This is a genomic window from Mucilaginibacter sp. GW822-FHT03E02, from assembly GCF_058801545.1.
Genome location: NZ_JBXANJ010000001.1, coordinates 634386 through 692056, shown reverse-complemented (window position 1 = coordinate 692056; position 57671 = coordinate 634386). Strand labels below are relative to the sequence as shown.

The 57671-nt window shown below is 43.6% G+C and carries 48 protein-coding genes and 2 tRNA genes (2 of these 50 cut by a window edge); 30 read left to right on the top strand and 20 right to left on the bottom strand.

Going from position 1 to position 57671, the window contains the following annotated elements; genetic code table 11:
* Positions 1-850 carry the 5' portion of an alpha/beta hydrolase gene (locus AC1RM2_RS02565; RefSeq protein ID WP_492983066.1) on the bottom strand. It extends 215 nt beyond the left edge of the window, so the window shows 850 of its 1065 coding nt (coding positions 1-850); the start codon lies at positions 848-850; its stop codon lies beyond the left edge, outside the window.
* Between the two features lie 255 nt (positions 851-1105).
* Here AC1RM2_RS02565 and AC1RM2_RS02560 point away from each other — a divergent pair, with 255 nt between their 5' ends.
* Together AC1RM2_RS02560 and AC1RM2_RS02555 are read left to right on the top strand one after the other, a co-directional pair.
* Positions 1106-1330 carry a MerR family transcriptional regulator gene (locus tag AC1RM2_RS02560; protein WP_492983064.1) on the top strand — a complete coding sequence of 75 codons (225 nt, stop codon included), beginning with the start codon at positions 1106-1108 and terminating at the stop codon, positions 1328-1330.
* Positions 1327-1629 carry a type II toxin-antitoxin system RelE/ParE family toxin gene (locus AC1RM2_RS02555; protein ID WP_492983062.1) on the top strand — a complete coding sequence of 101 codons (303 nt, stop codon included), beginning with the start codon at positions 1327-1329 and terminating at the stop codon, positions 1627-1629. The genes AC1RM2_RS02560 and AC1RM2_RS02555 overlap by 4 nt, the downstream gene beginning before the upstream one ends.
* A 155-nt stretch (positions 1630-1784) precedes the next feature.
* Here AC1RM2_RS02555 and AC1RM2_RS02550 read toward each other — a convergent pair whose 3' ends face one another.
* On the bottom strand, positions 1785-1952 hold the full coding sequence (locus AC1RM2_RS02550; RefSeq protein ID WP_492983060.1) for a hypothetical protein: 168 nt from the start codon (positions 1950-1952) through the stop codon (positions 1785-1787).
* Between the two features lie 430 nt (positions 1953-2382).
* Here AC1RM2_RS02550 and AC1RM2_RS02545 point away from each other — a divergent pair, with 430 nt between their 5' ends.
* Entirely contained in the window at positions 2383-3660 is a 1278-nt protein-coding gene (locus AC1RM2_RS02545; RefSeq protein WP_492983058.1) for a glycosyltransferase, read from the top strand.
* 168 nt (positions 3661-3828) lie between these two features.
* On the opposite strand, the gene AC1RM2_RS02540 is transcribed toward AC1RM2_RS02545, so the two are convergent.
* The 4 genes from AC1RM2_RS02540 to AC1RM2_RS02525 all read right to left on the bottom strand — a co-directional run bounded on the left by AC1RM2_RS02540 (position 3829) and on the right by AC1RM2_RS02525 (position 7108).
* The gene (locus AC1RM2_RS02540; protein ID WP_492983056.1) at positions 3829-4872 is read right to left on the bottom strand and encodes a cellulase family glycosylhydrolase; all 1044 of its coding nucleotides are present in this window, start codon (positions 4870-4872) and stop codon (positions 3829-3831) included.
* Between the two features lie 664 nt (positions 4873-5536).
* Positions 5537-6892 carry an SDR family oxidoreductase gene (locus tag AC1RM2_RS02535; RefSeq protein WP_492983054.1) on the bottom strand — a complete coding sequence of 452 codons (1356 nt, stop codon included), beginning with the start codon at positions 6890-6892 and terminating at the stop codon, positions 5537-5539.
* 16 nt (positions 6893-6908) lie between these two features.
* Positions 6909-6988 (bottom strand) — tRNA-Ser (locus AC1RM2_RS02530).
* A 44-nt stretch (positions 6989-7032) separates the two neighbouring features.
* Positions 7033-7108: transfer RNA gene (locus tag AC1RM2_RS02525), tRNA-Val, on the bottom strand.
* A gap of 221 nt (positions 7109-7329) precedes the next feature.
* On the opposite strand from AC1RM2_RS02525, the gene AC1RM2_RS02520 reads away from it, so the two are divergent.
* The 5 genes from AC1RM2_RS02520 to AC1RM2_RS02500 all read left to right on the top strand — a co-directional run bounded on the left by AC1RM2_RS02520 (position 7330) and on the right by AC1RM2_RS02500 (position 12269).
* A complete protein-coding gene (locus AC1RM2_RS02520) occupies positions 7330-7941 on the top strand; it encodes an RNA polymerase sigma factor (RefSeq protein WP_492983052.1) in 612 nt (203 codons plus the stop codon).
* Positions 7938-8378 carry an anti-sigma factor gene (locus AC1RM2_RS02515; protein ID WP_492983050.1) on the top strand — a complete coding sequence of 147 codons (441 nt, stop codon included), beginning with the start codon at positions 7938-7940 and terminating at the stop codon, positions 8376-8378. The genes AC1RM2_RS02520 and AC1RM2_RS02515 overlap by 4 nt, the downstream gene beginning before the upstream one ends.
* A 63-nt stretch (positions 8379-8441) precedes the next feature.
* Positions 8442-8870 carry a hypothetical protein gene (locus AC1RM2_RS02510; RefSeq protein ID WP_492983048.1) on the top strand — a complete coding sequence of 143 codons (429 nt, stop codon included), beginning with the start codon at positions 8442-8444 and terminating at the stop codon, positions 8868-8870.
* 522 nt (positions 8871-9392) lie between these two features.
* Positions 9393-9779 carry a hypothetical protein gene (locus AC1RM2_RS02505; RefSeq protein ID WP_492983046.1) on the top strand — a complete coding sequence of 129 codons (387 nt, stop codon included), beginning with the start codon at positions 9393-9395 and terminating at the stop codon, positions 9777-9779.
* Positions 9780-9815: 36 nt separating this feature from the next.
* The gene (locus AC1RM2_RS02500) at positions 9816-12269 is read left to right on the top strand and encodes an outer membrane beta-barrel protein (protein ID WP_492983044.1); all 2454 of its coding nucleotides are present in this window, start codon (positions 9816-9818) and stop codon (positions 12267-12269) included.
* A 379-nt stretch (positions 12270-12648) separates the two neighbouring features.
* Here the strand turns inward: AC1RM2_RS02500 and AC1RM2_RS02495 are convergent, their stop codons facing one another.
* The 4 genes from AC1RM2_RS02495 to AC1RM2_RS02480 form a co-directional block, all read right to left on the bottom strand.
* A complete protein-coding gene (locus tag AC1RM2_RS02495; RefSeq protein ID WP_492983042.1) occupies positions 12649-14880 on the bottom strand; it encodes a molybdopterin cofactor-binding domain-containing protein in 2232 nt (743 codons plus the stop codon).
* Positions 14835-15476 carry a hypothetical protein gene (locus tag AC1RM2_RS02490; protein ID WP_492983040.1) on the bottom strand — a complete coding sequence of 214 codons (642 nt, stop codon included), beginning with the start codon at positions 15474-15476 and terminating at the stop codon, positions 14835-14837. Before AC1RM2_RS02490 ends, AC1RM2_RS02495 begins: the two co-directional genes overlap by 46 nt.
* Positions 15473-15946, bottom strand: coding sequence for a (2Fe-2S)-binding protein (locus AC1RM2_RS02485; protein ID WP_492983038.1), 474 nt, complete (start codon positions 15944-15946; stop codon positions 15473-15475). Before AC1RM2_RS02485 ends, AC1RM2_RS02490 begins: the two co-directional genes overlap by 4 nt.
* Before the next feature lie 195 nt (positions 15947-16141).
* Positions 16142-17038 (bottom strand): helix-turn-helix domain-containing protein, encoded by an 897-nt coding sequence (locus AC1RM2_RS02480; RefSeq protein WP_492983036.1) that lies wholly within the window; start codon positions 17036-17038, stop codon positions 16142-16144.
* 147 nt (positions 17039-17185) lie between these two features.
* Here AC1RM2_RS02480 and AC1RM2_RS02475 point away from each other — a divergent pair, with 147 nt between their 5' ends.
* From AC1RM2_RS02475 to AC1RM2_RS02460, 4 genes are all read left to right on the top strand, one after another.
* A complete protein-coding gene (locus tag AC1RM2_RS02475) occupies positions 17186-18037 on the top strand; it encodes an aldo/keto reductase (protein WP_492983034.1) in 852 nt (283 codons plus the stop codon).
* 11 nt (positions 18038-18048) lie between these two features.
* Positions 18049-18444: a (R)-mandelonitrile lyase gene (locus AC1RM2_RS02470; protein WP_492983032.1), complete on the top strand. Its 396-nt coding sequence runs from the start codon at positions 18049-18051 to the stop codon at positions 18442-18444.
* Positions 18445-18454: 10 nt separating this feature from the next.
* Positions 18455-19438 carry an aldo/keto reductase gene (locus tag AC1RM2_RS02465; protein WP_492983030.1) on the top strand — a complete coding sequence of 328 codons (984 nt, stop codon included), beginning with the start codon at positions 18455-18457 and terminating at the stop codon, positions 19436-19438.
* 67 nt (positions 19439-19505) lie between these two features.
* Positions 19506-20018: a nuclear transport factor 2 family protein gene (locus AC1RM2_RS02460; protein WP_492983028.1), complete on the top strand. Its 513-nt coding sequence runs from the start codon at positions 19506-19508 to the stop codon at positions 20016-20018.
* Positions 20019-20194: 176 nt separating this feature from the next.
* Here the strand turns inward: AC1RM2_RS02460 and AC1RM2_RS02455 are convergent, their stop codons facing one another.
* Positions 20195-20764, bottom strand: a complete 570-nt coding sequence (locus tag AC1RM2_RS02455) for a dihydrofolate reductase family protein (protein ID WP_492983026.1) — start codon at positions 20762-20764, stop codon at positions 20195-20197.
* Positions 20765-20834: 70 nt separating this feature from the next.
* Positions 20835-21710, bottom strand: coding sequence for an alpha/beta fold hydrolase (locus AC1RM2_RS02450; RefSeq protein WP_492983024.1), 876 nt, complete (start codon positions 21708-21710; stop codon positions 20835-20837).
* Positions 21711-21856: 146 nt separating this feature from the next.
* On the opposite strand from AC1RM2_RS02450, the gene AC1RM2_RS02445 reads away from it, so the two are divergent.
* From AC1RM2_RS02445 to AC1RM2_RS02420, 6 genes are all read left to right on the top strand, one after another.
* Entirely contained in the window at positions 21857-22066 is a 210-nt protein-coding gene (locus AC1RM2_RS02445) for an ATP-binding protein (protein WP_492983022.1), read from the top strand.
* A 604-nt stretch (positions 22067-22670) separates the two neighbouring features.
* Positions 22671-22832 (top strand): hypothetical protein, encoded by a 162-nt coding sequence (locus tag AC1RM2_RS02440; protein WP_492983020.1) that lies wholly within the window; start codon positions 22671-22673, stop codon positions 22830-22832.
* A 61-nt stretch (positions 22833-22893) separates the two neighbouring features.
* Positions 22894-24090, top strand: a complete 1197-nt coding sequence (locus AC1RM2_RS02435; protein WP_492983018.1) for a hypothetical protein — start codon at positions 22894-22896, stop codon at positions 24088-24090.
* A 14-nt stretch (positions 24091-24104) separates the two neighbouring features.
* Positions 24105-25385: an HlyD family secretion protein gene (locus AC1RM2_RS02430; protein WP_492983016.1), complete on the top strand. Its 1281-nt coding sequence runs from the start codon at positions 24105-24107 to the stop codon at positions 25383-25385.
* A gap of 35 nt (positions 25386-25420) precedes the next feature.
* A complete protein-coding gene (locus AC1RM2_RS02425; RefSeq protein ID WP_492983014.1) occupies positions 25421-27628 on the top strand; it encodes a peptidase domain-containing ABC transporter in 2208 nt (735 codons plus the stop codon).
* 6 nt (positions 27629-27634) lie between these two features.
* Complete coding sequence (locus tag AC1RM2_RS02420; RefSeq protein WP_492983012.1) at positions 27635-28786, top strand: hypothetical protein; 1152 nt, start codon at positions 27635-27637, stop codon at positions 28784-28786.
* Here AC1RM2_RS02420 and AC1RM2_RS02415 read toward each other — a convergent pair whose 3' ends face one another.
* The 3 genes from AC1RM2_RS02415 to AC1RM2_RS02405 form a co-directional block, all read right to left on the bottom strand.
* Positions 28787-28933, bottom strand: a complete 147-nt coding sequence (locus AC1RM2_RS02415; protein WP_492983010.1) for a hypothetical protein — start codon at positions 28931-28933, stop codon at positions 28787-28789.
* Between the two features lie 625 nt (positions 28934-29558).
* A complete protein-coding gene (gene xth / locus AC1RM2_RS02410) occupies positions 29559-30332 on the bottom strand; it encodes an exodeoxyribonuclease III (protein ID WP_492983008.1) in 774 nt (257 codons plus the stop codon).
* Positions 30333-30423: 91 nt separating this feature from the next.
* Complete coding sequence (locus AC1RM2_RS02405; RefSeq protein WP_492983006.1) at positions 30424-30600, bottom strand: hypothetical protein; 177 nt, start codon at positions 30598-30600, stop codon at positions 30424-30426.
* Between the two features lie 412 nt (positions 30601-31012).
* Between AC1RM2_RS02405 and AC1RM2_RS02400 the strand changes: the two genes are divergently transcribed.
* The 5 genes from AC1RM2_RS02400 to AC1RM2_RS02380 all read left to right on the top strand — a co-directional run bounded on the left by AC1RM2_RS02400 (position 31013) and on the right by AC1RM2_RS02380 (position 37031).
* Entirely contained in the window at positions 31013-31243 is a 231-nt protein-coding gene (locus AC1RM2_RS02400; protein WP_492983004.1) for a hypothetical protein, read from the top strand.
* A gap of 626 nt (positions 31244-31869) precedes the next feature.
* Positions 31870-34590: an outer membrane beta-barrel protein gene (locus AC1RM2_RS02395; protein WP_492983002.1), complete on the top strand. Its 2721-nt coding sequence runs from the start codon at positions 31870-31872 to the stop codon at positions 34588-34590.
* Between the two features lie 375 nt (positions 34591-34965).
* Positions 34966-35946: an NAD-dependent epimerase/dehydratase family protein gene (locus tag AC1RM2_RS02390; RefSeq protein ID WP_492983000.1), complete on the top strand. Its 981-nt coding sequence runs from the start codon at positions 34966-34968 to the stop codon at positions 35944-35946.
* A gap of 3 nt (positions 35947-35949) precedes the next feature.
* On the top strand, positions 35950-36744 hold the full coding sequence (locus AC1RM2_RS02385) for an SDR family NAD(P)-dependent oxidoreductase (RefSeq protein ID WP_492982998.1): 795 nt from the start codon (positions 35950-35952) through the stop codon (positions 36742-36744).
* A complete protein-coding gene (locus tag AC1RM2_RS02380; protein ID WP_492982996.1) occupies positions 36741-37031 on the top strand; it encodes a hypothetical protein in 291 nt (96 codons plus the stop codon). The genes AC1RM2_RS02385 and AC1RM2_RS02380 overlap by 4 nt, the downstream gene beginning before the upstream one ends.
* Here the strand turns inward: AC1RM2_RS02380 and AC1RM2_RS02375 are convergent.
* From AC1RM2_RS02375 to AC1RM2_RS02355, 5 genes are all read right to left on the bottom strand, one after another.
* Positions 37028-38758, bottom strand: a complete 1731-nt coding sequence (locus AC1RM2_RS02375; RefSeq protein ID WP_492982994.1) for an LA_2272 family surface repeat-containing protein — start codon at positions 38756-38758, stop codon at positions 37028-37030. The two genes, AC1RM2_RS02380 and AC1RM2_RS02375, sit on opposite strands and share 4 nt — an antisense overlap.
* A gap of 21 nt (positions 38759-38779) precedes the next feature.
* Positions 38780-39757 (bottom strand): FecR family protein, encoded by a 978-nt coding sequence (locus AC1RM2_RS02370; protein ID WP_492982992.1) that lies wholly within the window; start codon positions 39755-39757, stop codon positions 38780-38782.
* 3 nt (positions 39758-39760) lie between these two features.
* A complete protein-coding gene (locus tag AC1RM2_RS02365) occupies positions 39761-40381 on the bottom strand; it encodes an RNA polymerase sigma-70 factor (RefSeq protein ID WP_492982990.1) in 621 nt (206 codons plus the stop codon).
* A 24-nt stretch (positions 40382-40405) separates the two neighbouring features.
* Complete coding sequence (locus AC1RM2_RS02360; protein ID WP_492982988.1) at positions 40406-41089, bottom strand: DUF6134 family protein; 684 nt, start codon at positions 41087-41089, stop codon at positions 40406-40408.
* Positions 41090-41317: 228 nt separating this feature from the next.
* Positions 41318-42226, bottom strand: a complete 909-nt coding sequence (locus AC1RM2_RS02355; protein ID WP_477384854.1) for an AraC family transcriptional regulator — start codon at positions 42224-42226, stop codon at positions 41318-41320.
* Positions 42227-42605: 379 nt separating this feature from the next.
* On the opposite strand from AC1RM2_RS02355, the gene AC1RM2_RS02350 reads away from it, so the two are divergent.
* From AC1RM2_RS02350 to AC1RM2_RS02320, 7 genes are all read left to right on the top strand, one after another.
* Positions 42606-44855, top strand: coding sequence for a hypothetical protein (locus tag AC1RM2_RS02350; protein WP_492982986.1), 2250 nt, complete (start codon positions 42606-42608; stop codon positions 44853-44855).
* A 55-nt stretch (positions 44856-44910) separates the two neighbouring features.
* Positions 44911-46254, top strand: coding sequence for a sugar porter family MFS transporter (locus AC1RM2_RS02345; protein WP_492982984.1), 1344 nt, complete (start codon positions 44911-44913; stop codon positions 46252-46254).
* Positions 46255-46269: 15 nt separating this feature from the next.
* Positions 46270-49614 (top strand): tetratricopeptide repeat protein, encoded by a 3345-nt coding sequence (locus tag AC1RM2_RS02340; RefSeq protein ID WP_492982982.1) that lies wholly within the window; start codon positions 46270-46272, stop codon positions 49612-49614.
* A gap of 191 nt (positions 49615-49805) precedes the next feature.
* Complete coding sequence (locus tag AC1RM2_RS02335) at positions 49806-50849, top strand: aldose epimerase family protein (protein ID WP_492982980.1); 1044 nt, start codon at positions 49806-49808, stop codon at positions 50847-50849.
* Positions 50850-51406: 557 nt separating this feature from the next.
* Complete coding sequence (locus AC1RM2_RS02330) at positions 51407-54652, top strand: SusC/RagA family TonB-linked outer membrane protein (protein ID WP_492982978.1); 3246 nt, start codon at positions 51407-51409, stop codon at positions 54650-54652.
* Between the two features lie 22 nt (positions 54653-54674).
* The gene (locus tag AC1RM2_RS02325) at positions 54675-56588 is read left to right on the top strand and encodes a RagB/SusD family nutrient uptake outer membrane protein (RefSeq protein ID WP_492982977.1); all 1914 of its coding nucleotides are present in this window, start codon (positions 54675-54677) and stop codon (positions 56586-56588) included.
* A gap of 49 nt (positions 56589-56637) precedes the next feature.
* Positions 56638-57671, top strand: partial view of a DUF4959 domain-containing protein gene (locus AC1RM2_RS02320; protein WP_492982976.1) — the 5' portion only. It continues 193 nt past the right edge of the window; only the first 1034 of its 1227 coding nucleotides appear in the window; its start codon is at positions 56638-56640; its stop codon lies beyond the right edge, outside the window.

Here is a 57671-nt window from a genome sequence, read left to right as displayed (position 1 = left end):
CAAGCAGCCTGTATACGCCGTAGTAATCATAAGCATCATACGCGTCTCTTGAATTGGGGAGCGTGTGGTACGTGGTGTAATTGTAACCGGCCACTGCAGACGGTTTAAGGTAATAAAAATCCTTTTCACTATTGGCTATGCTGATGTTTTTAAAAATATCAATGGCCAGCCGGTGGTCGTTAATCACATCTTCATCATACACCTGGCTTATCATTTTGGTATTGGCCGGGAAACTTTGCAACTGTGCCTGGGTAATCTGGTAGCTGTACCATGGCGCCATGGTAAACAGGAAGCGCCCGTTTTGTCCCCAGCCGTTTTGGGTAAAGGCTTTATAGCCCAAGCCTATAGAAGCGCCGCCACCAAAGGAATGACCTATAAAGCCCACTTTTTTGGTATCGATAATATTAGGGTAATCTGCCGCGGCTTTGGTAAAGCCGGTCCACAGGGTGTAGTAACGATGATCGACACTGACATCAATGGTTGCATACGGAACAAACACTACCACATAGCCTTTTTTTGCAATAAATTCAAACAACCCGCGGTTGTATTCCTTGTTTTCGCCTCCGTAGGGGTGCGAGTAAAATATGGTTGGCCGGGGAGTGGTTATGCCGGCCGGGTAAAAAATAGTTACGCTGGTGCCCGCGTATTCGGGATTGGGAAAACTGATTTCGGCAACCTGGTAGGTACCATCGGCGCCGTATCCTGATGCGGGGCGGGAAATAGGCCCCTGCAGGTCGTCGTCCGGAGATTCGGTGTTGGTAGTGTTACCGCTTTTGGAACATGCCGGCAATAATAAAAGCAACAGACTTGTTTTAAATAGGATGTTTTTCATTTTTTGAATCGCTTTCATCAGTTGAATATTAAGTTTAACCTTTTTCAGGGTTATTAAGCTTCACACTTGTTTATACGATGTAAAGATGGGTTTTTAAGGGTTGCGGGAAAGGGTAACAGGGGCGAGGCTGTAAAAAGTGGGGGTGAAATGGTTAGGGTAAAGGTTATTATTAACCTTTTAACGAAGTTAATCCCTCGTTGTCGGTACGCATGCGCCGGGGGATTACATCAACAAAGACACTGTTATTTTAGAAATAATAATTAAATTTGAGATATGAATATACAGGCGGAGAAACTAAATGTATTACAACAAATTATAAACACCGATGACGTTGGCTTAATCAAAGATATTAAAGCTTTGATTAATAACAGGGATTTGGATTGGTTTGATGGTTTGAGCAAAAGTCAGCGGGCTGATGTTGAAGAAGGCCTTGCGCAATTAGATAATGGCCAATCGTTTAGCCATGAGGAGGCAAAAAAAAGATTTGGTTTTAAATGACAATAACCTGGTCTGAAAAAGCTGGCGAGACCTTCCAAAAGAATATCGACTATCTTTTGGAAAACTGGCCCGAAGCGGAATCAAAAAAAATTATTGAAAGGGTTTTCCAGTATCTTGATACCCTGGCCAACGAGCCTTTTATTGCCCGTAAAACTTATAAATCAAAACATACCTATATAGGGGTAATCATCCCGCAAATCTCGGTGATCTACCGCATTAAACCCCGGAGCAAAATTATAGAACTGGTTACTTTTATAGATAACAGGCAAAGCTTGAAAAAAAACAGGCGCCTGCTTTAAATTGAATCCCCGTCCTCTTAGTGTCTAAGAATGCTATTAAGTTAAGAGGTTTTTCGCGCGAAGGCGCCAAGTGATTTTCTATTGAATTCACGCAAAATAAAAAGAGGTTGACCCTTTTTAAGCCAACCTCTTTGCTTTATCATTTTTATTGATGGTTATTTCTTTATTAAATGATCTGGAAGAGGGTGCTTGCGTAAAAATTCTTTGGCTTCTTCGGCTTTTTTCACAAAGTAAGGATCATTGCTGCGATCTTTAACCTTGTCGCTAATAATAGCATCGCCATAAAAACCTTTTTCATCAATCACTTTCTTAACGGTTGGCATAATAACTCCTTTCTTTTATTCTTATAACCAAATTTAACGTTTTATTTCCTGCCTTTACCTGAAGTGTTTACTTTTTTTGATGCCACATACATGTTACGATGCCCACTTTTTAGTTTGAAACCCGGCGCATACTTAGCATGCGGGCCACAAGCCGGGGACGCTTGCGGCAGCGGGGGGGGGATATAAGCGGATACCGGCCTTGTGGTTAAGGCCGGTGTAGTATGAGCGTTTAGCCCGGCCCGCTTCTATCAGCGGGAAACGCCCTTTTTAGATATGAGATGAATTTGGTTGATGGTTTCCCTTGCTTCTGCCGGATTGTTGTGTATATGTGGACTTATCGCATCGAAACAGAAAAGCACTCATTAATTTTTTAACAATTACTAAAAGAAATCCTTTTGTATCAGTTCCTTTGTATATAAACCAACCACAATTGAACATAGGGATTTTTACTTACGGAACACGGGGCGATATACAGCCCTATATTGCTTTGGCTTTAGGGCTTAGCGAAAAAACACACCAGGTAGTTATTGCAGCACCTGAAAATTTCAAGGAATTGGTTGAGGGCTATGGCCTTGCTTTTCATCCGCTGTATGGTGATGCCGAGGAAATGATGAATTCGGCGGAAGGACAAAACGTGTTAAAAACAGAGAATACCATTAAGCTGATGAAGTACTTTTTTAAAGCGCTTCATGAAATTAGGGGGCCTTTGCGCAAAAGCTATATAGCAGGAATTAACCAGGTAGATTTTATTATAGCTAATGCGGCAACGCTGCCAATTACAAGCGCGATTGCCGAAAAGCAACATAAAAAAATTGCGCTAACCTATTTTATGCCGCCGGTTGTTCCTACAACTGAATTCCCTTTGGGCGATTTTGATTTCCTGAATTTTCCCTGGTATAATAAGCTTACCTATAAGCTGGCGCACCTGTTTTTCTGGAAGTTTGTAAAGAAAGAGACCAACGAATTCAGACAAGAATTAGGCCTGCCCATTTTAAAGGAAAATCTTATAGACTATATTGGCAGGCAAAAGCCGCTCGACTTATATTGCTTAAGCCCCAGCCTGATTCCGCAACCTAAGGATTGGGATGATAACCATAAAATAACCGGCTTTTTAACTGTTCCCGAAGAAAAAATACCGGGCCAGTTTAAGGACGAAACCCCGGCTACATTAAATGATTGGTTACAGCAGGGTGATAAGCCCATATACATTGGCTTTGGCAGTAACGGTGTTGGCAATACCGAAAAGTTTTTAAGCATTTTAAACACCATTTTAAATAAAACCAACGAGCGGGTTTTGTTTTGTACAGGCTGGTCGCTTTTTGAAAACTTACCGGCGCATAAAAAACTGTTCGTAACAAAATATGTAAACCATGGGTCCGTTTTACCAAAATGCAAAGCTGGGGTGTTTCACGGCGGTGCGGGTACGCTGGCAGCTATGTTGCGACACGATTTACCGGTAATTATTATTTCGTTTTACACCGACCAGCCAACCTGGGGCAAAATAGCCGAACGGATGAAATTTGGGGTTCATATCCCGGTTAAAAAACTCGATGCCGATAAACTGATTTCGGCATTAACAAAAATTCAAACCGATGAAGTAAGAAACAATGCGGCAGCTATTGGCCGGCAAATAAGGAATGAGAACGGACTTGAAAACGCGGTGAACGAAATTGAAAACTTTTTTAATGATGTAGTTACGGGAAATTAAGCCGGGTATGCATAGTCTTATACATGGCTGACGTCAGGGCCCTTTTTTAACCAGATTCTGAGGAGACGGAAATAAAAAACCGCCCCATAATTGCATATGAGGCGGCCTTATTGATGGTCTTGCTAACGATATTCTTGAATATATTTAAAGGTAGATTTTAAAAAAGGGTTAGTTTAGCCCCCAACCGTAACGAACGCGGAAAACGCCGGAAGAATTTACAGTGGTTAGGGTGATGTTATTGCCGCTTCCGCCTCTTGTTTGGATGCTGTAACTATCATTGTCTCTCAGGCCAGGCCAGTAAACGCTGGCGATGCCATTGTTCCTGAATACATTACTCGATCCTACGATGTAGGCAATCTCATTGTCGGATTGCGAACCATTCTGGTAATCTTTACCGCTGTTCATTGTTGCCCCAAACTCGGTCACTACAGTCCTCGAACCATAACTTCCATACCTGTTTTGCCAGTCGGTTTGCCATGCAGCGGTAGAGTGTGTTGACCAATAAGCATAATTATGCAACGAAAGCAGGCAACTGGTAAAGCGGCTGTCGGCGCCAACTCCGGTTACATTGTCTGAATAGCCTGTACCGCTTAGCAGCACCCTGCCTTTTGCAACGCTGGGATAATTAGCCAGCCACTGCGCATAGATGGTTGTTAAACTGGATAAACTGTAACCGTGGGGTTCATTAAACACCTCGAAATAAACGTTGCTGTTGCTGCCATATTTATTAACTACGGTTTGCCACATGGCCCAAAAATTGGTCATATTATCTATCAATCCGTCGTTGGCCGATGAACTATCCCAGCAACATATAATTACTTTCATGCCCTTGTTAAGGGCGGCATCTATAGCGCCGGTATAAGCGCCCCACCACGACTGGGATACACTGGGATAATTAATAGGTAACCTTACTGTATTGACGCCCGGCATGTTGGTTTGAAATGCCGATAATATTGAATTGGCCTTTGCATTAACCGTGCTGTAATTGTCGGAAGCGGTTAAACCAGATGGAATAACCCATCCATCCACAAAGTTATCGCGGCCATCGGCCCAGTTTACGCCTGCGATAGAGGCGGCCCCTACCGCCATTGTGGTTGCCGAATTTGTTGGTTTGGCAGTTGCCAAGGCGTGCTCTGGTGTCAGGTCGGCAGTATTTTTTGTACAACTACAAAAAATGGAAATGGAACATAAGAAAATTAAGGTCTTTTTCATTTGGTTTTTTGGTTTTATAATTGGTTGGTTAGCAAGCATATTTGGTATATATCCCGTAAAGCCGTCAAAGCAAAGGCTACGGAATTGGTTAGTACGCAATAGTTGATAATCAGAACCAGGGAGCTTTGGTTGGTTTATAATGTGGGGCTAAGGTAGATGGCAATGTGCAATGTAGTGACTGCCTTAATCGCCATTGTACGGGGGTAAACTCGGCATTTACGTGTTTTTTTTTGTCCCTCAACTTTTTAACAACGAACGCCATGTCCTATGAACCTCCCGCTGCCTCAAGCCTCCTGGCTTGTGCGGCCGCATGCAAATAACGATTTTGTTGTAAAGCCTTAAGCCCACAATTTCTCTGCCTTCGCGTTAGGGATATGAGCGGATACCGGCCAAGTGGCTAAGGCCAGTGTAGTATGAGCGTTTAGCCCGGCCCGCTTCTATCAGCGGGAACGCCATTTTTAAGTCAAAATTCAAAAGTTAAAATTAAAAATGATTTGCGGGACGTAGAACGCGTTTTGTGCCGGCGAGTAGTTGCCGAATGGCGTTAAATGGAGAGACTGACGCCCATGAGGGTATTGATTAATGTTGTAGGCCTGAAGACAACAGGGTTGCTAATGTCTTTATAACCGGGAATAAATCTTGATACTCGCTACCTGATACTATTTCACCAGTCAACCACCTTGTAATTTTTAAGTAAAACGCCAAAAAGTGATTTATCGCCATTCAGTACTTCCACTATGGGGTGCACAATTCTGGTAGCGCCGTCGAGTGGGTCGAGTGGGGGAATTTTGAGATCTGCAAATTGCTGAGCTCTTTTTGTTTCGTTGGCCCCGGTTGATATCCAGCCTACATCAACAGCTGTCATGAAGATGGAATCTTTAATAAATTCTGGTGCCGAGGTGCGGGTAAGCATGTTTAAGGCCGCCTTGGTCATGTTGGTATGCGGATGAAATATAGTTTTGCCGGGATAGCTAAACTGCCCTTCGGACGAGGTAACGTTGATAACAAAACGTTCGGCGAGCGGACTTTTAAGCATCAGGCTTTTAAGGCCCGAAATAAGCCGATAGGGCGATATATGGTTAATGAGGTTTACCTCAAGCAGTTCTTCCAGCTCAATTTCGGCTAAAGTGGAGTTCCAGCTGTTTTTGTCCCTTGTATCTACAGGCTGTCCAAAACGGTTAACCGGCACCTCCGCATCGGCAAGGCCCGATAATAGTTGGCTATCCTGGTGATACAATAGCGGGGTTTTATTGGGCAGCAGGTTTGCGGTGTTGTTTTTAAGCAAAAGCGCGTTTTCTTTAACCATTAAGGGCTTATAATAGTCGGCCGGGTATTTAATGGTTTGGGCGGCGTTATTGATCAGGATGTCGACACTGCTTAGGTTGTTATTGCAGTAAACAATAAATTCTTCCACAGCTTTCAAGTTCCGTAGATCTAAGCCGTAAACGCTGAGCCTGTGTTTCCATTGTTCATAATCGTCTTCGGCCTGTAGTTGCTGCAAAGCCAGCGCCGGGAAACGTGTGGTAAGTATTACATTGGCGTGCGAGCGTAAAAACTTTAAAACAGTGGCGTAGCCAATTTTAACGCGACCGCCGGTAACAATTACATTATAGTTGGCAAAATTATGTTGCCGGGTACGCCACTCATAGTTTACAGCAGCGCAGGCGGGGCAAAGCTTATGGTAAAAAAAATGAAGCTGGGTAAAACCCTCGCCGCACGAATAGCAGTAACGCGGTTTTTGCAGGTGCCCGCCCTGGGTATTTTCACTTTCGGCATGTGCAAATTGGGTGGTTAGCCCCCGGGCATTTGTAACAATGGCTGTGCCGTTAAGCAGCTCCAGGTCTGCTGCCTTTTTATCGGTGCGCAGTTCCTGTTTGTTTTGCTTTTTGGCCTGTTTATAAATAGAAGTAATGAGTGTTTTAAACTGCTGATTATCGGGGTTTTCAAAAGGATTATCCTTTAGCGAGTTAAGTACTTTGAGGCATGCCTGCCATTCCTGCTCACTAAATTTGTATTGCATAATTTTGAATTAAAAATGGAAATCGGGCGCCGGACTTAAACCGACATCTCCAGTTTAGCAAACTGGTGTTTTTTCATTTAAACTAAAATCCCGATCCCCTTATCGTTATACCAGTAGTATTTAAAGCCTCATAATTTAGAAAGGCAAAAAGGGATTTGAACCCTTACCTCCCGATTGTCGTTCGGACGTTCTTCCAGTTAAACTATGATTTTGCCTTTCAAGGCTGTAAATATCGTTTTTTTAGTATCAAGTAGCGAGTATCAAGTATCAAGATTTTTTTGCAACAGCATCAGGTATCCCGATTTTTAACTTTCGGACTTCCGGACAAAAAACTTTCGGACTCAAAAGAAATTGCAGCTGTCTTGATATTTGATACTTGCGACTTGATACTAAAAAATTATTGCAACCTTTATACGATAGCCCGGTCTAATCAGCAAGTGAGTCACCAAAAAGAATATCAGCATCCAGATCAGCACCTGGTTTCCCGGGTTTTGGGTGGCGATAGGTATGCTTTTGGTATCATTATTAAAAATACCGAAGGATTGGTGGCGCAGCTTATCTTTAAGATGATACCCGTGCCTGCCGATAGGAAAGATATTGCACAGGACGTTTACCTGAAGGTTTACAAAAACTTGCCTGGTTTTAAATTTCAATGCAAATTATCAACCTGGATAGGGCAAATTACTTACAACACCTGCCTGCATTACCTGGAGAAAAAAAAGGTGGTACTGATAGATGCTAAGGATGATGATGACGGGCAACAGCAAACGCTTGAGCGATTGCAACAAAAAGATGGTGGCCGATATGATAACGAGGCAGAGCGTTTGCTATCAGCAAAAGAATTATCGGTTATTTTAAACGCCGAAATGGATAAGCTATCACCTGTTTATAAAACGCTTCTATCCTTGTATCATCAGGAAGAAATGAGTTATGCCGAAATAGGCCAGATTACCAACCTGCCCGAAGGCACCGTTAAAAATTACCTGTTCAGGGCACGAAAAGCCTTAAAACAAAACCTGCTAACCAACTATAAACGCGAAGATTTATGAGTAGTTACCATCCAACAGACAATGAATTACAGCAATATGCCCTGGAAGGCACGTTAGCGGCCGAAGATATTGCCGCCCATGCAAAAGTTTGTGCCGCCTGCAGCGCTAAACTGGCCAATTACCGGCTGCTTAGCCGGCAAATGCATACTTTGCAAAAGCCAGCCTTCGATTTTAACCTTGCCGACCTGGTACTGCAGCAATTACCGGCCCCAAAGGCAGAATTTCCGTGGATAGCAGCACTGGGCGTAACCCTCACTGTGGTTTTCCTTATTGCTGTTTCGTTGTTATTTGGCACTTACTTGTTGCAGCTATTTCAAAACCTGCCGGCCTTGTTTGGCACCATTTTAACAGCAAGCGCGATAGCTGTATTTACCGGCATGCTTAATACCATGATTAAAGAACACCACGACCAGATGAAAAAGCTGGATTTTAATTAATTAACTGCAACATTAACATGGGCTGCCGGTCTCATCCGGTATTACAACGATAAAAACAACAACATGAAAAAAATAGCCACTATCATATCCCTAATGTCGGCAAGTATTACTGCCAATGCGCAAACCGTATTTGATCCCTTTACAGACGAGCGGGCCTTTTTTGAGATGATGCACAGCATCGTGATCATTATCCTCGTTTTCCTGGCCTCATCGTTTGTACTGACACTCATTAAGCTTTTTTTAGACGACAGGTTAAAACGCACCATTGTTGAAAAAGGCGTTGCCGAGGGGGTAATTGCCCAATTACTGCCCGCAAACCAAAAAGGGAAAGAAAATTCGCTTAAATGGTTTGCCATACTAACCGCTATAGCCATCGGCCTTACCGTCATCAGCTTTTACATGCCATCGGGTTTGTACGCCGCCATTGTGATGATATTTAGTATCGCTCTTGGTTTCCTTGGATACTACTTCCTGTTAAAAAAGCTTAGGTAGGAGAGCCACGAGAGTCAAGAGTTAAGAATCAATAATTAAGACAGCTGCGAAATTCGGCCAGCACGTTTAAACGTCCGCACTATGGACATGGGCAAGCTATGCCCTTTAATTAACAAATCAATCAATCATAAACAGATGCTTAAAATATGTCACCCTGAATAGTTAAAATTTGCGAAATGCTGAAGAGGGAACGACATCTACGGCATGGCGCAGACGACTCACCCCGAACATCGCTACGCTCGTTCTGCCCCTCTCTCCGCTTCGCGCAAAGAGGGGCTATAAATATAAAATGAGTTGCACCCTCTCTCCGGCTTACGCCGCAAAGAGGGTCGGCCAGCGCAGCGTAGCCGGGGTGAGTTGTGACCAGCGTTCAAGCCGATGTTTGTGTGAAGCCAAATACTTGTTTCACTACCCTACAGAACGTTTATCCGGTATTGTGTTACATAGCACGTGGGGCGACGCAACAAATCAGGCATTACACACCTTTTACACCATTTAATCAATCTTTAAAAATCACAACACATGAAATCGTTTTATTATCTACTCATAACAGGCATTATATCCATTACTATTTGCCTGGCCTTTACTATTGCTAATAACGGCGACCGCACCAATATCAAAATAACCGAAACCCCTGAACTGTTTAAACTTGAGGCCTCCTACAATCGCAACCAAACTAAAAAGGTGGAAGCCTTTATCAACGAAACTTTAAAACCCGTAACCGTATTTAAAAAAGCAGATGAACTAAATACCCGGGTAACACTGGGCGATAGCAGCAGCTTTTATATCAAAGCCTCGGCCGGTTGGTTGTTAATTAAGGTTGATAAAAGCACTAATTCCGCAGCATCGTTACTGCGCCTCAAAAACCTTTGCGGGCAATTAAGTAAAAACGTAATTAAGGCCGAATAAGCCTGTACACGTACCAAACCCTTTAATCTTATTGAAATGAAAAAACTGATCATGGTTATATTAACCATATGGATAACTATTGCCCCGATTTTTGTAAACGCCCAGATAGCAGCCGGTAAAATAACCGGCAAAGTATGGGGTGCCGCCCAAAAGCCTGCTGATGGTGCTACCATAACATTACGAGGCGTAAAAGATTCTATCGTGCTTAAATATGAACTGGCAGATGCCGGCGGCGCCTTTGTTTTTAACGGGCTGAAAACCGGCCTCTACCAGGTATTTATAACCGCAGCCGGTTATGCCCCTTATAAAAGCGATACTATCACTATCAGCGATAAGCGACCGGCGGTGGCGTTAAAAGAGGTGGTTTTACAAACAGGTAACATCGCGCTTAAAGAGGTAATCATCACCGGTAAAAAATCATACATCGAACATAAGATAGACCGGACGGTGGTAAATGTAGATGCTATTATTAGCAATGCCGGTACTACGGCGCTGGAGGTATTGGAGAAATCGCCGGGTGTGCTGGTTGATCAGAGCGGGGTAATCAGCCTTAAAGGGCAGCAGGGTGTTGTTATCTTTATTGATGATAAGCCCAGCTACCTGTCGGGCGCCGCCCTTGCCGATTATCTGCGTAGCCTTCCATCGTCAAGCCTGCAGCAAATAGAGATTATGACCAACCCGCCGGCAAAATATGATGCGGCGGGTAATGCGGGTGTTATCAATATCAAAACAAAAAAAACGCAGGTCAGGGGCTTTAACCTGGGGCTTAGTTTAAGCGTTGGTCAGGCCCGGTACATCCGTACCAACAACAGCCTTAATTTCAATTTTCGCAAAAATAAGCTTAACCTGTTTGGCAACCTGGCTTACACTGTGCGTAACAGTTATGCCGATGTAGCCATTTTCCGCCGGTACAAAAATACCGATGGCCAAACTACGGGTAGTTTTAACCAGGATACCTATAACCGCCGCCAGGGGCATGGCGGCAAGCTTACCCTTGGCGCCGATTACGATGCATCGCCAAATACAACCTTTGGCATAGCGCTCACCGGTTTGGCCCGCTATCCTTATTTGCCAAGCATTGGCACCGGCAACCTGCTAAATGCGGCAGGGCAGCCCGACTCCAGCGTGATTTCAAAAAACACCGAAAAGGGTAGCTTTAAAAACACGGCCCTCAACCTGAATTACCGGCACGAGTTTAAGAAAGACGGTCCGGATGTTACCGCCAACCTTGATTACCTGCATTATGCCACCACCAACCAGCAGGATTTTGATAGCCAAACCTTTTTGCCCGGCGGTGCCTTAATAAACCAAAGCAGCTTAAACGGCAGCCTGCCATCAAATATTAAAATCCTATCGGGCAAGGCCGATTACGGGCATCCGCTGGGCGGCGGTATTAAGCTGGAAGCGGGGTTAAAAACCAGCTATACCCAAACAGATAACGTGGCCGGTTATTTTAATACAGTAAACGGTAATACCACGCCCGATTATGATAAAACCAACCACTTTAATTATAAGGAGAACATCAACGCGGTGTACCTTAACTTCAATAAGGAATTTAAAAGGCTCAGCATTCAGGCTGGTTTACGATTGGAGAATACCAGCTCAAAAGGGCATCAGCTGGGCAATGTTATAAAGCCCGATTCGGCCTTTAACCGTAACTATACCAACCTGTTCCCAACCTTATTTTTGCAATACAAGCTGGATAGCCTGGCCGATAATCAAATTCAGCTGAACTATGGCCGCCGTATTGACAGGCCGTATTACCAGGACCTGAACCCCTTTGTTACCCCCCTGGATAAGTTTACTTATTACGTAGGCAATCCTTACCTGCAGCCATCTTTCGCCAATAAAATTGAGTTGGCCTATATATTCAAAAACCATATTACCGGTACCCTCAGTTACAGCGATACAAAAAACGATACGGACGAAACCATCCAGATAGTAAACGGTATTTACTACAGCCGCCCCGGTAACATCGGCCATAAAACGGTAAGCAGCTTTTCTGTTGATGCCGACTTTGAGCCTGCAAAATGGCTTACTGTACAGGTAAATTCCGAAGTTACCCACGTACACTCGCGCAGTAACTTTTACACCGGTATATTGGATACCAAAGGCACGTTTGTATACGGCCAGGGCATTTTGCAGTTTAAGCTTAAAAAAGGCTTTAACCTGCAGCTTGATGGCAATTACCAAAGCAGCATTACCAGTGCCCAGTTTGTTACCGGTAGTAAGGGTGCTTTAAATGCAGCGGTATCAAAAAATCTATCGCCTAAAGTAACCCTTAAATTCAGCGTGAACGATATTTTGTATACAAACATCAACCGGGGCACCATCAATAACCTGTACCTTACCGATGCCAGCTACACCAACCACGGCGACACCCGGTCGGCCCTGCTAACGCTCAGTTTCCGTTTCGGCAAAGCTGTAGCGGGCCAGCGCAAAAAAGAACAAACCGGAGCGGATACCGAGCAGGGGAGGGTGAAGAATTAGTAGCAAGTATCAATATTTTTAACTTTCGGACTTAAGAAATCGCAGCTGTCTTGCTATTTGATACTATAAAGTGCAGCTGTCTTACTACTTGATACTTGCTACTTGATACTAAAAAAGCAGCTGTCTTACTACTTACTACTTGATACTTGCTACTTGCTACTAACCGAAAACATGGGCGTACGCCGCAGGTAGAAGCGGCGCCAGGCTTTCTGTTCATACTGCACCGGGCTTAGCCACCTGGCCGGTACCCACGCCAATCCTTTACGCAACATATGGTAATACAAAAACGCCCGGGTATCAATAATATCCGGGCGTTGTGTAATCAGTTTCTGGCTGTGCCATCAATCTATCAAACAAGCTCAACGCTTAAAATTGCGTGTTATACGGTTGCCATGTCAAACGGTAATTTGCGGATGCGTTTGCCTGTCAAATCAAAAATAGCTTCGGTAAGTGCCGGTGCAAATGGCGGTAGTCCCGGCTCGCCAACACCACCGGCATTGGCATCATTTTCCATAATGTGCACTTCTACCAAAGGCATGTCGTTAATGCGTGGCATCAAATAGTTATAAAAGTTTCGTTGTTCTACCAGGCCGTCTTTAAAGGTAATTTCATGGGTAGTAGCAGCGCCAAGGGCCATAACAATAGCACCTTCTACCTGCGCATGAACAATATCTGGATTTACGTACCAGCCGCAGTCTACAACAGCCCATACCTTGTCAATTTTTACCTTTTCACCGTTCTTTTTCGATACCTTAACAATCTGGCCAACCGTGGTGCCGAAGCATTCTGTAATGGCAACCCCAAATCCGTCGCCTTTATTTTTCGATTTCCAGCCCGAAACCTGTTCCATTTTGTCGATTAGCTTTTGTTCGCGCTCTTCGTTTAAATAGCCCCTTCTAAAATCAAGCGGGTCTTTACCGGCAAGGTGCGCCATTTCGTTCAGGAAACTTTCGTAAGCAAAGCCATTGGTTGATGCATATACCGATCGCCACCAGATATTGGGGATAGGTGTTTCAAACGGCACATCGGCAAAGCTAATGTCTTTTATGCTTTTATAATATGGGGCCAGGAAGCCTTCGGCAGCGCTGCGGTTGGCCTTATCCTTCGGCCCTCCCTGCCAGTGCGCCGTGTTTTGCCCGGCCATCCGGAACTTTAAAGCGCTTAGTTGCCCGTTGCTGATAGCACCCTGGCAGCGGTATGAGATCCCGGCCCGGTAGGGGCCTTGTGTCATGTCGTCTTCTCTTGTCCAAACTACCTGCACCGGCGTCCCGGTTTCTTTCGAGATCAGGCAGGCCTCGTGCGGATAATCCATGAATGCTTTTCGCCCGAAACCGCCGCCCAAAAAGGTCATATTAACAATCACTTTTTCTTTCGGCAGCTTAAACTGCGCACACATGTAATCCTGCACCCATTCAGGTGCCTGTATCGGCCCCCATATTTCCAGCTTATCCGGCTGGTAAAAAGCCACGCAATTCAGCGGCTCCATAGCGCTGTGCGATTGGTATGGCGTTTCATAAATCAGGTCAAGTTTTTGGGTGGCGGCATTTAATATGGCATCCGGATCGCCCTGCTTCCTTGCGGATAAGCCTTCTTCTTTACTAATGAGTTCGTTTTGTTTTTTATAAATATCGGGTGTGTTTACGTGCTCAAACCCGCTGTCGTCCCATTCAATGGTTAACGCTTTGCGGCCCTGTATGGCGGCCCAGGTACTATCGGCCACAACAGCAACACCATCCCTGAAAGTTTGAAAAACGCCAGTTTGTATTTTGAATACTTTCTTAACCCCCGGAACTTTTAGTGCCGCACTGGCATCAAATGATTTGAGCGTTCCGCGTAAGCGTGGGTTGCGCTCTACCACGGCATATAGCATGCCCGGAAGTTTAAAATCTAACCCGAAAATGGCTGTACCGTTGGTTTTTAAAGGGGTATCCTGCCTGTGAAGCGGTTTACCAATTTGTTTGTATTCGGAACGTTTTTTAAGCACAACCTCTTTAGGCGCTTCCAGCTTAGATGCTGCCTCCACCAGTTCGCCGTAATGAAATTTCTTTCCTGTTGGGCGGTGGATCACATGCCCGGCTTCGGCATAACATTCTGTTACAGGTACATTCCATTTGGTGGCAGCTGCCGTTATCAGCATTTCGCGTGCCGACGCACCTAATTTCAATAAATTCTTGTACGAACCACGAATGGTGGAGCTGCCGCCCGTTACCTGGTTGCCGTATTTTTGACGATCGCCCTGCGCAAAGCGGATGTTTACATCATTCAAATTAACTTCCAACTCTTCTGCAACAATCTGCGGAACAGATTGGTAAGCACCCTGGCCCATCTCGGCCCGGTGGCTGAAAATAGTAACCTTGCCATTCGTGTCAATGTGTATCCAGGCATTCATCTCTATATCCGAAGCCACCGCCGAATCTGCGGCAGCAACCTTAGCTTCTTCGGCGCCCGATGGAAAATACAGGCCAACAAGCAAAGCTGTTCCGGTAAGGCCCGCCGCCCTTAAAAAGTTTCTTCTTGATATGTTACTCACACTCATGGTATTCTGGTTATTGGTTAGGCTTTCAATTATTTCTTTGGTGCGTATGCCCCGGTGGTAAGCCAGGTAATCCATGCTTTTTTAAATGCTGCGTGGCTCATGGGTGGCAGGGTGCGGCCTTCGCCGGGGTTCCAGCCATTTAAAACTAAACCGTCATCAGCATGTGCAATCAGCTTCTGCATATCCTTATGGCCATTTTGCTTTGGATCAATAAGTTGTTTGGCCAATTGCCGCGGGCTCCTGCCCTGGAATACCATCTTCATATCTGCCGGGGGCAAATGCCAGTTGGGGTTGCCCGGAGGTGTATGCAATCCCGGTGTGTTTGCCGCCTGGTGGCAGTTAGCGCATTTCATGGCATATACACCCTTGCCATCAACGCCCCTTTGTGGCGACATGGTATGCAGGTGACTGTCGTCGCCTTGCAAAGGAATATTGCCAGATGGGTGACAGTTCATACATCTGGCGCTCATCAAAACGCTGTAAACCTGCTTAAACGCCTTAACCGATGCCACACTATCTTTCCTGATAATGATAGGAGTGGCCCCTGTTTTTTCGGGTTCGGCGTTTAGCCCGAAAGCCATGATAGCTATGGCGGATAACAGTACGCCAACTACCGCAAAGGCTTTTGCAACGCTTGTATAACGAGGCTTATTTTTTAATTGCTTCTTCATTTGCTGGCGCTCTCCTTTCTCTGCAATTCTGCAGCAGTATGAATAGCTTTACGAATACGCTGATAGGTGCCGCAGCGGCAAATATTACCGGCCATAGCCGCATCAATATCAGCATCGCTCGGGTTGTTATTTTCGCGCAGCAACACCGCCGCTGACATGATTTGCCCCGAATGGCAGTAACCGCATTGCGGCACCTGCTCCTGGTTCCAGGCAAGCTGGGCGGGATGGTCATTGTTTTTAGAAAGACCTTCAATGGTTACTACCTTTTGACCTTCGGCCCGGCTTACCTTGGTTACACATGACCGAATTGCTTCGCCATTGAGGTGGACAACGCAGGCACCGCACTGTGCCACGCCGCAGCCAAATTTTGTACCAGTGAGGCCAATAATATCCCGTATTACCCACAACAGCGGCATATTAGGATCTGCCTCAATCTGATGCGATGTTCCGTTTACATTAATGTTGATCATAGCATTTATAATTGGTATTAAATGTTAAAGCTTCGATTGTTATTTTTAGATATTGCAAAAATATCAAAAAAGCGCCCCGGTATCTCACCCCCGGAACGCCATTACCTTTAGGTAATCAACTAAATCACCAATTTCACGCTGGTGATGCCTTTGGCGCTTTCCGGAAGCACACTAATATATGACTTTTGTAAATCTTCAATTCAACGAACGGTATTCATGGGGTGTTTGGCCCACCTGCTTTTTAAACAATCGTGTAAAGTGTTGCGGGTATTTAAAACCTAACTCATAAGCAACCTGGTTTACGGTTTTTTCGCCGTCGAATATCTTTTCTTTGGCAAGGTTAATAAGTTTAAACTGGATATACTCCTGGGCGGTTTTGCCTGTTTCTTTTTTCACAAGATCGCCAAAATAATTTGCTGATAAATTTAGCGCTTCTGCACAATAAGCAACCGATGGCAGGCCAACTGTTTGGGGTTTTTCTGAAGAAAAATAATTATTCAAAAGCTTTTCAAACCTTTCAATGGTACCCTTATACACGTGGTCGCGGGTGATGAACTGCCTGTCGTAAAAGCGAACGCTGTAATCCAAAAACAATTCAATATTGGATACAATTAACCGCTTGCTGTGTTTATCGATACCCCGTTCCAGTTCGTAGTTTATTTTTGAAAAGCAATCCAGTACGATGCTCCGTTCCCTTTCAGATAAATGCAGCGCTTCGTTTGATTGGTAGCTAAAAAAATTATAGTCCTGAATATGCCTGCCCAACGATGTACCATGAATTAAATCTGCATCAAAAGCCAGTACATGGCCTTTGGGCTGATAGTACTCGCCATTGCTGTTTACGCCTGCAACTTGTCCCGGCGCCATAAAAACCAATGTGCCCTCCTGGTAATCATAGGTATTACGGCCATAAACCAGGTCGCCGCATTTAACATCTTTTAAAAATACGATGTAAAAACCAAAATACATTTGTGAGCCTTGCCGCGGGGCAGCCTTTGACAGGTCGACCACGCTAACCAACGGGTGCCTGGTTTCATTGTTATTAAATGCATTGTATTCGCTTATCGTATTAAAACGCCGCATGCTGTCCATAATCTATTCTTTTAATTCGAATTTACATTATTAATCAATGCATTAATCATACCAGCGCGCAAATCAGTAATAATGGTAGAAACATCTGTAATCTGTATCCTATCCGGGCAAATAAAACGCCTCAACTTTGTGTAGTTAAATATCTTTATGCAAAAAGTAAAATTAAATAACGGTATAGAAATGCCAATTTTGGGATTTGGCGTTTTCCAGGTAACCGACCTGGCAGAATGTGAAAGAAGCGTGGTGGACGCCATTGAAACCGGCTATCGGTTAATTGATACCGCGCAATCCTATATGAACGAAGAAGCCGTGGGTAAAGCCATTAAGCGCAGCGGCGTGCCAAGGGAAGAGTTGTTTATTACTACCAAGCTGTGGATTCAATCAAACGGTTACGACGGTGCTAAAAAGGCTTTTGAAGCTTCGTTGAAGAAGCTGCAGCTGGATTACCTTGACCTTTACTTAATTCATCAGCCTTACGGCGATGTATATGGCGAATGGCGCGCGATGGAAGATTTGTACAAAGAAGGCAGGATACGTGCCATCGGCGTAAGCAACTTTCAGCCCGACAGGTTGATTGACCTGATTATCAACAACGAAATTGTGCCGGCTGTTAACCAGGTAGAAACTCATCCCTTTCACCAGCAAATTGATGCACAGCAATTCATGATTGATAACAACGTGCAGATAGAATCATGGGGGCCTTTTGCCGAAGGTAAGAATGATATGTTTAAAAATGAGCTGCTGCAAGCCTTTGGCAACAAATACAATAAATCAATTGCCCAGGTAGTATTGCGCTGGTTAACCCAAAGAGGTGTGGTAGCTATTTCTAAATCGGTACGCAGGGAGCGCATGGCCGAAAACCTGAATAGCCTTGATTTCGAGCTTACGCTTGATGAAATGGATAAAATTAAAACATTGGATACCAAGGCCAGCAGCTTTTTCGATCACCGCGATCCGAAAATGGTGAAATGGCTGGGAGAACGAAAATTGAATAACTAAAATTTAAACCTATGAAAATTCAACGTATTGGCTCCAAACCGTCGGCAAAAGGGCCTGCCGAATATTTTACCGGTACTGTACGAATTGATCTATTGAATGAACCACCTGCACCTGCCCGTGTAGCAATGGCGCTGGTAACATTTGAGCCGGGAGCACGTACTGCCTGGCATACGCATCCGTTCGGCCAAACACTTATTGTTACCGCAGGAGCGGGCTGGGTACAGCGGGAGGGAGGTGTCAAAGAAAATATCTTTCCGGGTGATGTGATTTATTTTGAACCGGACGAAAAACGCTGGCATGGCGCAACTGCCACCACGGCGATGAGTCATATTGCTGTACAGGAAAAGGAGAATGATTCACCGGTAGATTGGCTGGAGCAGGTTACTGACGAGGACTACAACGGTTAAACAACGGAACATGAAAAAGAGACAATTAGGAAATAGTGGGTTGGAGGTTTCAGCCCTTGGATTGGGTTGCATGGGGCTGAGCTTTGGCTACGGTCCGGCAACAGAAAAACAGGAAGCAATTAAATTAATACGCGCTGCTTTTGAGCGAGGTGTTACTTTTTTTGATACAGCGGAGGCTTACGGACCCTTTACTAATGAAGAACTGTTGGGCGAGGCCCTGGAGCCTTTTCGCGACCAGGTGGTTATTGCCACCAAATTTGGCTTTAGAGACGGAAAACCGCCCCTTGGTTTGGACAGCAGGCCCGAGCGTATCCGTGAGGTTGCTGAAGCCGCATTGATACGTTTGAGAACAGACCATATCGACCTGTTTTATCAACATCGCGTTGATCCGAATGTGCCCATGGAGGATGTTGCCGGTACGGTTAAAGATTTGATTGCCGAAGGCAAGGTTAAGCACTTTGGTTTATCGGAAGCCGGCGCTGGTTCTATCCGCAAAGCGCATGAAGTACAACCTGTTGCGGCGCTGCAAAGTGAATATTCGCTTTGGTGGCGCGAACCTGAGCAGGATTTATTACCTGTACTGGAAGAATTGGGCATAGGCTTTGTTCCGTTCAGCCCGTTGGGTAAAGGGTTTTTAACCGGTGCAATTAACGGGAGTACCACATTTGATAAAAGCGACTACAGGAACACGGTTCCTCGTTTTTCTGAAGAAAACCGGAAAGCGAACCAGGCGTTAGTTGATGTACTTGGCCATATTGCCGAAGATAAAAACGCAACGCCAGCCCAAATTGCACTGGCTTGGTTGCTTTCGCAAAAGCCCTGGATAGTTCCCATCCCGGGTACCACAAAAACACACCGTTTGGAAGAGAATTTGGGCGCTGCTGATATCCAGCTATCGGCCAATGATCTCCTTGAGATTGGCAATAGCTTGTCGCATATCGAAGTGCATGGGCATCGTTATTCCGCACAGGGACAGCAAATGGTTAACCGTTAAACCGAAGCCGGGTACAATAGCGCAAATTAATTTTTTAATAAACACATCAAATATTAAAACCAAAATCATGAAAGTAACCATTATCGCATTATTCCTGTGTATTGCCGGTGTGCGGCTCTCCCATGCCCAGGCCAAATTGCCCGGTGCGGCATCAACAAACACAACCAAAGACGAACAGGAACTACTTGATCTTTCTAAAACGAAATGGACATGGATGGCCGATAAAAATGTAGATGCATTAACCGGACTGTTTGCGGAAAATTGTGTATTTGTGCACATGGGCGGAAGCTGGGGTAAAACCCAGGAACTAAATACCATTAAGGGGGGCTTCATCTGGTATAAACAAGCTGAAGTTTACGGGGCATCGGTAAATATTTTTGGTAATACGGCCATCCTGTTAAACGATATCGATTTGCTGGCGGTAGTGGGTGGTAACGAGGTTGTGCATGCGTTTATGGTAACCGAGGTATACATTAAAGAAAACGGAAAATGGAAAATGGGCTCGCTTACTTTTTCAACATTGATACGTCCGGTTAAAATGAAAACTAACATAGCGCAACCGGCACAGCCACAACACTAATATAAAACGATTCTTTTTCGATGATGGTTATCAAAAATGAACCGTAGATATAAACATAAAGCCTTGATATATATTATTTATATCAGGGCTTTATTGTAAAGGTTTGGCAATATGCTGGCCTGGGCGAACAAATCAACAATAATCTTGCCCGTCCAACCACCTGAGTCCATAAAATATCAGGATTTCAGCGGCCCAACGTGCCGGTAGGTGTTGACGAGCAAACCGGTGGGCGTTGCTTTTGAGTCGATAAATGCCAGTTCCCGGGCGTCAATACTATCTGCCAATAAGCGTTTACCACGGCCAAGCAAAACCGGGTAGGTGATCAGCACAAGCTCGTCGGCCAGTCCCTGGTCAAGCAATACAGTTGTTAGGGTCGAACTTCCCACAACAATCAGGTCGGGGCCGTCTGATTGCTTGAGGTCGCGAACCGCTTCTATAACGTCCTCGCCCAAATGCTTCACCGGTCCCCATTCCAGGCTGGCGGGCGTGTGGGTTGCAATGTATTTTGTTGCAGCGTTTATGGCATTTGCCATCGGGAAATCTCCGGCTTTAGGCCAAAAGCTGCTAAAAATATCGTAGGTGTGGCGGCCAAGCAGCAGGTCGAAATTCGGCCCGTATGCTTCAAATAACATTGCTGCCCCGGCAGGACTTCGGTATGGCGTAGTCCATGCGCCGTAGGTGTAGTCTCCGTCATGTTCAATCACGCCATCCAGCGAGATATGTTCAAAAATTCTGATTTTTCTCATTTTGTTTATAATTAATTCATAGATAGATCTGACATCAATACCCCTCTTTAAAAATACCGGTTCAATTTTGTTACTTTAAAAAGTCGTCCAGGTAACCTGCTATTGTTTTTGTTTGCATCATCAGGCTCACATGGCTCTGTGCAGGCACAATGGCTAAATGTGATTTTGGCATCGGCCCCAAATCGGCAGCTACGCCACCTCCCAGTAATTGGTACGTTTTCATCAATTCTACTTTGTCAAGGCCATCATTGTCGCCCGAGATGAGCAATACCGGCGAAGTGATTTTGGCAATATTGGCGTCGCCAACGTCAAAGGGCACCCCGGCAAAAGCAATCATTTGTTCAATAAACTTTATCCATTTTGTTTTGTCGGGTGCTACCGCATCATATGCCGTTTTTATAGGCGTATTGTTAAAAAATTCGGGCTTAAAACCTTTAAACCCACTATTTATAGCGGGCAGCCAGCCACTGGTTTTGTAGGTAGAAGAAATGATCACCAATTTTCGTACCCGTTTAGGGCTTTTTACAGCCAATTGGTAAGCTATAGAACCACCCATACTATAGCCTGCAACATCGGCACTGTCAATTTTTAAAAAATCCATTACCCCTACCACATCACTTGCCAGGGTAGCAATATCTAATTTCCTGTCCGAAAACGAGGTGTGCCCATGTCCCTGCATTTCTAAGGCAATCACCTTTCTTGTTTTTGCCAGTTCAGGTATCAACTGGCTCCAGTTCATCTCGATGGTATAAAATGCACCATGCAGCAAAACAAGCGGCTTACCCTCGCCATATACCTCATAGTAAACTTTAATGCCATTAACAGGCGCATAGCCACTGTTTGCAGGTTTAAGCTGCTGGCCATAACACTGCAATACGGTAAAAAAAAGCATAGCAATCATCAATGCAGGTTTCATGACATCAGTTCCTTTAAATACTCTTTTCATAAAATGTGATTTAAGTTGTTTTGATTTTATTGACAATACAAATATCGATGGCTTTTCGGGATTTTATGCTGTGCAGAACTGACATTTTGAGGGGTGGATAACGACATGGTAGTGCGATTAGATAGGGGGAGAGTATCCGGTGGTACGTGGTAGGCCCCCGCTACAAGAGTACAAGGGCTTTCGCGGCCAGTTATCCGACCACAGGCTGCCGCACAAGACCGCGCCAAGGGGCTAACCATTCCTTTGGCCTCGGTTTGGCCGTCTCAAAACAAATTATAGAAGCACACGGCGATCGAATCTGGTTTGAAAGCCTGCCTGTTAACAGAACTACTTTTTATGCAGATTTGCCGGTTTAACGGATACATAATCGGCTTAACCCCTTAAATAATTGTCGTCGGTTTATTAGGTACAGCCGCTGGCAATTTTAACTATAAAACACGATCAAAATCACACTTCTCCCCGGCTAAAGAAAAACTTATTATAGTTAAAAATACTATATAAACATATATTCTGATCTTTTTCCTTGCTGTTTTTTTGCCAGGAATAAATATATCAAAAAAGCTTATATGTATATCAATTTAGGTTATTTAATATAAACTACGTTTACAGCCTGTTTTGACCGCTCGCCAAAATGATGACTGTCAAATCAAGTCAGGGTGTGGTTTTATAATGTAAATATCTCATAAATAGTTATTTATAAAATATAAATTACGTTTTATTGTCAAGTATACCCTGGGGCAAAGCTCCTAATAAATAAAATTTAAATTTTTCTTGGAATTAACAAAGAATGTTTCAATATTTACAAATACATATTCTTAACGAAGAATATATATTAAACCTAACTTTTATTACAACGCCTTCAATTTAAATTCATACTTTTTATTGACAGATTAATAAAAGTTCATAAAAAATGGATTGTACAATCAGTGTTATATAATTAAATTTTATTAATCAAAAGTTATGAAAACAGAAACAAAAAAAATGACTCTAACTGAGTTAAAAGCTAAAGCTGCTAACATTACAGAAAAAGAATTACTTGACCAGATTAAAGGTGGCAGTTTAAATGATTGCCATGATGCCCAAGGCAACCCACTGCCAAGCAAAACTGCAGGCGTTGCTTAATTAAAGTAAAAGGGGCTTTGGCCCCTTTTACTCCTTGTTTGCACAATCTTATTTTATTTTAATGAATAATCCAGTTTTGCTTTCCCTTGAAGATAATCAGGGAAATATCGCCGAAAGACTCAAGATTTTGCTATATAAAAAAGCCCCTCAGTTAACCGAGGCATTGGATATAGAAAATGATCAGATTTTTTTAGAACCTTTGCTCTTTGCCGCCTTCAATAATCATGAAAAGAAAACGGCACATGAATCTGTTTTAAACGGGTATCTCGAAAACCATGCCGGTTATACCGTTGATCTTGAAACTAATTCACGCGGCGTTGCTTACCTGCCCAATGTAGGTTATTTTGACAGCGGGATATCAAACAGTAAAATTAAATTATCATTTAATAAACAAAACCAACTTGAGTTTAACCATTCAAACATTAAATTCAGAGAGTTGTCTTTTTTACCCGGCTCTCAAATTGAACATCTTACTGAAAATATCCCACTTTTAGATCCTTATTTTAAAGTATACGTTCCCGATGGCGAAGATATTGAAACAACTTATGTGGAGATTGCCGAAACATCAAAAACCCATAGCGTTCACTTATCAACGGCGTACAGGTTGCTTGCCGATTATTGTCCCGATTTTTTTAACGATTACAACAAAACAAATAAAAAGATAGTAACCTTTACTAATCCAAAGGTTATCAGTTTCGTCACTTTTTCGGTTCATGGAACAATTTTTTTAAGCTGCCATCACGAAAACAATGAAATATTTTTCCTGGAAGAGCTTATCCACCAGGGGGCACACAACTATCTAAACTCGGTAATGGATAATAAGGGCGCTTTTTTTAAAATTGATCCAGAAACGGCGCTGTTAGGCAGTTATTTAAATGATCCTACTGAATATCGCACAATATTTTCAACTTTTCATGGCCTGTATACCGTTGCCAAAAGGGTTGAACTTTTTGAAGTATTTTACTCGCAAAACGTTTTTCAAGGCCGCAACAAGCATGAATTAACAGGCCGCTACTGCGATCAGTTCAGAAGATTTAGAACGGGTTTGCAAAAACTTGATCTTGACCATATTTATACCCCGCTTGGCAAAGAGTTTTACATGGAAATTGACCGAAAATGTGCTGAGATACTTGAAACCCGGAGAAGTCTGGCAAAATCGTATAATATATACACTCAGCCACAGGAATTTAGTTACAATAAATTTTGCATTGATAATCCTTTTGAAGAGTTTATGCGTAAGGAAGAAACCTTAGTGTAATAAGCTTCGGCAATATGGAAGCAGAGGAACCCGTTACATACGATAATCACAATGAATACCTGCAGGAATACCTGAGTAAGCAACCCTCGTGGCTTGAAAAATCAGGGTCGTTACTTATACTATTTGTTTTATGCGTTGTTTTATTGATGGCGTTTTTTTTTAAATATCCTGAAACAATTACCTGCAAAACAACGCTGATCAGCACCTCTCCCCCAATCAATCTTGTTGCCAATTCAACAGGTAAAATAGTTTATTTTAATGCCGTTAACGGCAACGAGGCAGATAGTGGCCAAATCATAGCTATTTTAGAAAACGAAGCCAATTATAAGGACGTAGTTGCCGTTAAAACCATTATTTCAAAATTAACCGACGATAGCACCCCGACCGAACTATCATTACCTGTAAAACCTTTATTAGGCGTTTGCCAGGTACCCTATGATAATTTTGTAAAAGCCTGGAATGAGTATACTCTTTTTAATCAGTTACAACCCGAAAATAGAGAAATAGAAAGAATTGATGCCTCGATAGCAGAAAACAACAGGCTGATTGCAAACTACCAAAACCAGAAAAGCATTCAGCTTAATGAAATTAAGCTGGCCGACCAAGCGTTTAAACGAGTAAAAATACTGTTTGATCAAAAAGTACTCACCAACCAGGAAATGGAAGACAAACAAGCAGTGTACCTGGAAAAAAAGCGCGCGTTTGAAGCAGCCAGTGAAAAATTTCTCCGCACCTCGCTGGATATCCAAACATTACAGAAAGAAAAGAAGCAAGTTGAATTAAACGGAGGGATGAATAATAAAAGAAGGCGGGTTGAACTGACACAGGCAAAAAGTAGCCTGCTTAATACTATTAAGCAATGGGAACAAATGTATATTATAAGGTCAAATTATAATGGTTCCATATCCCTCGGCCAGGTATGGAGCGCCAATCAATATGTACACCAGGGTGATATTATAGCCACAATAATACCGAACGGACGGAAAACGCTCTTCGGCCGACTTTTGATGCCAATAAAAGGGTCGGGTAAAGTTAAAATAAACCAGATGGTGAACATCGCTTTAGATGCTTACCCCTCTCAGGAATTTGGATTTATTAAAGGTCAGGTTAAAAATATATCTGAAATACCCGAAAATAATAACTATGTTGTTTTAGTTTCAATTGCGGATATGTATACTACTTATCATAAAGTATTACCCTTTAAAAATGAAATGGAGGGTTCGGCCGAAATTATCACTGAAAAACGCTCGCTGCTCCAACGGGTTTTTGATTTTTTGAGAAGCACGCAACATTAATCATCCGTCCTCACAAACCATTTTTAATTTGATAAATGCCAAAAAAATTCCCCTTTTATAAGCAGCTTGATCTTATGGATTGCGGTCCTACTTGTTTAAGGATGGTTGCTAAGTTTCACGGCCAAATTCACCCGATTGCCTTTTTAAGAGAAATTTCAAGCATTACAAGAGAGGGTGTTTCATTGGGCGGCATATCAGATGCGGCCGAAACAATTGGATTTAACACATTAGGCTTACAAATTGACTTCGAAACATTAGTAAGAGACATTCCGCTTCCTTGTATAGTCCCATGGCGGCAAAGGCATTTTGTAGTAATGTATGGAGTTGAAAAGAACGAGATAGCCGTGGCCGACCCAGGGTTTGGACTAATTAAATATTCGCAAAGCGAATTTATAAATGGTTGGTTAGGCAAAGCAGGTACACATACCGGTTCCGGGACGGTACTTGTGCTTGAACCCGGGCCCGAGTTTGGCAAAATCATGTCACAAAGTGACAAAGAAGAAAAACCAACCCGTCCATTCGGCTTTTTGCGGCCTTACCTGCAACCTTATAAAAAGCTTTTGGTGCAACTTGTACTGGGGTTAATTGCCGGCAGCATTATTCAGTTGGCATTGCCATTTTTGGCAAAAGCAATAGTTGATAAAGGCGTTAATTACCGCGATCTTAATTTTTTATACATTGTATTAGTTGCACAACTTGCCCTGTTTTGCAGCCAGATATTAATACAGGTTATACGCGATAGGCTCCTGTTATTTATAACAGGGCGGCTTAATATCAAACTCATTTCTGATTTTTTGTTCAAGTTGATGAAGCTTCCGCTTTCGTTTTTTGACCGGAAAAACGTAGGTGATATTGTGCAGCGCATCCAGGACCACCAACGGATCCAAAGTTTTCTTTCGAGTACTACTTTAAATACACTTTTTTCGGGCGTTAATTTTTTAATTTTCAGCGCCGTTTTATTTTACTATAGTGTCACTATTTTTTCTATTTTTTTTGCGGGAGCCGTGCTTTACGTTTGCTGGTCGCTGTTTTTTTTAAAAAGGAGACGCGAACTGGATTATAAACAGTTTGACCAGCTTTCATTAAATCAATCAACACTTATACAGATCATTAATTCTATCCAGGAAATTAAACTCAACAACTCGCAAAAGCGCAGACGATGGGAATGGGAGGGTATCCAGATGAGCCTTTTTAAAACATCAATGAAAACTTTAACGCTTGCCCAGTTTCAAACTACCGGATCAGGGTTTATCAACGAGTTGAAAAATATACTGGTAACATTTATAGCGGCCAGCCTGGTTATTAACGGAAAGCTTTCTTTAGGCGAAATGGTATCAATACAATACATCATCGCACAATTAAATGTACCCATTAGCAATATCATCACCTTTATACAAAGCGGCCAGGATGCCAAATTAAGTATAGAAAGACTATCAGAAATTCATAACAAACAAAATGAAGACGATGATCTTCACGCCATCAGGGAATTAGATGAAAACCGGGATATTATAATTGATAATTTAAGTTTTAGCTACGATGGCAAAAGCGAACACAATGTAATTTCAAACTTGAGCTGCATAGCCGAAATGGGGAAAGTAACCGCCATTGTTGGCGAAAGTGGAAGCGGAAAAACCACACTCCTAAAACTATTATTAAAATTTTATCCCGAAACCGGGGGAGATATTAAAATAGGAAACGATAAGCTTGAAAAAATCAACACTGATTTTTGGCGAAGTAACTGCGGGGTTGTAATGCAGGATGGATACATATTTGCCGACTCGGTTTTAAGAAACATAACAGAAAGCGAATCTTCTGATCATATCAACAAAACAAAACTGATTGATGCCTGTAAAATCGCCAATATTCATGATTTTATTGAATCGTTGCCTGGTGGTTATCAAACCAAGTTAGGCCCTGCAGGCATTTCATTAAGCGGTGGGCAAAAACAACGGATTTTAATTGCACGTGCAGTATACAAATCGCCCCAATATCTTTTTTTTGACGAAGCAACCAGCGCACTGGATACTGTGAACGAAAAAATAATAATGGATAATTTATATCAATATTTTTCGGACAAAACAGTCATCATAGTGGCTCATAGGTTAAGTACCGTAAAAAATGCCGACAAAATTATTGTATTAAAAAAAGGCAAAATAGTTGAACAAGGCACCCACAAACAACTTGTAGATAATAAAACAGATTATTTCAAACTTGTAAAAAACCAATTGGAACTTGGAGGATAGAAGCACATGAAACACATATATATATTATTGACAGTAATAATGATTTCCCCTTTGTTTGCGAAAGCGCAGATCATCAAGCCCTCCTATTTGCGAATTGATGTACCTGACTCAACAAAAACAATAATAACTAACTCCTTAGATACCCTGTTTAAGAATATTAGCGTAGGAAAAACGCCCGGTAATATCAGCGCCGGCAAAGACAGCCTGCTTACAGCATCCATATTGGGCAGCTTTAAAGACTTAGAGACCAATGAAAAAAACAAACAAAAATATTTTTACCAAAAACAGTTAATTAATTGCTACCCGCTTGCTAAAGATGACTTTATAATATCTGTTGCCTATATTGCTCAAAACCAGGATAGCCTGCCGAAGTTAAAAAACATCATAACCCTTAACGCTCATATCGAAAACAAACAGGTAACGTATACTCTTCCGTTAAAATATTTAACTGCCGACTGGAAATTAAAAAAAGTGGGTAACATCACCTATCATTACGCGGGTAAGTTTAACGCAAACATTGCCACCGGGTTTAACAGGAAAAACAGCATTATCGCCCAAAGATTGAACTTGCCTGTTGATCAGTTTGAGTTTTACTTATGCGATAATTATCAACAGATACTCGCTTTGTTAGGATATAGCTACGATGCGGATTCCAACGGGCGCACGAGGGATGGTTATGGCGTTGATGCCAGGACGATATTTTCAATAATGCACAATGAAGACTTTTCCCATGACCTGGTGCACTACTACATTGCAAAAATCAGGACTAACCCACGAAACATCTTTGCCGAAGAGGGATTAGCGTATTATTGGGGCAACGCCTATTATACTGATAGTCAGGGGTTGATGATTAATCAGCAAAAGTTGGTAACGGCGCTGCATAAATACCTGGCCGGCCACCCCGGCACTACCTTGCATTCGCTTTTTAAAGCCAACCCTAAAATATTTAATGAATACGCCAAAGAGATATCCGTACGCACGGTTATTAGCGGAATCATTTGCGCGGAGGTTGAAAAACAAAAGGGTATTGCGGGCATAAAAGAACTGGTTAATTGCGGGCGCGGAGAGGAAGCTTTTTATAAAGCGATAAATAAGCTGATTAATGTAACTGAGGCCAACTTTGATGAAGTGCTTTTACGTCATGCTTTTGACAATTAATTAATAAAGCACTTTATTTACATTTGCCGCATCGCAGGAACATAACCCAGCTATGGCAAGCGTTTTTTCGCTCCAGCCTTGTGGCCCGCTGATAGGTAAACGCCATGCTAAGTAATAAATATGCAACTCCCGAATGAAATTAAACATCCGGGATTTTGTGTTTTTAACTGTGCAAAGGAATGATTCAAGAACATTAAGGTCGGCAATAAACATTGTTGATTGAACTAAACATGGTATAGGTGCCACCCAAAGAGCCCTGAAAGGGTGACATATGCCGACGGTCGCAGTCGCGGAGACGGTGGTTTTAGCAATAACGACGGTCGCGTTAAGGACTGAAATGGATACCGGCCCGGTGGTGGGTATGGGCATTGGCCGCGCCAAACGCCCTGTGCGCGTATGAATGGAAGGCCTGGCCCCGTTTCTACCAACGGGGAAACGCCCTCTTTTTAGTATCAAGTATCAAGATTTTTTGGGGAAAGTATGGAGTAGTTGGTATTCGACGAGGAATTTTTGCGGTTCATAACGATATGACCTCATGACCGAATGATCGCCATGCACAGTCCGCGATTGCCGCGCTGCGCTTATAATGACGTATTTGTAAGTCGTTGATTATCAATATAAAATATCCGTCATTGCGAGGAACGAAGCAATCCCGAACTATGTGGGACTTAGCATGTCGGGGATTGCTTCGTGCCTCGCAATGACGGCAGTTTTATAACCATACCTACTTCCGCAGCTGTCTTGATACTTGATACTCGCTACTAAAAAGCTATTACCCAATTTCTATCCACACCGGGCAATGGTCGCTGGTTTTTTCCCAGCCGCGTACATTGCGGTCGACGCCGGCGGATTGGAGGCGGTTGGCTACGTGGGGGCTTAGCAGGAAATGGTCGATACGGAGCCCGGCATTGCGGCCATAGGCATCGCGGAAATAATCGAAAAAGGTATAGATCACTTCGGTAGGGTATAGTTTGCGGATGGCGTCCGTCCAGCCCTGGTCGACAAGGTTTTTGAAGGCCAGGCGTACTTCAGGGCGGAATAGGGCATCGTCCAGCCAGCGTTCTGGTTTGTAAACATCCAGTTCGGTGGGCATTACGTTATAGTCGCCGGTAATTATCGTGGGTATGCCTTGCGCCAGCAGTCCCGAGGCGTGGCTGGTAAGGCGCTCAAACCAGCGCAGCTTATAATCCAGTTTTGGGCCGGGGGCGGGGTTGCCGTTGGGCAGGTACAGGCAGCCGATGACGATGCCATTTATAAACGCTTCAATGTAGCGGCTGTGCTCGTCGTCCGGGTCGCCGGGCAGGCCTTTGCGCAGTTCCTTAATTTCATAGTTGTTACGGGCCAGGATGGCAACGCCGTTCCAGCTTTTTTGCCCATGCCATATGGCGTTGTAGCCGGCATCGGTGATCGCCTCCAGCGGGAACTTATCCTGGGGGGCTTTTAACTCCTGCAGGCAAACCACATCGGGCGCTGTTTCGGCAAGCCAGCGCAGCAGCACCGGCAGGCGGCCGTTTACACCATTAACATTATAGGTGGCAATTTTCATGTGTTAAAAATTGAGTTTTTGTGTAAAAAAAGTTAACGAAAATTAAGCCATAATTACTTAAAAGCGGAAACTATTTGCACAAAAATTGCAACTATGAGAATAACCCATGCGTAATCTCTTCAACTTCCGAATCGCCGTAGAAAAATATGGTTAAGCCGCGTGGGCCATCGGTGATGGTAAGGATGTCCTGGCGTTTAATATTGTTTTCGTTAATGAAAAGCGCCAGCCGGGCCGGGGTGCTAAAATAGTCGGTTTTTACGATGGTCATAGTGGTATGTTTTTAAGTTAGACAAAAAAACGGCGGCGTTTGTTACACGCAGCAAGTTTGAAAAATAAGGTGGCCCCGCGTGTATGGTGGATGCCTGGTTTAATATATATGTATTTGATTATCATGAATTTATGTTGTTTTTAAAATATGCGAACACTTAAATGCCTTATAGTCAGCTATTTGCATCATTGCCCCCGAACACCCGAACACCCCACAAAAAACCGAACACCTGTATGCAAATATTTTTTTTGACAATTCCCAGGCTATGGTGCAACCTTTTGCTAAAAGCATGCGTCACATAACATAGCGCTTATATATTATTAGATAATTTAATATATAATACAACGTTTATTTAGGTATGATACAATTACATGCTACCCGCACTGAAAAATAACCAATAGCCCCGAATTATATGGAAGATCATATTTGGATGCTTGTTACCAAAAAAATGGCAAATGAGGCTACCGGGGAGGAGTTAGATGAATTAAACAGCTTGCTTAAACAAAATCCAATTGCCCATAATTCGTTGAGAATGCTTTTTGATTGGTGGGATACTGATGATGAACCAGCCGAAGACAATACCCATTTGCAGTTTAAAAAAATATTGGAACGGATAAGCATTAAAAAAGATTTATCAGATTAGTCCTTCGTTTTTTAAATGCTTAACGATGCGGCCGGTATCAATACTGTCACGTTCGCTCTTAAGGTAAATGTTCGATAAATAAACGATTTCCTGAATTACATCTACGTAAGTTATAACCCTGGCGCCGCCAGATTTACCTTTATTTGTCCCTGAAAAGCAACCAACCCCATAACATGGTGCCGTTTTTTAAGTGGATGCGATGAAAAGCAACAAGGCCTGGATTTATGCTGGATTGTTGGTTGGTAATTGGCAAGCGGTAAATCTATCAAAGCATGGGTGCAATAAAAATAGGTAAGACTTAACATTTGATGGATAATACTTTTAAACTATATCCGTTTACCTATTTTATAAAATATTACCTAACCATCTTTATTATGAATTGCAAAACCCGCCGTAGCTTAATTATTAGCAGTATTATCCATTATAATATGCAGATTGTCCATTTTTAGGATACATTATCGCTCATATTTTTGGATGAGCCGTTAACTGACCTCATTTTTTAAGTATCCACCGGGATAGCAAAATCCCTTTTATCAAAACGCCACCAGCTTTTATGAAGTAAACTCCTGCCCGTTATAAAAAAACTGCCACAAGCCTTCATCTACCTTATTACACCTTATACATCCATGCGCTATCTTATTGTCCTGTTATTCCTTTTTACCGGTATATCCATTTCTTTTGCCCAAAAACATGTAACTATTAAGGGCCATGTTGTTGATTCATTAAACAAAAAGCCCCTTGAATTAAGTACCGTGGCCGCGGTTGATTTAAAAGATACATCGCTGATAGCTTATACCCTAAGCAAAAAAACTGGCGAGTTTGAACTAAGCAACCTCCCGTCGGAAAAAAAAATCAAACTGGTTATATCGTACACAGGCCATAAAAGTTTTATCAGGGCTTTAACTTTCCAAAAAAACGAAGTGGTTGATCTTGGCGAAATTGCGTTGAGCAATAAAATGCTGGATGAGGTTGTGATCAGGGCCGAGCGGGTGCCCATCACCATTAAAAAAGATACCATTGAGTTTAGTGCCGAAGCCTTTAAAACCCGGCCCAACGCAGTGGTAGAGGAGTTGCTTAAGAAACTACCCGGTGTGCAGGTTAACGGCGATGGCACCATAACTGTAAATGGCAAAAGTGTAAGTAAAGTATTGATAGATGGCAAACAGTTTTTTGGCAGCGATATTAAAATAGCCACCAAAAACCTGGATGCCGCCATAGTAGGTTCGATACAGGTTTATGATGACAGGGAGAACGACCCCGACCACCTGATAAGCGATACCAAAGTACAAAAGGTGATTAACCTGAAGCTAAAAAAAGCCATCAAGCGCAGTACGTTTGGTAAAGGTTTTGCCGGTGCAGGCACGCGCGACAGGTATGAAAGCGGCGGCCTGTTTAACATGTTCAGGGATACGCTGCAGGTAAGCCTCATCGGTCTAAGCAATAACCTTAACCGTACCGCTTTTTCAAATGATGAGTTGTATTCGCAGGGCGGGTTTGATAGGAGCGGCGGCAATAACCTTTATAACGGCACTGTGAATACCGGCGGCCAAAATTGGGGCGGCGGTATCGAAAAAATAACATCAGGCGGATTCAATATCAATACCGACTATGGCAAAAAGCTAAAATTGAACCTGCTGTATTTTTACAGCCAAAAAAACAATACGTCGCAAAACCAGGCGCACGTGCAAAAGTTCCTGGGCGATACCACACTTAGTACCACATCAACTAATGATAACCGGTCAAACAGTTACTCGCATTCCATAACCGGCCTGGTTGATTGGAATCCGGATACGCTAAATACCATCCACTACTCGCCCAAGGTTATTTTTAAACGGGATAATTCGTCAAATAATTCCTTTTCTGATAATTATAACAATTTTGAAGGTCATCTAAATACCAATGGAGGCAGTTCGAGCAACAAAAGCCATGGCACAGATTTTCAGCAGGACTTTTATTATAACAAGCGACTGAAAGGGAAAAAGGGAGCATCCATAAATATAGGCCATAACCTGCAGTACAGCCCCAACCAATCGCAAAGCCTGAGTAAAACAAACCTCAATTCATTTGTATCGAGCCTTAAATCGGATACCTTAAACCGGCAGGGCAATGGGAAAAACTCCAATTTTTCGGCAGGTTTAAATGGGAGTATCAGGTACCCGTTTACCAAGAAATTGATTGTTGATATTACCACATCGGGCAATTATAGCCGGTCGCGCGAGGAGAACGCCGTTTTTGATTTTAATAAAATTACCCAGGTTTATGATATTTACCTGCTAAGCCAAAGTACCAACCTTAAACGCAATTTATTTACCGAGGATGTTAAGCCCGGCATTACCTACCAGTTTACCAAGGAGATATCCCTTATAGCAGGCTTATCATTTAACTGGCAGCAGGCCGAAAATAAATTTGCTGTCGCGACAAATTATCACAACTATCTCTTTTTCCTGCCGACTATAAGGATGGAGTTCGGGTCTTTTTCTGTCGGTTACAACCGCTCGGCCAGTTTGCCTTATTTATCCGCCTTACAACCACAAACTATTGTTTATAGCCCGTTATACAGCTTTACAGGCAATCCCAATTTAAAGCCAACCATTAACGATAATATCAATATCAATTTCAATAAATACTTCCAGGCATCGCAGGTTAATATTTATAGTTATGCCAGTTTCAGTACAGAGCAGGACGCCATTGTACAAACACAAATAAGCGTATCTAATGGAGCGCAGGCCACCAATTTTGTAAATCGCGACGGGCAGTTTAGTGTAAATGGATCAATGGGGATGTACAAACAATTTAAAAAGATGGGTAAATGGACGCTGAACACAAATACCTCCGTTTATGGATTTTACCGGCGAAATATTAATATCATCAACGGGGTAGATGGATGGCAAAAGTATTTTTCGCTCGGCTTTAATCAAAATTTCAATATAAACTGGAACGATAAGATAGAGCTTAATGCTGGCGGCGGCTATCGCCCGGTATACACCTCCTATAATTATGGCGATCATAAAAGAGTGTTTACAGATAACTATAGCATGCAAAACAACCTGGTGGTGCGCTGGCCAAAGCGGATAGTGTGGGAAACCAAACAGGAATTTAACTATAACTCGCAGGTGAGTAATGGCTTTCAAAAAAGTGTTAACGTGATAAGCAGCTCTGTAGCCCTCCAGTTCCTGAAAAAAGACAGGGGCGAGATAAAAGTAACCGGTTATGATTTGTTTAACCAAAACACCAGCGTATACCGCTTTACCGGTAATAACACCATTTACGATGTACAGAACAATACACTGAAGCGCTATTTTTTATTGACGTTAACCTACAAGTTCAATACCTTGAGTACAAAATAGCCAGACAGGGCAAACGCATCAAAACAGCTAATGGAATGAGCTTATGGCGTCGGGAAGATAAAAGCATCAAACGACACCTTGTTTTTGTTGGTTGATCCTGGTTAAATGATCCGGCCACCGAAGGGACTTTTATTGCTCAAAAACAGGCACAAGTATTTGGATGCGCCTAAATTGCTTAGTCAGTTTAATGTTAACGATGATTAAATATAAGATATTAATTATCAAATATTTGTAAATTTTTTATTTGAAATGTGTTAAGTTGTGTTAACCCAAATAGATGCATTTGCCCTGTTTGTATTCGCCTTATTTTTCGAAACACGCCAAATTTTTCATAATCAAAATAGGGGTAAACCTTAATACTGTTGTATAACGGTTATGAAAATATTAGTTACTGGTGCAACCGGCTTTATTGGCCGTCAGCTTACATTAGCGCTTGCCCAAAACGGCTTTGATGTGAAAGCCTTATGCCGAAATACGGCGCATCCCTACCTGCCCAAACATAAAAACATTGAGCCCGTTAAAGGCGATATACTCGATGCTGTCGGTTTGCTTAATACCATGCGGGGTTGTAGCCAGGTTTACCATACTGCCGCCCTGGCCAAAATGTGGAGCCGCAATCCAGATGATTTTCATGTAACCAATGTTACCGGCACACGTAATGTGCTGGAAGCGGCCGCTAACGCAGGTATTCAAAAAATAGTTTATACCTCAACCTGCGGTGTATGGGGTCCAACGCTAAAATACCCGTTAAGCGAGAACGAACCCCGGATAGTTGGTTTTCCGATAGCCTACGAGCGCACCAAATACCTGGCCGAGCTGGAAGTGCAGCAATTTGTAAAGCATGGTTTGGATGTGGTTACCGTAAACCCATCCCGCGTGTTTGGCGAAGGGCCGGTAACCGATAGTAATACCGTTGGTAAAATGGTTTCCGGCTATTTAAAAGGTAATTGGCGCATTATCCCCGGCAATGGACAGCAGGTGGCTAATTATGCTTTTTTAGATGATGTAGTAGGCGGTCACATGGCTGCCATGAAGAAAGGTATTGCCGGCAACCGTTATATTTTGGGTGGCGAGGATATTAGCTTCAATCAATTTTTTAGTACGCTTACGGCTGTATCTGGCAAGCACCGCCGCATGCTCAATATTCCGCAGCGGGCTATTAAAGTTTATAGCAGGGTAGAGTGGCTGAAAACCAGGCTCACCGGCTTGCCGCCATTTTTTTTACCGGAGTTTGCCGACCGCTTAAAGTTCGACCAAAAGTATAGCAGCCAAAAAGCTGTTGACCAGCTGGGCTATCAAATAACTCCTTTTTATGAAGGAATGCAGCGCACCGTTAACTATTTAAAGGTAAACTAAGCCATGACGCAATTAACCGCCATAATTACCGGTGCCAGCGAAGGCCTGGGCAAATCATTTGCCATTGAGCTGGCCCGGCGTAATATCAATTTATTGCTGGTAGCGCTGCCCGGCTCGGGGCTTGGCGATTTGGCTGCCTACATCCGTAAAAACTTTGATGTGCATGCCCATCACCTGGAAATGGATTTGACCAACGTAGAGAATTACCCGATAATATTTAGCTATCTACACGAAAAAGGTATTACCGCCAACCTGCTGATTAACAATGCCGGGTTGGGCAATTGGTCGTGGTTTGAAGAGAAGGAGATAGCTTTTTATAAAATGCAGATAGAGCTTAATGTAGTAACGCCGGTATTGCTTACCCGTTTGTTTTTAAAACAGGCCGATGTTAAAGTAACATCATACATTTTAAATGTGGGTAGCCTTGGCGGCTTGTTCGTGGTACCCAAAAAACAGGTTTATGGCGCCACCAAATCATTTATCCGTTATTTTACAAAATGTTTGCAGCTGGAGTTATCCGGCTCAAACGTGAGCATCAGTTTGCTTAGTCCCGGTGGCATTAATACCAAACCCGAATTGCTGGTGCTTAATAATAAATTAAAAGGTGTATCAAGGGCCACCATCCTGGAAGCCGAGGATGTGGCACGTATTGCTATTGATGGTTTGTTAAAAGGGAAAAAAGAAATTATCCCCGGTGTAATTAATAAAATGATGTTTATTTTAGATAGTATTTTACCTGGATTTTTAAAACAAGCTATCATTCAAAGCCGTTTAAAAGTCATCCTTAAAAACCAATGATCATAGCCCTGCACGCATATCGCCCTATTAAACAACTTTGTCGTTATTGCCGGATCAGCAGTAGCGGCTTCAGGTTGCTTGATGAAGAAACAGTAGCATTTATTTCCGGTATTTTTTGCGGTATCACATTTGAGTTTCACCGCGATTATTGTGACGTAAAGATTGGGCATATGCATACCAGTTTAGATTTGGGCGGCGATTTTTCGACAGATGTTTTGATTGGTTTTTTGACAAAACATAATGTACTCAGGGCAGGCGAGCTGGACAATCAGGTATATATGGCCTAAAAGAAATTAAACCCTGCATTCCAGCCCACCCACCAGGAATGATGCTGGTTTGCGCTGAAATTATGCTGTAGGTTTTGCGCCAGCCCATAGCCTTTAACCGCAGTTTCCTGGTCGGAGTAGTAAAAATTCAGGGAGGGGCCAGCAAATAATGATGCTTTTTTGCCCAGTTTAATGTTCAGGTTGGCATCAAACCGTTGCAGCAGGTTGCTATAGCGCCAGCTTCCCTCATACAGGTAACGGCTGCTAATTTCGGGGTTAAAAGTAAGGTGTTTGCCCATGTCAAGTACGGTACCCAGTCCCATTCCCATGCCGTATATCTTACTGTTTGGGTTAATCCTTATGCCTCCGGCGTAAACCGTATAAAAATTATTGCTGCCCGTTTTTATGGCGATGTTGGCATTCAACGTTTCGTTGGATGATAAGGTTAGTTTGTTATAACCATTGCGGATACAGTTGATGAGCCCAAAACTGAAACCCGATGAGGTATCGGCCACATTAATCAATCCTAACTGAACACCCCTTAGTTTTTTGGCAAAATTAAAAAAGCCAAATTGTATGCCCTCAAATTTTTGCTGCGCTATATTGCACGCGCCTATCTGCAGGCCGCTTACGTTTTTCCCGGCGATATTGCCTAATAGCGCTACCTGTAACCCGGAAACCTTTCCCCGTACATGGTTGTAAGTACTTAATTGCACGCCCGATAAATCGCGCTTAATGCTGTTGTGTAAAAAGGTAAACTGAAAGCCTTCTACATTGCCCAAAACATTGTTGTACAAGCCGCTTAACTGCACGCCGCTAACGTTACCGCCAACCACATTAAAAGCGCCTGCCACCTGTACACTTTGCACATCGCCTTTATCAAGGTTAAATATTATACCCATCTCGGCTCCGCGTACCCCGGCGCTGTAGCCGCCTATAGCGTTTATAGATACAATATTGATGATTTGCCCGTTTAACGCACCATGTGTGCTTACATTGGGTATGGCCGACGCCTGGAAAGGTGCATTAGCCACCAGGCCGCGCAAATTGGCTGCCTGTATTTGCTGTTTTGTTGACAGCAGCAAACGGCCCAGCCCTGTTTTGGTTATATCGTCGTTGCTATCATTGGCTATATAGCTAAACAGGCTGCTATCCGGCCGGCTTGTGATTTGCACATCGTTTAAAAATGTGATGGTTGTATCTTTATAAAGCTCTTTACTGATGGTTAACCGTACCGGCCGGCCTTCATTTTTCAGGTGCAGTTCAAAGTAACCGTTCTGATCGGTCATGACCGATTGCAGCAGGCTTTTTTCGTATACGCTGGCGTTGGGCAGTTTTTTTCCGGTTTGCTCATCGGCAACAAAACCGGTTATAATGTATTCCCTGTTTTCGGTATTTGATTTTTCGGTAGTTAAGCCAAGCTGCAGGGGGGCATAACGCAGGATAATAAAACCTTTGGCATCTTTGTATTCAAAACGCTTCATCAGCATTTGGTCAAGCACCTCTTTAACGGTCCAGTTATCGGCATCAAGGCTTACCAGGCTATCGGCTTTTATCAGGTTGCTGTTATATGAAAAGTAAAAGCTGCCCTTATCTTCCATTGTTTTAAAAACCGTGCCCAGGCGCTGTTTTTTTACGTGAATGGTGATATTACGGGCAAGGTTAACCTGCGCCGCTGCATGGTTATGCAGGCTGGCCAAAAACGCGACCGTAAACAAGACTAAAAGCACCCGGTTTAAATAATACATAGAACGAGGTAGAAATATCAATTATCTCAGGATGATTTGGTTGCCCATGTGTACCGTTGTAATGGGGAATGTGCCTGTTACTACCAATAAAATCTGCTCAAGCGATTGATCTTTAAACACGGTTGTAATGGGCAGTTTATTTAATGATGGTTTTGCTATTACAATATGTGCGCTGTAAATCTCATTCAGTGCGGCTACGAGTTCGCTTAAACGCGTGCTGTCGCACACTAACTCTTTGTTGATATAGTAGCTGTACAATTTACCCCGCGTGCTTTGTTTTGTAAAACCGTTCCCTGTTTTTAACACCACAGTTTTTTCGCCGGGCTTAAGGCTAATGCTGTTTTTATCCCTGCTTACATTCACAATTCCGGTTTCAACAATCACTTCGGTTTTTCCATTCCTGCTTTTTACATTAAATGACGTGCCAACCACCCTAACCGTTACACCATTTACATTAATAATAAAAGGTTTTGTTTTATCGGGAGTGATTTTGAAAAAAGCCTCGCCAGATAGTTCAACCGTACGAGTATCACCGCTAAACCTGTTTGGATAGGATAATTGCGATAAAGTGTTCATAGTAACCACAGATCCGTCGGAGAGCGTATCTACCAGTACTTTATTATTGCTTTGCAGGTTAACGGTAGTAACCCTGCTAAAATAATTTAGCCCGAAATAGCTGAGCATACAAACCAATACCACGGATGCCGCTATAGCCAGCCAGTTTACCCGCGTTAAATGGTGTGATAAGGTTTTGGATGTGGCCTGGTTATTATTTATCCGGTTTTGCAGGCGTGTAAAAGCAGCATCTTCATCAACAGCACGCGTGCCGGCAACTTTTAAACTTTGGTCCCACAGTTTTTTAAACTGATGATAATACAGGCGGTTCTCTTCGGCGGCATTAAACCATGCCTGCACTTGTTCCTGCTCTTCAATGTCTGCTTCGCCAAGCAGGTGTTTTACCAGCAAATCATCGGTCATATGGGGGGTACTATTACTCATCTGCTAACGGCTGATAATTAAATACAAAATGATCATTAAAAATTCGGCCAGTTTAGTTCGCATCAGTTTTAATGCTTTGCCCATCTGGTTTTCTATGGTTTTTACAGATAGCCCCATCTGGTCGGCAATTTGCTGGTATTTCAGTTGTTCAAAGCGGCTGAGCTGAAAAATGGTGCGGCATTGCTGCGGCAGCTCACTCATGGCTTGGCTAATGTGCTTTTCCAGTTCATCGGCCAGCATTGCCTTGGACGAATGATCTTGCACCTGGTCCATTTCATCAGCATAGTAAACCTGGAAAGATGCTTTTACTTTTTGATGTTTCAGGTAGTTCAGGCTTTCGTTATGAACGGCCCGGTATAGGTATGATTTTATCGAGCCGTCCGTTTTTAACAACTCCCGCTTTTCCCAAATCCGGCAAAATACATTTTGCACTACTTCTTCGGCTTGCCCGTCGTCCTTTAAAAAAGTATAGGCATAGGCATGCAGGTTTTTAAAATGGCTTTTAAACACCATTTCAAATACCTTTTGGTTGCCCTGCTTTAATAAGGAAATGACCGTGCTATCGCTGTATTCCACTGATAAAGGGTGAAAGTATGCGTTAAATATAGGGGCTTTCCCGGTCATATACCTCATGTTGTTTACTATGGCTTAGGCCAGCTGTACCTGGATGGTGTATAATGAATGGTGGATATCTACCTTACTGCAAATGCCATTGGCGTAAGTATAATAGTTGTAATTGCCATCGGGCAGGTCAATCCGGTAAACATGCACCCCAGCCTTTTTAACAATTAAAAATTGCTGAAAGTTATCGGAGTAAACAAGGTTGCCATCTGCCGGCTCATGGCAATACAACAGCATCAAGTTGTTGCTTATACCGGCTTGCTCAACCCGGCCGCTTTTACCTTCGGCCAGGGTAAGGTAGGCGTTCCCTGCTGCCTTTGTTTCCCGGTTGGCTTTCTCTTTACCATTAACATGCCGCAAAACATGCGAGCTGATGAGCTTGCCGTTCTTAAAGGTTGATTCCTCATTACAATTAACATTAATACTGAAGATGAACTTCATTTTAACTTCTGATATCATTTTGAGGTAAAGCTCATCGCCGGTGTTTTTTTGGTAAAAGTTAAGATGCCCTACCACTTTACCGCTGTGCAAAACATTGTATTTGGTTATTGTTTCAGTAGCGTATAACCGCGTACTGGGTATCGACAGTAAAATTACGGCCACAGGTACTTTTAACAACTTGCCAAATTTTAAAGCCGACCTGCCTTTATAATTAACCAGGGCAGGAATGGCATATTTTTTAAACAACCAAATAATTAAAGTGATAATCATGGGCGGTGTATTTTGTTTTTATACACCTGATACAACTCAAAAGCAAAACACCCCTATTGGGAGAAGGAAAAATTCTAATGAAAAAAACTCTAAATTCTAAACCAATCGCAACATAACATTTACCCTTAAACTTCTCCCTTTAGAATTTAGGATTTAGAATTTAGAGTTTTTCCCTTAGAGTTTAGAATTTAGGATTTAGATTTTTCCCTTAGAGTTTAAGATTTCCATTCAACTACTCGCTTTTACCTTTTTTCGGTACTCGTTAGGCGAAGTACCCATCAGTTTGGTAAACATCCTCGAGAAATAATATTGATCTTCTATGCCCAAAGTCAGGGCAATGTTTTTGATAGACATGGCAGTAAATGAGATATACTGACAGGCTTTTTGAACCTTTAGCTGGTTAAAATACTCAATAGGAGAGTAACCCGTTTTTGCCCGGAAAATAGCCGAATAGTGGGAGGTGGATAACTTTGCAAAGCTGCTCAGGTCGTCAAGCCTTATCATGGTATTAACATGATCTTGCATATATTGAATGGTTTTTTCAACTATATCGTTATCGGCAGGCTTGTCGTCTACATGGTTAAACTTATCCTCGTAAATAAGTGATGACAGGAAGTGCGAGAATATCATATTTACATAACGCAGCGCATCGCTGCTATAGCCTTTCTCCAGGTTAAAACAAATGTCTTCAAACAGCTTTATCCGGTCTTCATTAAAAGAAAGGTATGGCTTGTAATTCTCTGAGTTTTTCAGGATCAGTTCTACTATAAAAGATGCTATCTCGCCTTTGAAGTGAATCCAGTATATCGTCCATGGTTTATCCATGTTGGCGGCGTACTTGTGCGGGGTGTTGGCTGGTATGGCAATAAATTGCGATGGCGAAACCTCCACCTTTTTCTTGTTGATCTCCAGCCAGCCATAGCCTTCGGTACAATAAATTATGATATGCTGGTTAATGCCGTTGGGACGCTCGGCGTAATGGTGCCGGGCTTTGGGGTAATAGCCAATATCGGTAATGTAAATTTGTTTGGTAACCAAATCCTTACTTAAAAAGTTGGTAATGATCTTTTTGGGCAGCACAATAAGCTTTTGCCCTTCAAAACCGTCCCGCCGCCTGATAGCTGTACTTTTAGTCATTTTTTGAATGGATACCGTGATAATCGGTGCTCCGTGTTAACTGGTTGATCTTCGGATACAAACATTAACAAAAAATATCAAAACATTGGTAAAAAATAGAAATAATTGAAATTGACAGGGCGTAATAAAGTCCATCATTTCCGTAACATTGACTATTTTTTTATTCTGCTCAATCCATGACATTTACATTGTAACCAATTAGCGATACCAACAGTAGGAAATGCCTTTTAATTGTTTCTATAAAAGAGATAAGCCGGCAATATTAGTGTGTTAAGCGTTCAGTGTTTATTCCTGATAATAACAGGAATAGATGTACCGGCAAACACGATTCAAAAGATTTAACAAGGTTATCGAGATAAAAAAACTATAACAACACTAAATGCAGCACTTTAAAAAAACAACAGGTAATTATAAAATAAGCTTCATCAAAACTTCCGGCCTGATAGCTTTTTTGATTTTATCCGTGACCATGTTGAGCGCACAGGAACTCCAAAAAAGTGCAGATAACACCGCCATTAGCAGCCCGCAGGTAAAAATTACCGTCGATAAAGCTACCGGCACAATTAACTATGTGTTTGCCAATGGTATGCACATGGATAACACGGTAGCTTACGTACGCGATTTAACTTCGGGATATTTATCAACTACTGATCTTGCTAACCATGCCTGCACAACCTGGCAGGTTAACGATAATGTAGGCAAAGGTTTGAGCCTTGTTGTTAAACACGGTGATGCAAAGCACAGCATCAGCATCACACAGTCCTTCACCCTTTACCAGGGCAAGCAATATGCTCTTGTTAATGTAAGTGCTACATCCACGGGTAAACCTATCGAAACCCGCGACATCAGCCCGATAGCTATACTTCCGGCCAATAAAGGCAAGTTGTTTATTCCCGGTACCGAGCCGCGGATTTTGGATGTGCCCTTTGATAACGACGATTGGACGCCAACTTTAGAGCGCAGCTGGCCAAAAGGAACTGACGCTAAAAGCAAAGGCATTAGCTACGAGTTTTTAGCGGTGTATGATCAGCTTAAAAATTCGGGCCTGGTAATAGGTAGCGTAAGTCACGATTTCTGGAAAACAGGTTTAGCTTATCAAACCGGAATGCAACTGGGCTATGTAGATTCATTAAACGTTTTTGGTGGTGTGGCTACGGCCGATAATCCATCCCTTAAATCGGGCTACGGCGGGTTGGATGGTACGCATGATCATGCCGACCATGGTACCATGCTGGGCCAAACCGTAAGCTCGGCCACTGTTTATATCTGCGGATCGGATGATTTGCACGAGGCTTTTAAGGATTATGGACGGGTAAATTCCATCATCAATGGTAAACAAACCTGGGAGGGGCCAGCTCCTGTTTACTGGAACAGTTTTGGGGTTGAAGGTGTGTTGGGTTACGAAAAGGTGATGATGCCGCCTGCTGTAAACCAGATCTCGGATTTCATCCACTCCATGCCCAACTTTGGCGCTTACTCCAAACCTGTTTTGAGTATCGACTCGTACGACCAGGGCATCTATTCAACCGAGGTTTTAAAATCAATAGGGGAGTATGGCTCAAAAAATGGCCAGCAGATGGGGTTTTATTTTACGCCATTTGCCATGTGGAGCTGGAAGAATGACACCAAAGGGCGCAAGCTGCCGGGTACCGATGTAATGTTTGAGGATGTGCTTTTGCAGGATAAAAACGGTAAGGCCATCATGTACAAAGATGGCGATTGGGGCGCTTATGCCCTGGATCCCACGCATCCGGCGGTCAGGCTTTCTATCATATCGCAGTTGAAAAAGGCAAAAGCCATCAACGCCAAATTTATCAAGATAGACTTTTTGACGGCCGGTGCTTTGGAGAGTACCAAACGTTACGATCCAAAGATCCGTACCGGGATACAGGCTTACAATTATGGGATGAAAACGTTGCGCCGCCTGGTTGATTCAATTATGGGTAAGGATGTTTTTATCACCCAGGCCATCTCGCCGCTGTTTCCGCACCAATATACCCACACGCGGTTTGTATCTACCGATGTATACTCGCACCTGCGCGATGATCAGAAAGGTTTTCCTAACTGGGGGAGTACAGAATCGTCGTTAGCCACAGGATCGCATATGGGCTGGGTACAGGGCACTTTGTTTCCTTATACCAACCTGGATGTCAGCATCATGAAAAACTTCCAGAAAAACCCGGATCTGAACGAGCAGGAAATAAAAGTACGACTGTATGCCATGATGGTAATGGGCAGTATTCTGGGCGATGGCTCTGATTTCAGGAACCCGATAGCCGCCTACCGGGCACAGGAATTTTTGAATAATAAAAACATAGCCCAATTTTTTAGCGATCCTAAAGCTTTTATCCCCCTTAAAACAGCCGATGGCGAAAGCTTTGATCAGCAATTGTCATTTTACCTGCCGGGCGATACTACTATGCTGGCCTTATTCAATTTCGACCTGAAAAATGATTTTAAACAATTGTTTAGCAGGCAGGCCTTGGGCCTTGATGCGCATAAAAAATACGAATTCCGCGATTTTATGACCGATAAGGCAATTGGTGAATTAAATGCTGACGCCCAAATGTTTAGCATGGTCGCCAACACAGGCGATGCCTTGCTGATAAAAATAGTAGCGGTAAATTAATGATAAAAATAAACAGTAATATTATGCCACCAGTTAAACATAGCCAAACAAAAAAATGAGTAGTTCAAAAAGCTTTAACAGCAGTTATATTATTGGCATTTCCTTTATCTCGGCCCTGGGCGGGTACCTGTTCGGGTTCGATTTTGCGGTGATTTCGGGCGCATTGCCTTTTCTGCGCACCCAGTTTGCCTTAACGCCGGTATGGGAGGGTTTTTTAACCGGGTCACTGGCTTTGGGCTGCATAGTTGGCTGTTTACTGGCCGGTAACATTGCCGATAAATATGGCCGTAAACCGGGGCTTATCATCGCTGCATTAATTTTCGCGGTGTCATCTATCGGGATTGCTTTTTCTGCATCCTTAACTTACTTCTTAATCCTGCGCTTTGCCGCCGGCATAGGTGTGGGCATGGCCTCCATGCTTTGCCCCATGTATATCGCCGAAGTATCGCCTGCCGAAGTACGCGGCCGAAATGTAGCTATTAACCAGCTTACGGTGGTTATCGGCATATTAATAACCAACCTGGTCAATTACTTTTTGGCCAATCATGGTGCCGATTCATGGCGCTGGATGTTTGGCCTGGGTGCCGTGCCATCGGCCATATTTTTAATCGGCGTTACCTGGCTGCCCGAAAGCCCAAGATGGCTCATGAAATCCGGTCAGCCCGATAAAGCCAGGGTTATCCTCAACAAAATTGGCTCACCTGATTTTGCCGAATCAACCTTTAAAGCAGTCGAAAAATCATTGATTGGGTCAACCAAACAATCATACGCCATGGTGTTTGAAAAAGCCGTACGCCCTGCCGTGGTGGTGGGGATAACACTGGCGGTGTTTCAGCAGTTTTGTGGCAGTAATATATTGTTCAATTACGCCTCAACTATTTTTCAGGCAGCAGGCTCAAGCGTAAACCACCAATTGCTCGAGACAGTTTTTATTGGCGTGGTAAACCTGGTATTTACGGTTTTGGCCATGTTTATGGTTGATAAACTCGGCAGGCGGCCATTAATGTTGATAGGCTCCATTGGATTATCTGTATCATTCATTGTGCTTGCCTTTTTATTGCAAAACCATGCTCCGGTAATACTGCTATCCACATTTGTGTTACTGGCTATCAGCGTGTATTCGTTTACCCTGGCCCCGGTAACATGGGTACTTATTTCAGAGATTTTTCCCAATAAGATTCGCGGTGTAGCCTCATCAGTAGCTATCGTATCCTTATGGCTGGCCTATTTTATCCTGGTATTTACATTCCCAATACTGGCCAAAAAATTAGGCACATACGGGCCATTTTACCTGTACGCGGGCATCTGCTTTGCAGGTTTCCTGTTTGTAAAAGCAAAAGTGAAGGAAACCAAGGGCCAAACTTTAGAAGAGTTAGAAGACAATTTAATAAGACATTAAAATATAATACATAGTATGCAAAGTTCAACTGTTTCCGTTTGGGAAGAGCAAGTAATTATCCCCACTTATGGTGTTGGCAAGCCTGATAAAAACCCCATGTTTTTTGAAAAACGGGTTTACCAGGGCAGCAGTGGGGTGGTTTATCCAAACCCGGTGATTGAGAAAATTGCCGACGAAAAAGAAGATAAAGAATACACAGGCCTGTTCCTGGAGAATAAATACCTCAAAGTGATGATACTGCCGCAGTTAGGCGGTCGTATTCAAACAGCCTTTGATAAGGTGAAGCAGCGCCATTTTATTTACCATAACCAGGTAATTAAGCCCGCTCTGGTAGGCTTAACCGGTCCATGGATTTCGGGCGGCATCGAATTTAACTGGCCGCAGCACCATAGGCCAAGCACCTTTGATCCGGTTGATTACAAGCTGGAAGAGCATGCCGATGGCAGCAAAACCGTTTGGGTGAACGAGGTGGAGCGCATGTTCCATACCAAAGGCATGGCAGGTTTTACCCTGCATCCCGATACGGCTTATATCGAAATAAAAGCCAAACTGTTTAACCGATCGGCCCTGCCGCAAACCTTTTTATGGTGGGCAAACCCGGCAGTTAAGGTGAATGATTATTACCAATCGGTATTCCCGCCAGATGTGAACGCCGTTTTTGACCACGGTAAACGCGATGTATCCGATTTTCCGATAGCAACCGGAACCTACTACAAGGTTGATTACTCGCCGGGTACCGATATCTCGCTGTACAAAAACATTCCTGTACCCACATCATACATGGCCATCAATTCCGATTATGATTTTGTGGGGGGATACGAGCACGATAGCGAAGCCGGTTTACTGCACGTGGCCAATCACCATGTATCCCCCGGTAAAAAACAATGGACCTGGGGCCACAGCGATTTTGGCCAGGCCTGGGATAGAAACCTCACCGACGAGGACGGCCCATATATTGAACTGATGACGGGCGTATTTACCGATAATCAGCCCGATTTTAGCTGGCTGATGCCCTACGAAGAAAAAACTTTTACCCAGTATTTTTTACCCTACCGCGAACTGGGCATGGTAAAAAACGCATCGAAGGATATCCTGTTAGCTTTAAGCAAAAATGGGGATAAAGTAACCATCAAAGTGCAGGTAACATCAGTCCAAACAAACCTGCATATCAGCCTCAATTATAATGGCGAAGAGCTTTTTGCATACACCGGTACAATTGTGCCCGAAGTTGTTTTTGTACAGGAACTGACGGTAGCTGCCGATGTAAATGAGAATGAACTACTGCTCATTATCACCAACAGCAGCAACCAGGAAGTACTGCGCTACGAACCTGTCAAAAACAAAAAGAACGAAATGCCCATCCCGGCCAGGCCCGCTTTGGAGCCAGCCGATGTGGAAAGCGTGGAGCAATTGTTTTTAACCGCGCAGCACCTGGAGCAATATCGCCACGCCACATACAGCCCGGTGCCTTATTATGAAGAAGCCCTGCGGCGCGAACCAACCGATATTCGTAATAACAACGCTTTGGGTAAATGGTATATCCGCAAAGGGCAGTTTGCCAAAGCCGAGCCTTTTTTACGGCAGGCGGTTGAAACCGGCATTCAGCGCAACCCTAACCCATACGATAGCGAGCCTTATTATAACCTGGGCTTATGCTTAAAATATTTAGGCAGGGCCGATGAAGCTTATACGGTTTTTTACAAATCAACATGGAGCAATGCCTGGAAAGATACCGGCTTTTTTGAGGTAGCCAAAACAGATATGGCCCGTGGTCACTTTGCGTTGGCTTTGGATCATATTAACCAATCGCTGGATAGGAATGCCAACAACAGCAAGGCCTACGTAATAAAAATGGCGGCCCTGCGTAACCTTAAACAACTGGATAAAGCCTTGCAGGTAGCAGATATTGCCCTGGAGAGGGATAGCTTTAACCTGGGTGTTATTTTTGAGAAAGTACAGGCTTATAAATTATTAGGCGAGGCCGATAAAATGGCAGCTTGCATTGATGAGCTGGTAGCGCTTTCGCGTAAGGACGATCAGAATTATCTTGAATACGCGCTTGATCATGCGGCTGCCGGTTTGTATGGCGAGGCCAACCAGTTATTGCAATTAGCTTTAAAAGATGGCGGCAACAACCCGATGGTTTATTATAGCCTGGGATATTTCAATTATAAAAACGATTTAGCTGATGTTGCTAAACAATGGTTTAAAAAAGCCGCCGCTGCCGATCCATACCTGTGCTTTCCTAACCGCTTGGATGAGGTGAATATCCTGCAGCTGGCCATGGAACTTAACCCCGCTGATGCTAAAGCGCCCTACTATTTGGGTAACCTGTTTTATGATAAACGCCAGTACGATGATGCCGTAAGCAACTGGGAAAAAGCAGCAAAGCTGGACGAAACATTCCCTACTGTGTTCAGGAATTTGGCTATTGCCTATTTTAACAAGCAAAACAATGCCGAAAAAGCGCTAAGCTATTTTGAAAAGGCTTTTGAACTGGATAAAACCGATGCCCGCGTGCTGATGGAGCTGGATCAGCTTTATAAAAGGCTCAACTACCCGGTTGATAAGCGATTGAAGTTCCTGGAAAATAACCTTGACGTTGCCAACCTGCGCGACGATGTTTACCTGGAACGGGTAACGCTTTACAATTTAACAGGCGATTACGATAAAGCACTCGGTTTGTTGATGAAACGCCAGTTTCACCCATGGGAGGGCGGCGAAGGTAAGGCATCTGGCCAGTACGTGTTTAGCCTGGTGCAGTTGGCTAAACAGTATATTGACGAGGGCGACTTTAATAAAGCCGTTGCCAATTTAAACCTGGCCAAAAGCTATCCGCATAATTTGGGCGAGGGCAAGCTGTACGGTACCCAGGAAAACGATATTGATTACTGGCTGGGCCGTGCTTATGAAGGCTTAAACCAAGCTGAAGCCGCCAAACACTATTTTACCCAGTCAACCATCGGTTTGGATGAACCATCGGCCGCTGTATTCTATAACGATCAGCAGCCCGACAAGATTTTTTACCAGGGCCTAAGCTGGCAAAAACTGGGCGACCAGGAGCATGCCAAACAGATTTTTGATAAGCTGATAGCCTATGGCAAAGCCCATGAAAACGATGTAGTGAAAATAGATTACTTTGCCGTATCCCTCCCCAACCTGCTCATTTTCGACGATGACTTAAACCTGCGCAACACCATTCATACGTACTTTTTACAGGGATTAGGAATGCTGGGTTTGCATGAGTTTGATGCAGCGCTGGCCCTGTTTACCAAAGTGCTGCAACTTGATAGTGCCCATGCCGGTGCAAAGGCCCATTTGGAGATGACCAAACAGCAATTGAACGTGACAAACTACTAATTTAGTCTTAAGTCAGCAGCCTTAAGTTTTAAGTCAAAAAATGCCAGAGCAGCATTTGGGACTTACGACTTAAGGCTTCTGGCTAAATAACTTATGCATCATTTAATCAAGCTAAATAGTTTTAGCTTAATTAAATATGTGTTATAATTACAATAATATAATTTACCTTGAGCTATAAAACCAACCAAATCATGATCAAAAGCCAAAACAGGATATCGCAACAGGAATGGGGCGAACATGTTGGCTGTAAGATTTACTTTTTCAGGCTCGAAAATAGTTCAGGGGCATATGTCGAGCTTACCAATTATGGCGCTACGCTGGTATCGGCAGTAGTGCCGGATAAGGCGGGCAACCTCGAAAATGTGATATTGGGCTACCGTTCATTACCAGGTTACATTGCCGACGAATGCTATTTAGGAGCCACTATAGGCCGCTTTGCCAACAGGATTGGAGGGGCGGAATTTACTTTGAACGGAACAGCTTACCACATGGACGTCAATGATGGCGACAACTCCAACCATGGTGGTAATGCCGGCTTTAATACCCGGGTTTTCGATTGTCAAATAACCGAAAGTGGCGTAGCGTTTACCCTGCTGAGTAAGGATGGTGATGGCGGCTACCCCGGAGACCTTAAACTGGTAGTAACTTATGAGTGGACTGAGGATAATGAACTGAAAATCAAATACCAGGCCACAGCCGACAAGCAAACGGTGGCCAATTTTACCAACCATGCTTACTTCAATCTATCTGCCGGGGACTGTGGTGTTTTTGATCATACCCTTAAAGTTTATGCAGATAATGTACTGGACGTTGATGCCGCCTACGTACCAACCGGCCTGGTGAAACCAGCCGGCAAAAGGACTTTAAATGGCGAAGTATTAAGGGATAAAATGATGGCCGGCGGCGATACCATTAACGGTTATAACAATTGCTTTTTGCTGCAAAACGATACCCGGCATACCCTGAAACCCGCCGCGCTGCTTATAGATAACGCCTCGGGGCGCCAGGTTGAAGTAGCTACTTCCTACCCATCAGTAGTGGTATATACTGGCGATTATCTCCAAAGCAAAATTCCCGGAAATTATTCAAGGCCATACCGGCCTTTTGACGGTTTGTGCCTGGAGTGCCAGCATTATCCCGATAGCCCCAATCATGCTCATTTTCCATCGGCCATATTAAATCCCGGCGAAGCCTTTTTCCAGGTTATTGTGTACAAATTTGGGGTGGTAGCTTAAGTTTTCCCAGCTTTTTTATAAGCAGCTCTTTTTGAATGAAAAAAACAATACTTTTTTATACAAATGAGATACTAATGCTATACTTTTTTTCAAAAAATTCACAAAAAGTATCAACTTTTTCACACTCCCCAAAGTGCTGTTTTTTCATGGGGCAGGTAATTAATGGACTAACCCATTTTGATGGCCAAAAATCATAAAATTGTCCATCCTTTTTGAAAGTAAATCCATTTTTTGGTGCGCGCTCCCCACCTACATTTACAGAACCAATTATTAACTAAACCCATAAAGTATGTGAAGATTTTGACTCTTGACCCCAGGGGAGAAAAGCAGAACTACCAATTATAAAAAGCCAGGGAAGTATCCGCCTGATGAGATTTATGAAATTTGACAAGTGTCCCCAAAAGTGGGCGTACACCATTTTCATATCTCCGAATTAACACCCAGGCCCGCTCCTTAAAAAGATATTGCTTTTTTTTCGCCAATAACTGATCCTGCATTTGATAGCAAATATTTGATCGCAAACCAATTAATGAATAACAAATTATGAACCAAGTTTTATGAAGCCACTTTACATTTTTAGTAAACTACTTTCAAAAAATAACAGGCACCTTATCCTGGGGCGTTGCACTATCCTTTTTGTGCTAACCCTGTTTTTTGGCAGTGCCTATTCGCAAACCAGGGTTACCGTTACAGGTAAGGTAACCGATACCCTTGGCGTAAAAATACAGGGTGCTACCATATTGGCCGAAAACGTTAAAAATATCTCGACGTCGACTGATGAGAACGGCCGCTTTGTACTGGATGTGCCTGTAGGTACATCATTACGTATAAGCTTTGTGGGTTTTACCGAGCAGCACGTTGTTGTTACTGCCGATAAAAAGATCTTCAACATCATCCTGAAAGAAAACAAGCTGATTGCCGAAGAAGTTGTGGTAACAGCCTTTGGTAAAAAGGAACGCAAGGAAGCGCTGGTAGGTTCGGTAACCAGCATAAAGCCCGGCGAACTTAAAATACCGGCAAGTAACTTAACCAATGCTTTGGCAGGGCAGGCAGCCGGTATTATTGCCTACCAGCGCAGTGGCCAGCCGGGGCAGGATAACGCCTCCTTCTTCATCAGGGGGGTAACTACCTTCGGTTACAAGCGCGACCCGCTTATTTTGATTGATAACGTGGAGCTATCCACCAATGACCTGGCACGCTTAAATGTGGATGATATTGCCAGCTTCTCTATCCTGAAAGATGCCAGCGCTACGGCCCTGTATGGTGCACGCGGCGCAAACGGTGTTATTTTGGTAAGCACCAAAGAAGGTAAAGAAGGCGCGCCTAAAATCAATTTCCGGTCGGAGTACTCGTCCTCGCAATCAACAAAGACGTTGGACCTTGTGGACCCGATCCAGTACATGAACCTGTACAACGAGGCTACGCTAACCCGCGACCCCAAATTGCCGCTGCCTTTCCCCGAAAGCAAGATCAGGAACACGCAGAATACCATAAACGGCACGCCCGGCAGCAACCAATATGTATACCCCGCTGTGGATTGGCTTAACCTGTTGTTTAAAAAACGTGCCACTACCGAGCGTAATAACCTTAGCGTAAGCGGCGGCGGTAATATTGCCCGCTACTATATAGCAGGAGCATATAATGTGGATAACGGAGTATTAAAGAACGATATCCGCAACAATAACAACAATAACGTTAAGTTTAAAAACTACCAGTTACGTTCAAACATCAACGTAAACATGACTAAAACCACCGAGGTGGTGGTAAGGCTATCAGGTACGTTTAGCGAATATAACGGCCCCATTACTACCGATGGTTCTTTCGCATCCGATTTATATAACGTGGCCATCCATACCAGCCCCGTATTGTTCCCGGCTTATTTTCCGGCCGATTCGGCAAACCTGAACGCCCAGCACATCCTGTTTGGTAATACCGGTTTAACAGGTGGCTCTACAAGCAACAGTATCTCCTATAATAACCCTTACGCGGCTTTGTTAAGGGGGCATAAAAACTCGTCCGAGTCAAGGATGTCGGCCCAACTGGAGTTAAACCAAAACCTTAAGTTTATTACCGATGGTTTAAAGTTCAGGGGGCTGTTTAATACCAACAGGTATTCTTATTTCACCTCACAATCGGCCTATTCGCCATTTTACTATAACGTTAATACCTACGATAAAGAAACCAACAAGTACACCCTTACCTGGCTTAACCCACAGCCAACCGGCTACAACGTAGCGCAGGAATACCTGAGCTATTCGCCGGGCGGTACACAGGTAAATACCTTTATTTATTTACAGGGCGCTTTGGAGTATGCCAAATCGTTCGGCAGCCATACCATAAACACCACATTGATAGGTACGCAGCAACAAACGTTGTATGCCAATGCCGGCGATTTGTTATCGGCCTTGCCATATCGTAACCTTGGTTTGGCAGGCAGGGTAACCTACTCTTTTAAAAGCAGGTATTTTGCCGAGTTTAACTTTGGCTATAACGGATCGGAGCGATTTTCGGCCAATCACCGTTACGGTTTCTTCCCAACTATTGGCGCATCATGGGTAGTATCTAACGAAGACTGGTGGACACCGGGCATCGTCGATCGTTTAAAAATCCGCGCCAGCCATGGTTTGGTGGGTAACGATGCCATTGGCTCTCAGCGTTTCTTCTACCAATCGGTAGTTCAGTTTAACCAGGGTTATAATTATGCGCAATTTGGTATCAATAACCAGTATGAGCGTAAAGGGGTAACCATCCAGAATTACGAGAATACTGATGTAACCTGGGAAACCTCGAGACAAACCAACGTTGCCGTTGAAATGACGCTTTTGAAAAATTTCAATATCGTGGCCGAGTTTTATAAAAACCACCGCTATAACATTTTACAGCAACGCGCAAGCATCCCTGTAAGCGAGGGTTTAGAGGCGCCTATCAGTGCCAACCTGGGCGTGGTAGATTCAAAGGGTATCGATTTATCTATGGATTACAAACAAAACTTTGGCAACAGCGCCTGGGCATCAATCCGCGGTAACTTTACCTACTCCAATAATAAATATACTTACATCGAGGAGCCCGACTATAAGGAGCCATGGCGTCATGCTATTGGCCAGCCCATAAGCCGCGGCTACGGCTACATTGCCGAACGCTTGTTTGTTGACGACCAGGAAGCGGCAAACTCGCCTACCCAGATCTTTAATGGCAGCGGTATAAAACCACAGGGTGGCGATATTAAATACCGCGATTTAAATGGCGATGGTAAAATAGATGTATTGGATATGGCCTATCTGGGTTATCCGCAAACGCCCGAAATTGTTTATGGCTTCGGTTTTTCAACCGGCTATAAGGGTTTTGATCTTTCGGCATTTTTCCAGGGCCAGGCAAGGGTATCGTTCTTTGTCGATCCTACCAGGGTAAGCCCTTTTATCCAAAGTCCTGATCCTTATGTGTACGGCAATACACAGGTATTAAGCGAGTTTGCCAACAGCCACTGGAGCGAAGAGCACCAGGATTTGTATGCAGCCTACCCACGCCTGGGTGTTAACTCAACCGTGATATCAAACAACCTGCAGCCAAGCACCTGGTGGCTGCGCGATGGCAGCTTTATGCGCCTTAAATCATTAGAGGTTGGTTATACGCTGCCTGCACGCATAGCCAAATCGTTAAGGGTATCAAACTTGAGAATTTACTTTAACGGCCTGAATTTGCTTACCTGGAGCCCCTTCAAACTATGGGATCCTGAGCAGGGTGGTAACGGCTTTGCGTACCCGATACAAAAAGTATACAACATAGGCTTAAACGTGAATTTATAATTAACAGAAAAAAGCAGAAGATATGAAATCGTCATATTATAAATTGATTTGTGTGATTGTGCTGTGTTCCATGAGCCTTTCATGTAAAAAATACCTGGATGTTACCCCCGATAATGTGGGCACGCTTGAATATGCCTTCCGGAACCGTAACGAGGCCGAAAACTACCTGTTTTCGTGCTACGCTACCATGACGCAGATGAACAACGTGGTAAATGATCCGGGTTTTGCAACCTCGTCAGAAATTGTGTACCCCAATACCCTTAACGATCATTACTTTAACGAGGTGGGCTTCAACATCATCAGGGGCCTGCAAACCACCGCAAACCCAAGCATTAACTACTGGGACGGCACCAACGGGGGCAGCAATTTGTTCCAGGCCATCAGGAGGTGCAATATCATGCTCGAAAACATTGATAAGCCTATTGATTTAAGCGCATCAGAAAAAAAGCGGTGGATTGCCGAGGTTAAATTTTTAAAGGCCTACTATCATTATTACATGATAAGGTTATACGGCCCCATCATTTTAATAAAAACCAACAACCCGGTTAATGCCAGCACGGCCGATGTAAAACGCAGCCGCTCGTCGGTTGATGAATCATTCGCCTACGTGGTATCGTTATTGGATGATGCCATACCCGATTTGCCGCCTGTTATTGAAAGCCAGGCTACGGAGTTTGGCCGCATTACCAAATTTATTGCCATGAGTGTAAAGGCCGAGGTTTTAACCACGGCTGCAAGTCCGCTGTTTAACGGTAACCCCGATTATGCCAATTTTAAGGATAATACAGGCAAACTGCTTTTTTCGGCAAGCGCCGATGCCAACAAATGGAAGTTGGCTGCCGACGCCTGTAAAGCCGCTATAACCGAATGCGAGGCGCAGGGCCTTCACCTGTACAATACGCCGCCAACGGTAAGTGTGGGCAATGTATCTGATAAGCTGAAAAAGGTATTAACTCTGCAGGCCATGATCACCGATAAATGGGAGCAAAACCCCGAACTGATCTGGGCCTTAAATTACGGTTTTGGTTACCAGGGTTTTACTATCCCAAGGATGACGGATAAATCCGAAAGCCTGGCATCAACCTATCCATCAACTTTCGCGGTGCCTATTTCGACCGCCGAGCTGTATTATACCAGCAATGGTGTGCCCATTAACGAGGATAAAACTTTTGACTATGCCAACCGCTACACCCCGCAAACCGGCGATGACGCCAATGGATCGTACATCAAATCGGGCTATCAAACAGCAAAAGGCCACTTTAACCGCGAGCTGAGGTTTTATGCCAATATTGGTTTCGACGGTGGCATTTGGTTTGGCAACGGCAAGCTTGACGAAAGCAGCGCTTATTACGTGCAAGCCCGTGGCCCTTACGCGTTGGCAGGCCCTAAAAGTTTAAGCGCCACCAATATTACCGGTATGTGGCCAAAAAAACTGGCCAATTACCTGTCGGTTTATGATGAGGTTTTTACCGCGGTTGATTTTCATATGCCGCGGATGCGCCTGGCGGGCCTTTACCTGCTGTATGCCGAAGCGCTCAATGAATCGCAGGGCCCTGTTGCCGAAGTTTTTACTTACATAGATAAAGTAAGGGCAAGGGCAGGCTTGGGCGGCGTACAGGCTTCATGGGGCAGCTATTCAAAAACACCCGACAAGCCAAATACCAAAGATGGCCTGCGCGAAATTATCCACCGCGAAAGAAGGATTGAACTGTGCTTTGAAGGCCAGGCCGGCTGGGATTTGCGCCGCTGGAAAGAGTTGCAGGATGTGCTAAGCAGGCCTATACAAGGCTGGAATGTTAACGAAGGCGATGCCGCGAATTATTACCGCCCCCAAACGGTTATTATACCCGTGTTTGGCATTAAGGATTATTTATGGCCTATCCAGACAAGCGACATTGTGGTGGATAACAACCTTAACCAAAACCCATACTGGTAGTTTACCGGTGCTGTAAAAATTTCAAATGATTAATATTAAAATATAAATTATGAAAAAGATCAATAACCGCAGATACCTTTCAGGTTTGCTGTTAGCGCCCGTGTTGCTCATGATGCTTTTTGCGTCCTGTAAAAAAGCCGAGTCGAACATCGAGGTGGTATCCAACGATCCTACCAAACCGGGGCCTGTAACCAATGTTAACGTAATCAATTTAAACGGCAGCGCCAGGTTAACCTACACCTTGCCCAATTCAAAAAACCTGCTGTACGTTTTGGCCAAATATGCCATTAACGATAAAACTGTGCGCGAAACCAAGGCCAGCTATTATACCGATACCATTACGGTTGATGGCTTTGCCCGTGCCCAGGAGTACACGGTTACGCTGTATGCTGTAAGCCGTGCCAATATCATGTCCGATCCGGTTACCGTAAAGGTAAACCCGCTTACACCAAACTACCAGCTGGTTAACGCCGCGCTAAACATCACTGCCGATTTTGGCGGCGCAAACTTTTTTGGCCTCAACCCCAATAAAGCGCCTATTGCCATGCACGTGCTTACGTTTAACACCAAAACCAACAAGTACGATGAGCAGGACCCTAACTACATCAGTACCGATACCGTTAACTTTTCGGTACGTGGTTTTAGCGCTGTATCTACCAAATTTGGCGTTTACACCACCGACAGGTTTGGTAACCACTCCGATACATTGTTTAAAACCTTAACGCCGCTGTATGAAACCCTGCTGGATAAAAGCAAGTTTTATGTGTACCACCTGGCCAGCGATAGCCCTATTGGTTACGGCTGGGAGTTAAAATACCTGTTTGATGGCAACACCAACGAGCCTGGCTGGCATACTTTAGGTGCGCCAACCAACCAGTGTACATTTGGTTTGGGCGTAACCGCCAAGCTGAGCCGCTTTGTGCTGTGGGAAAGGCTTAACAGTATTTACTCGTACCAAAACATCCAGAACTTCACTTTATGGGGCACCACGGTTGATAACCCGCATGATTCGGTTCTGCCAAAAAATTCGGCACCGGGCACCATATCCGGCGATTGGGTTAACCTGGGCAACTTTGTGTTTCC

What these genes read in the sequence shown, in the direction of transcription:
- AC1RM2_RS02340 (WP_492982982.1), top strand. Translation starts at nt 46,270, where the DNA reads ATGCAAAGTTCAACTGTTTCCGTTTGGGAAGAGCAAGTAATTATCCCC.
- AC1RM2_RS02380 (WP_492982996.1), top strand. Translation starts at nt 36,741, where the DNA reads ATGATCATAGCCCTGCACGCATATCGCCCTATTAAACAACTTTGTCGT.
- AC1RM2_RS02345 (WP_492982984.1), top strand. Translation starts at nt 44,911, where the DNA reads ATGAGTAGTTCAAAAAGCTTTAACAGCAGTTATATTATTGGCATTTCC.
- AC1RM2_RS02355 (WP_477384854.1), bottom strand. Translation starts at nt 42,226, where the DNA reads ATGACTAAAAGTACAGCTATCAGGCGGCGGGACGGTTTTGAAGGGCAA.
- AC1RM2_RS02430 (WP_492983016.1), top strand. Translation starts at nt 24,105, where the DNA reads ATGGAAGCAGAGGAACCCGTTACATACGATAATCACAATGAATACCTG.
- AC1RM2_RS02335 (WP_492982980.1), top strand. Translation starts at nt 49,806, where the DNA reads ATGATCAAAAGCCAAAACAGGATATCGCAACAGGAATGGGGCGAACAT.
- AC1RM2_RS02395 (WP_492983002.1), top strand. Translation starts at nt 31,870, where the DNA reads ATGCGCTATCTTATTGTCCTGTTATTCCTTTTTACCGGTATATCCATT.
- AC1RM2_RS02435 (WP_492983018.1), top strand. Translation starts at nt 22,894, where the DNA reads ATGAATAATCCAGTTTTGCTTTCCCTTGAAGATAATCAGGGAAATATC.
- AC1RM2_RS02510 (WP_492983048.1), top strand. Translation starts at nt 8,442, where the DNA reads ATGAAAAAAATAGCCACTATCATATCCCTAATGTCGGCAAGTATTACT.
- AC1RM2_RS02360 (WP_492982988.1), bottom strand. Translation starts at nt 41,089, where the DNA reads ATGATTATCACTTTAATTATTTGGTTGTTTAAAAAATATGCCATTCCT.
- AC1RM2_RS02425 (WP_492983014.1), top strand. Translation starts at nt 25,421, where the DNA reads ATGCCAAAAAAATTCCCCTTTTATAAGCAGCTTGATCTTATGGATTGC.
- AC1RM2_RS02550 (WP_492983060.1), bottom strand. Translation starts at nt 1,952, where the DNA reads ATGCCAACCGTTAAGAAAGTGATTGATGAAAAAGGTTTTTATGGCGAT.
- AC1RM2_RS02535 (WP_492983054.1), bottom strand. Translation starts at nt 6,892, where the DNA reads ATGCAATACAAATTTAGTGAGCAGGAATGGCAGGCATGCCTCAAAGTA.
- AC1RM2_RS02465 (WP_492983030.1), top strand. Translation starts at nt 18,455, where the DNA reads ATGAAAAAGAGACAATTAGGAAATAGTGGGTTGGAGGTTTCAGCCCTT.
- AC1RM2_RS02555 (WP_492983062.1), top strand. Translation starts at nt 1,327, where the DNA reads ATGACAATAACCTGGTCTGAAAAAGCTGGCGAGACCTTCCAAAAGAAT.
- AC1RM2_RS02400 (WP_492983004.1), top strand. Translation starts at nt 31,013, where the DNA reads ATGGAAGATCATATTTGGATGCTTGTTACCAAAAAAATGGCAAATGAG.
- AC1RM2_RS02450 (WP_492983024.1), bottom strand. Translation starts at nt 21,710, where the DNA reads ATGAAAAGAGTATTTAAAGGAACTGATGTCATGAAACCTGCATTGATG.
- xth (WP_492983008.1), bottom strand. Translation starts at nt 30,332, where the DNA reads ATGAAAATTGCCACCTATAATGTTAATGGTGTAAACGGCCGCCTGCCG.
- AC1RM2_RS02480 (WP_492983036.1), bottom strand. Translation starts at nt 17,038, where the DNA reads ATGGACAGCATGCGGCGTTTTAATACGATAAGCGAATACAATGCATTT.
- AC1RM2_RS02560 (WP_492983064.1), top strand. Translation starts at nt 1,106, where the DNA reads ATGAATATACAGGCGGAGAAACTAAATGTATTACAACAAATTATAAAC.
- AC1RM2_RS02330 (WP_492982978.1), top strand. Translation starts at nt 51,407, where the DNA reads ATGAAGCCACTTTACATTTTTAGTAAACTACTTTCAAAAAATAACAGG.
- AC1RM2_RS02485 (WP_492983038.1), bottom strand. Translation starts at nt 15,946, where the DNA reads ATGATCAACATTAATGTAAACGGAACATCGCATCAGATTGAGGCAGAT.
- AC1RM2_RS02515 (WP_492983050.1), top strand. Translation starts at nt 7,938, where the DNA reads ATGAGTAGTTACCATCCAACAGACAATGAATTACAGCAATATGCCCTG.
- AC1RM2_RS02500 (WP_492983044.1), top strand. Translation starts at nt 9,816, where the DNA reads ATGAAAAAACTGATCATGGTTATATTAACCATATGGATAACTATTGCC.
- AC1RM2_RS02365 (WP_492982990.1), bottom strand. Translation starts at nt 40,381, where the DNA reads ATGACCGGGAAAGCCCCTATATTTAACGCATACTTTCACCCTTTATCA.
- AC1RM2_RS02405 (WP_492983006.1), bottom strand. Translation starts at nt 30,600, where the DNA reads ATGACCATCGTAAAAACCGACTATTTTAGCACCCCGGCCCGGCTGGCG.
- AC1RM2_RS02385 (WP_492982998.1), top strand. Translation starts at nt 35,950, where the DNA reads ATGACGCAATTAACCGCCATAATTACCGGTGCCAGCGAAGGCCTGGGC.
- AC1RM2_RS02505 (WP_492983046.1), top strand. Translation starts at nt 9,393, where the DNA reads ATGAAATCGTTTTATTATCTACTCATAACAGGCATTATATCCATTACT.
- AC1RM2_RS02415 (WP_492983010.1), bottom strand. Translation starts at nt 28,933, where the DNA reads ATGTTTAATTTCATTCGGGAGTTGCATATTTATTACTTAGCATGGCGT.
- AC1RM2_RS02490 (WP_492983040.1), bottom strand. Translation starts at nt 15,476, where the DNA reads ATGAAGAAGCAATTAAAAAATAAGCCTCGTTATACAAGCGTTGCAAAA.
- AC1RM2_RS02390 (WP_492983000.1), top strand. Translation starts at nt 34,966, where the DNA reads ATGAAAATATTAGTTACTGGTGCAACCGGCTTTATTGGCCGTCAGCTT.
- AC1RM2_RS02540 (WP_492983056.1), bottom strand. Translation starts at nt 4,872, where the DNA reads ATGAAAAAGACCTTAATTTTCTTATGTTCCATTTCCATTTTTTGTAGT.
- AC1RM2_RS02420 (WP_492983012.1), top strand. Translation starts at nt 27,635, where the DNA reads ATGAAACACATATATATATTATTGACAGTAATAATGATTTCCCCTTTG.
- AC1RM2_RS02475 (WP_492983034.1), top strand. Translation starts at nt 17,186, where the DNA reads ATGCAAAAAGTAAAATTAAATAACGGTATAGAAATGCCAATTTTGGGA.
- AC1RM2_RS02470 (WP_492983032.1), top strand. Translation starts at nt 18,049, where the DNA reads ATGAAAATTCAACGTATTGGCTCCAAACCGTCGGCAAAAGGGCCTGCC.
- AC1RM2_RS02495 (WP_492983042.1), bottom strand. Translation starts at nt 14,880, where the DNA reads ATGGATTACCTGGCTTACCACCGGGGCATACGCACCAAAGAAATAATT.
- AC1RM2_RS02350 (WP_492982986.1), top strand. Translation starts at nt 42,606, where the DNA reads ATGCAGCACTTTAAAAAAACAACAGGTAATTATAAAATAAGCTTCATC.
- AC1RM2_RS02460 (WP_492983028.1), top strand. Translation starts at nt 19,506, where the DNA reads ATGAAAGTAACCATTATCGCATTATTCCTGTGTATTGCCGGTGTGCGG.
- AC1RM2_RS02370 (WP_492982992.1), bottom strand. Translation starts at nt 39,757, where the DNA reads ATGAGTAATAGTACCCCCCATATGACCGATGATTTGCTGGTAAAACAC.
- AC1RM2_RS02455 (WP_492983026.1), bottom strand. Translation starts at nt 20,764, where the DNA reads ATGAGAAAAATCAGAATTTTTGAACATATCTCGCTGGATGGCGTGATT.
- AC1RM2_RS02440 (WP_492983020.1), top strand. Translation starts at nt 22,671, where the DNA reads ATGAAAACAGAAACAAAAAAAATGACTCTAACTGAGTTAAAAGCTAAA.
- AC1RM2_RS02325 (WP_492982977.1), top strand. Translation starts at nt 54,675, where the DNA reads ATGAAATCGTCATATTATAAATTGATTTGTGTGATTGTGCTGTGTTCC.
- AC1RM2_RS02375 (WP_492982994.1), bottom strand. Translation starts at nt 38,758, where the DNA reads ATGTATTATTTAAACCGGGTGCTTTTAGTCTTGTTTACGGTCGCGTTT.